The sequence below is a fragment of the Bifidobacterium sp. N4G05 genome (assembly GCF_002742445.1).
Lineage (GTDB): Bacteria > Actinomycetota > Actinomycetes > Actinomycetales > Bifidobacteriaceae > Bifidobacterium > Bifidobacterium hominis.
Genome location: NZ_NJNQ01000005.1, coordinates 115343 through 172426, shown reverse-complemented (window position 1 = coordinate 172426; position 57084 = coordinate 115343). Strand labels below are relative to the sequence as shown.

The 57084-nt window shown below is 55.4% G+C and carries 57 protein-coding genes and 5 tRNA genes (2 of these 62 only partly in view); 54 read left to right on the top strand and 8 right to left on the bottom strand.

Annotated elements, in window-relative coordinates:
- From rpsB to CE153_RS09040, 32 genes are all read left to right on the top strand, one after another.
- Positions 1-432: the 3' portion of a 30S ribosomal protein S2 gene (rpsB, locus tag CE153_RS06815; protein ID WP_099595639.1), read on the top strand. Its footprint begins 393 nt before the window's first position; 432 of the gene's 825 nt are visible here — the last part of the coding sequence; its start codon lies beyond the left edge, outside the window; the stop codon is at positions 430-432.
- A 75-nt stretch (positions 433-507) separates the two neighbouring features.
- The gene (gene tsf / locus CE153_RS06810; protein ID WP_003834716.1) at positions 508-1359 is read left to right on the top strand and encodes a translation elongation factor Ts; all 852 of its coding nucleotides are present in this window, start codon (positions 508-510) and stop codon (positions 1357-1359) included.
- Between the two features lie 179 nt (positions 1360-1538).
- Positions 1539-2288, top strand: coding sequence for a UMP kinase (pyrH, locus tag CE153_RS06805; RefSeq protein WP_099571887.1), 750 nt, complete (start codon positions 1539-1541; stop codon positions 2286-2288).
- A 53-nt stretch (positions 2289-2341) separates the two neighbouring features.
- The gene (gene frr, locus CE153_RS06800) at positions 2342-2896 is read left to right on the top strand and encodes a ribosome recycling factor (protein WP_099571886.1); all 555 of its coding nucleotides are present in this window, start codon (positions 2342-2344) and stop codon (positions 2894-2896) included.
- A gap of 50 nt (positions 2897-2946) precedes the next feature.
- Entirely contained in the window at positions 2947-3933 is a 987-nt protein-coding gene (locus tag CE153_RS06795; protein WP_099595665.1) for a phosphatidate cytidylyltransferase, read from the top strand.
- A gap of 40 nt (positions 3934-3973) precedes the next feature.
- Complete coding sequence (rlmN, locus tag CE153_RS06790; protein WP_099595664.1) at positions 3974-5134, top strand: 23S rRNA (adenine(2503)-C(2))-methyltransferase RlmN; 1161 nt, start codon at positions 3974-3976, stop codon at positions 5132-5134.
- A 117-nt stretch (positions 5135-5251) separates the two neighbouring features.
- Positions 5252-6022: an imidazole glycerol phosphate synthase subunit HisF gene (gene hisF / locus CE153_RS06785; protein WP_099595638.1), complete on the top strand. Its 771-nt coding sequence runs from the start codon at positions 5252-5254 to the stop codon at positions 6020-6022.
- Between the two features lie 66 nt (positions 6023-6088).
- Entirely contained in the window at positions 6089-6496 is a 408-nt protein-coding gene (gene hisI / locus CE153_RS06780; RefSeq protein ID WP_003834725.1) for a phosphoribosyl-AMP cyclohydrolase, read from the top strand.
- The gene (gene trpE / locus CE153_RS06775; RefSeq protein ID WP_065439234.1) at positions 6493-8049 is read left to right on the top strand and encodes an anthranilate synthase component I; all 1557 of its coding nucleotides are present in this window, start codon (positions 6493-6495) and stop codon (positions 8047-8049) included. The genes hisI and trpE overlap by 4 nt, the downstream gene beginning before the upstream one ends.
- A gap of 49 nt (positions 8050-8098) precedes the next feature.
- Positions 8099-10192 carry a bifunctional indole-3-glycerol phosphate synthase/tryptophan synthase subunit beta gene (locus CE153_RS06770; protein WP_099595637.1) on the top strand — a complete coding sequence of 698 codons (2094 nt, stop codon included), beginning with the start codon at positions 8099-8101 and terminating at the stop codon, positions 10190-10192.
- 18 nt (positions 10193-10210) lie between these two features.
- Complete coding sequence (gene trpA, locus CE153_RS06765) at positions 10211-11092, top strand: tryptophan synthase subunit alpha (RefSeq protein WP_099595636.1); 882 nt, start codon at positions 10211-10213, stop codon at positions 11090-11092.
- A 67-nt stretch (positions 11093-11159) separates the two neighbouring features.
- Positions 11160-12173 (top strand): prolipoprotein diacylglyceryl transferase, encoded by a 1014-nt coding sequence (gene lgt / locus CE153_RS06760; protein ID WP_099595635.1) that lies wholly within the window; start codon positions 11160-11162, stop codon positions 12171-12173.
- Positions 12174-12207: 34 nt separating this feature from the next.
- Positions 12208-12873 (top strand): ribulose-phosphate 3-epimerase, encoded by a 666-nt coding sequence (gene rpe, locus CE153_RS06755; RefSeq protein WP_033501068.1) that lies wholly within the window; start codon positions 12208-12210, stop codon positions 12871-12873.
- A gap of 34 nt (positions 12874-12907) precedes the next feature.
- Entirely contained in the window at positions 12908-13171 is a 264-nt protein-coding gene (locus CE153_RS06750) for a phosphoribosyl-ATP diphosphatase (protein ID WP_003834733.1), read from the top strand.
- A gap of 46 nt (positions 13172-13217) precedes the next feature.
- Positions 13218-14069, top strand: a complete 852-nt coding sequence (hisG, locus tag CE153_RS06745; RefSeq protein ID WP_065439230.1) for an ATP phosphoribosyltransferase — start codon at positions 13218-13220, stop codon at positions 14067-14069.
- A gap of 13 nt (positions 14070-14082) precedes the next feature.
- On the top strand, positions 14083-14685 hold the full coding sequence (locus tag CE153_RS06740) for a CDP-alcohol phosphatidyltransferase family protein (protein ID WP_099571878.1): 603 nt from the start codon (positions 14083-14085) through the stop codon (positions 14683-14685).
- A gap of 5 nt (positions 14686-14690) precedes the next feature.
- Complete coding sequence (locus tag CE153_RS06735; RefSeq protein ID WP_099595634.1) at positions 14691-15662, top strand: DUF881 domain-containing protein; 972 nt, start codon at positions 14691-14693, stop codon at positions 15660-15662.
- Entirely contained in the window at positions 15662-15994 is a 333-nt protein-coding gene (locus CE153_RS06730) for a small basic family protein (RefSeq protein ID WP_099595633.1), read from the top strand. Before CE153_RS06735 ends, CE153_RS06730 begins: the two co-directional genes overlap by 1 nt.
- A gap of 6 nt (positions 15995-16000) precedes the next feature.
- Positions 16001-16828, top strand: coding sequence for a DUF881 domain-containing protein (locus CE153_RS06725; protein WP_099571875.1), 828 nt, complete (start codon positions 16001-16003; stop codon positions 16826-16828).
- Positions 16829-16998: 170 nt separating this feature from the next.
- Positions 16999-19032, top strand: a complete 2034-nt coding sequence (gene thrS, locus CE153_RS06720; protein ID WP_099595632.1) for a threonine--tRNA ligase — start codon at positions 16999-17001, stop codon at positions 19030-19032.
- A gap of 109 nt (positions 19033-19141) precedes the next feature.
- Positions 19142-19804 carry a phosphatidylinositol phosphate synthase gene (gene pgsA, locus CE153_RS06715; protein WP_099595631.1) on the top strand — a complete coding sequence of 221 codons (663 nt, stop codon included), beginning with the start codon at positions 19142-19144 and terminating at the stop codon, positions 19802-19804.
- A 114-nt stretch (positions 19805-19918) separates the two neighbouring features.
- Positions 19919-20674: a YebC/PmpR family DNA-binding transcriptional regulator gene (locus tag CE153_RS06710; protein ID WP_033501075.1), complete on the top strand. Its 756-nt coding sequence runs from the start codon at positions 19919-19921 to the stop codon at positions 20672-20674.
- A 6-nt stretch (positions 20675-20680) separates the two neighbouring features.
- Complete coding sequence (gene ruvC, locus CE153_RS06705; protein ID WP_033501076.1) at positions 20681-21262, top strand: crossover junction endodeoxyribonuclease RuvC; 582 nt, start codon at positions 20681-20683, stop codon at positions 21260-21262.
- A gap of 44 nt (positions 21263-21306) precedes the next feature.
- Positions 21307-21924, top strand: coding sequence for a Holliday junction branch migration protein RuvA (gene ruvA, locus CE153_RS06700; RefSeq protein WP_099595663.1), 618 nt, complete (start codon positions 21307-21309; stop codon positions 21922-21924).
- 11 nt (positions 21925-21935) lie between these two features.
- A complete protein-coding gene (ruvB, locus tag CE153_RS06695; protein ID WP_099571916.1) occupies positions 21936-23009 on the top strand; it encodes a Holliday junction branch migration DNA helicase RuvB in 1074 nt (357 codons plus the stop codon).
- A 92-nt stretch (positions 23010-23101) separates the two neighbouring features.
- Entirely contained in the window at positions 23102-23467 is a 366-nt protein-coding gene (locus tag CE153_RS06690; RefSeq protein WP_236824369.1) for a preprotein translocase subunit YajC, read from the top strand.
- 116 nt (positions 23468-23583) lie between these two features.
- Positions 23584-24165, top strand: coding sequence for an adenine phosphoribosyltransferase (locus CE153_RS06685; RefSeq protein ID WP_099595630.1), 582 nt, complete (start codon positions 23584-23586; stop codon positions 24163-24165).
- Positions 24166-24215: 50 nt separating this feature from the next.
- Complete coding sequence (gene sucC, locus CE153_RS06680) at positions 24216-25409, top strand: ADP-forming succinate--CoA ligase subunit beta (RefSeq protein ID WP_099595629.1); 1194 nt, start codon at positions 24216-24218, stop codon at positions 25407-25409.
- A 2-nt stretch (positions 25410-25411) separates the two neighbouring features.
- Complete coding sequence (gene sucD / locus CE153_RS06675; protein ID WP_033501080.1) at positions 25412-26335, top strand: succinate--CoA ligase subunit alpha; 924 nt, start codon at positions 25412-25414, stop codon at positions 26333-26335.
- A complete protein-coding gene (locus CE153_RS06670) occupies positions 26335-27723 on the top strand; it encodes a cell division protein PerM (RefSeq protein WP_099595662.1) in 1389 nt (462 codons plus the stop codon). Before sucD ends, CE153_RS06670 begins: the two co-directional genes overlap by 1 nt.
- Complete coding sequence (purH, locus tag CE153_RS06665) at positions 27671-29299, top strand: bifunctional phosphoribosylaminoimidazolecarboxamide formyltransferase/IMP cyclohydrolase (RefSeq protein ID WP_099595628.1); 1629 nt, start codon at positions 27671-27673, stop codon at positions 29297-29299. The genes CE153_RS06670 and purH overlap by 53 nt, the downstream gene beginning before the upstream one ends.
- A 123-nt stretch (positions 29300-29422) precedes the next feature.
- Positions 29423-29704, top strand: a complete 282-nt coding sequence (locus tag CE153_RS09040; protein WP_099571914.1) for a DUF3017 domain-containing protein — start codon at positions 29423-29425, stop codon at positions 29702-29704.
- Here the strand turns inward: CE153_RS09040 and CE153_RS06655 are convergent.
- On the bottom strand, positions 29621-30556 hold the full coding sequence (locus CE153_RS06655) for an MIP/aquaporin family protein (RefSeq protein ID WP_099571867.1): 936 nt from the start codon (positions 30554-30556) through the stop codon (positions 29621-29623). The genes CE153_RS09040 and CE153_RS06655 overlap by 84 nt on opposite strands.
- Before the next feature lie 110 nt (positions 30557-30666).
- Here CE153_RS06655 and CE153_RS06650 point away from each other — a divergent pair, with 110 nt between their 5' ends.
- Positions 30667-31440: a pseudouridine synthase gene (locus CE153_RS06650; protein ID WP_099571866.1), complete on the top strand. Its 774-nt coding sequence runs from the start codon at positions 30667-30669 to the stop codon at positions 31438-31440.
- On the top strand, positions 31437-33566 hold the full coding sequence (gene der, locus CE153_RS06645; protein WP_099595627.1) for a bifunctional cytidylate kinase/GTPase Der: 2130 nt from the start codon (positions 31437-31439) through the stop codon (positions 33564-33566). Before CE153_RS06650 ends, der begins: the two co-directional genes overlap by 4 nt.
- 127 nt (positions 33567-33693) lie before the next feature.
- Here the strand turns inward: der and CE153_RS06640 are convergent, their stop codons facing one another.
- The gene (locus tag CE153_RS06640; RefSeq protein ID WP_099595626.1) at positions 33694-34116 is read right to left on the bottom strand and encodes a hypothetical protein; all 423 of its coding nucleotides are present in this window, start codon (positions 34114-34116) and stop codon (positions 33694-33696) included.
- A 70-nt stretch (positions 34117-34186) separates the two neighbouring features.
- Positions 34187-34263 (bottom strand) — tRNA-Pro (locus tag CE153_RS06635).
- Positions 34264-34519: 256 nt separating this feature from the next.
- Between CE153_RS06635 and CE153_RS06630 the strand changes: the two genes are divergently transcribed.
- From CE153_RS06630 to CE153_RS09035, 16 genes are all read left to right on the top strand, one after another.
- The gene (locus CE153_RS06630; RefSeq protein ID WP_236824493.1) at positions 34520-35914 is read left to right on the top strand and encodes a UTP--glucose-1-phosphate uridylyltransferase; all 1395 of its coding nucleotides are present in this window, start codon (positions 34520-34522) and stop codon (positions 35912-35914) included.
- Between the two features lie 147 nt (positions 35915-36061).
- Positions 36062-37975 (top strand): helix-turn-helix transcriptional regulator, encoded by a 1914-nt coding sequence (locus CE153_RS06625; RefSeq protein ID WP_099595624.1) that lies wholly within the window; start codon positions 36062-36064, stop codon positions 37973-37975.
- 49 nt (positions 37976-38024) lie between these two features.
- Complete coding sequence (locus tag CE153_RS06620; RefSeq protein WP_236824490.1) at positions 38025-38306, top strand: hypothetical protein; 282 nt, start codon at positions 38025-38027, stop codon at positions 38304-38306.
- 58 nt (positions 38307-38364) lie between these two features.
- Complete coding sequence (locus CE153_RS06615) at positions 38365-40929, top strand: DEAD/DEAH box helicase (protein WP_099595661.1); 2565 nt, start codon at positions 38365-38367, stop codon at positions 40927-40929.
- A 108-nt stretch (positions 40930-41037) separates the two neighbouring features.
- A complete protein-coding gene (locus CE153_RS06610; RefSeq protein ID WP_099595622.1) occupies positions 41038-41385 on the top strand; it encodes an RNA polymerase-binding protein RbpA in 348 nt (115 codons plus the stop codon).
- Positions 41386-41505: 120 nt separating this feature from the next.
- Positions 41506-42228 (top strand): HAD hydrolase-like protein, encoded by a 723-nt coding sequence (locus tag CE153_RS06605; protein ID WP_099595621.1) that lies wholly within the window; start codon positions 41506-41508, stop codon positions 42226-42228.
- A gap of 98 nt (positions 42229-42326) precedes the next feature.
- A tRNA-Gly gene (locus CE153_RS06600) sits at positions 42327-42399 on the top strand.
- 30 nt (positions 42400-42429) lie between these two features.
- A tRNA-Cys gene (locus CE153_RS06595) sits at positions 42430-42500 on the top strand.
- Positions 42501-42539: 39 nt separating this feature from the next.
- A tRNA-Val gene (locus tag CE153_RS06590) sits at positions 42540-42611 on the top strand.
- 31 nt (positions 42612-42642) lie between these two features.
- A tRNA-Val gene (locus tag CE153_RS06585) sits at positions 42643-42718 on the top strand.
- A 405-nt stretch (positions 42719-43123) separates the two neighbouring features.
- Positions 43124-43255 (top strand): hypothetical protein, encoded by a 132-nt coding sequence (locus tag CE153_RS09110; protein WP_003834774.1) that lies wholly within the window; start codon positions 43124-43126, stop codon positions 43253-43255.
- Positions 43256-43361: 106 nt separating this feature from the next.
- Positions 43362-43553 carry a hypothetical protein gene (locus CE153_RS06575; RefSeq protein WP_099571858.1) on the top strand — a complete coding sequence of 64 codons (192 nt, stop codon included), beginning with the start codon at positions 43362-43364 and terminating at the stop codon, positions 43551-43553.
- An 82-nt stretch (positions 43554-43635) separates the two neighbouring features.
- Positions 43636-44076 (top strand): FHA domain-containing protein, encoded by a 441-nt coding sequence (locus CE153_RS06570; RefSeq protein ID WP_099571857.1) that lies wholly within the window; start codon positions 43636-43638, stop codon positions 44074-44076.
- Between the two features lie 97 nt (positions 44077-44173).
- Complete coding sequence (locus tag CE153_RS06565) at positions 44174-44797, top strand: MerR family transcriptional regulator (protein WP_099595619.1); 624 nt, start codon at positions 44174-44176, stop codon at positions 44795-44797.
- A 127-nt stretch (positions 44798-44924) separates the two neighbouring features.
- The gene (locus CE153_RS06560) at positions 44925-45272 is read left to right on the top strand and encodes a hypothetical protein (RefSeq protein WP_236824489.1); all 348 of its coding nucleotides are present in this window, start codon (positions 44925-44927) and stop codon (positions 45270-45272) included.
- Between the two features lie 429 nt (positions 45273-45701).
- Complete coding sequence (locus CE153_RS09035; RefSeq protein ID WP_236824488.1) at positions 45702-45986, top strand: hypothetical protein; 285 nt, start codon at positions 45702-45704, stop codon at positions 45984-45986.
- 83 nt (positions 45987-46069) lie between these two features.
- Here CE153_RS09035 and CE153_RS06550 read toward each other — a convergent pair whose 3' ends face one another.
- Together CE153_RS06550 and CE153_RS06545 are read right to left on the bottom strand one after the other, a co-directional pair.
- The gene (locus tag CE153_RS06550; RefSeq protein WP_099595617.1) at positions 46070-46720 is read right to left on the bottom strand and encodes a GyrI-like domain-containing protein; all 651 of its coding nucleotides are present in this window, start codon (positions 46718-46720) and stop codon (positions 46070-46072) included.
- 3 nt (positions 46721-46723) lie between these two features.
- Entirely contained in the window at positions 46724-47209 is a 486-nt protein-coding gene (locus CE153_RS06545; RefSeq protein ID WP_099595616.1) for a zinc ribbon domain-containing protein, read from the bottom strand.
- A gap of 969 nt (positions 47210-48178) precedes the next feature.
- Between CE153_RS06545 and CE153_RS06530 the strand changes: the two genes are divergently transcribed.
- Complete coding sequence (locus tag CE153_RS06530) at positions 48179-49003, top strand: PAC2 family protein (RefSeq protein ID WP_099595614.1); 825 nt, start codon at positions 48179-48181, stop codon at positions 49001-49003.
- 100 nt (positions 49004-49103) lie between these two features.
- On the opposite strand, the gene CE153_RS06525 is transcribed toward CE153_RS06530, so the two are convergent.
- A complete protein-coding gene (locus CE153_RS06525) occupies positions 49104-49988 on the bottom strand; it encodes an undecaprenyl-diphosphate phosphatase (protein ID WP_099571853.1) in 885 nt (294 codons plus the stop codon).
- A 200-nt stretch (positions 49989-50188) separates the two neighbouring features.
- Between CE153_RS06525 and CE153_RS06520 the strand changes: the two genes are divergently transcribed.
- The gene (locus CE153_RS06520; RefSeq protein ID WP_099571852.1) at positions 50189-50980 is read left to right on the top strand and encodes a fructosamine kinase family protein; all 792 of its coding nucleotides are present in this window, start codon (positions 50189-50191) and stop codon (positions 50978-50980) included.
- Between the two features lie 169 nt (positions 50981-51149).
- On the opposite strand, the gene dnaJ is transcribed toward CE153_RS06520, so the two are convergent.
- Both dnaJ and hrcA read right to left on the bottom strand, forming a co-directional pair.
- Positions 51150-52301, bottom strand: coding sequence for a molecular chaperone DnaJ (dnaJ, locus tag CE153_RS06515; protein WP_099595613.1), 1152 nt, complete (start codon positions 52299-52301; stop codon positions 51150-51152).
- A 53-nt stretch (positions 52302-52354) separates the two neighbouring features.
- The gene (hrcA, locus tag CE153_RS06510; protein ID WP_099595612.1) at positions 52355-53488 is read right to left on the bottom strand and encodes a heat-inducible transcriptional repressor HrcA; all 1134 of its coding nucleotides are present in this window, start codon (positions 53486-53488) and stop codon (positions 52355-52357) included.
- A 391-nt stretch (positions 53489-53879) separates the two neighbouring features.
- Between hrcA and tkt the strand changes: the two genes are divergently transcribed.
- Together tkt and tal are read left to right on the top strand one after the other, a co-directional pair.
- On the top strand, positions 53880-55988 hold the full coding sequence (tkt, locus tag CE153_RS06505; RefSeq protein ID WP_099595611.1) for a transketolase: 2109 nt from the start codon (positions 53880-53882) through the stop codon (positions 55986-55988).
- Between the two features lie 92 nt (positions 55989-56080).
- On the top strand, positions 56081-57084 hold the 5' portion of the coding sequence (gene tal / locus CE153_RS06500; protein ID WP_003834796.1) for a transaldolase. Its footprint extends 100 nt past the window's final position; only the first 1004 of its 1104 coding nucleotides appear in the window; the start codon lies at positions 56081-56083; its stop codon lies beyond the right edge, outside the window.

Below are 57084 nucleotides of genomic sequence, written 5' to 3'. Positions count from 1 at the left end.
AAGAAGGAACTGCTCCTTCTCGAACGTGAGAAGGACAAGCTGGCCAAGCAGCTGGGCGGTATCCGCAACATGAACCGTACTCCGTCCGCCATGTTCGTGGTTGACGTCAACAAGGAAGCCCTGGCCGTCGAGGAAGCTCACAAGCTGGGCATTCCGGTTGTCGCTATTGTCGACACCAATGCTGATCCGGAGTCCGTTGAGTACCCGATCGCAGCCAACGATGACGCCATCCGTGGCATTGAACTGCTGACTGGCCTCATGGCTGACGCAGTGGCCGAGGGTCTGCTGGAGCGTTCCGGCAAGGCCTCCAAGGCTGAAGGCGAAGCCGAGCAGCCGATGGCCGCTTGGGAGAAGGAGCTTCTCACTGAGGGCGCTCCGGCCGCCGACGTACCGGCTGAGGCCGAAGCTGAGGGCGAAGCCAAGGCTGAGTGAAAATATCCACTATGATGGGAGGTGTTGTGCCTCCCATCATATGGGACATCACTATTTTCCAGAGGAGACAAATCAATGGCAGCAATCACTGCAGCTCTGATCAAGCAGGTGCGCGAGGAAACCGGCGCCGGCATGATGGACGTTAAGAAGGCTCTGACCGAGGCTGAGGGTGACGTGGCTCGCGCCAAGGAAATCATCCGCGCCAAGGGCATTCAGGCCGCTGGTAAGCGCGAAGGACGCAAGGCGCAGGAAGGCACCATCGCCTCCAAGGTCGTGGAGTCCGCCAATGGCCAGACCGGTTACGCCGTCGAGCTGAATTCCGAGACCGACTTCGTGGCCAAGACCCCGAAGTTCGTGGAATTCGCTGACAGCGTTCTCGAGGATGCCGTCAAGGCCGAAGCCGCTTCCGTGGACGAAGTGCTGGCAGCCGCTTCCGGCGAAGCCACCGTGAAAGAAGCCGTCGAAGAGGCGGCCGCTCTGTTCGGTGAGCACGTCAAGGTCGGCCAGTTCGCTAAGGTCGAAGGCCCGCACGTCGAGATTTACGCCCACAAGAAGTCCGCTGAAATGCCGCCGAGCATCGTGGCCATGATCGCCACTGATGAGGCTGGTGCCGCTGTGGCTCACGAAGCCGCTCTGCAGATTTCCGCAATGGGCGCCCAGTGGCTGACCCGTGAGGATGTTCCGGCCGATGTGGTCGAGTCCGAGCGTCGCGTGGCTACTGAGAAGTCCCTGGCTGAAGGCAAGCCGGAGAAGATCGTTCCGAAGATCGTTGAAGGACGTCTCAACGCCTTCTACAAGGAGAACGTCCTGCTCGAGCAGTCCTACGTCAAGGATCCGTCCAAGACCGTCGGCGACCTGTTCAAGGAAGTCGGTGGCGCGGCCGTGGCCTTCGCTCGTGTCGAGGTCGGCAAGGGCGAAGCCGAGTGAATTGGCTTTGTAAGTGAATCCATGCGTTAGACGCACGGCGATTCCATAAAGGTGGCCATCATCCATAGGGTGACGGCCACCTTTGTTTTTAGACTGTGTCGCTACGCTGATGTGTCTGTGTTTGCCGATACTCTTGAGAGCGGTAAATTTCGTGAGTTCTCGGGCAAGAAAGGCTTTTCATGACTGGCGAAAACACTGGTGATAATCCACGCAGGGTGCTGCTCAAACTATCCGGAGAGGCGTTTGGTGGCGGCAAGGTCGGCATCGACACGTCTGTTATCCGCCGTATTGCGGAAGAAATTGTTCCTGCGGTGCAGCAGGGCGTTCAGGTTGCCATCGTTGTCGGTGGAGGCAACTTCTTCCGTGGCGCGGAACTTCAGCAGGCTGGTATCGATCGCTCCCGCGGCGACTATATGGGCATGCTGGGAACTGTGATGAACTGTCTCGCATTGCAGGATTTCCTGGAACAGGAAGGGCAGGCCACGCGTGTGCAGACCGCCATCACTATGGGGCAGGTCGCCGAACCGTACATTCCACTCAAGGCCATTCGTCATCTGGAGAAGGGCCGCGTCGTGATTTTTGGTGCCGGCGCCGGCATGCCGTATTTCTCCACCGACACGGTGTCCATCCAACGTTCCTTGGAAATTCATTGCGATGAGGTACTGATGGGCAAGAATGGCGTGGATGGCGTTTATACCGCTGATCCTCGCAAAGACGAGAACGCCAAGCGTTTCGCCACGTTGAGCTATAACCGTGCGCTTGTCGACAATCTCGCCGTCATGGATGCTGCCGCGCTTTCTATGGCTCGCGATAACAAGCAGCGCATCCGCGTTTTTGGACTTGAAGGCGCCGGTAATGTGACTCGCGCTCTTCTCGGTAAGGAAATCGGAACCATGGTTTCCACTGCGGAATCCACGCTCGCTGAATAACGACATTCAACGTCGAATATCGATCGAACAAACCAACAACAAGGAGTAAACAAATGGCAACTATCGTCGAACAGGCCAAGGCGCAGATGGCCAAGTCCGTGGAATCCACCAAGGAGAACTTCTCCGGCATTCGCACCGGTCGTGCCAATCCGGCGTTGCTCAACGGCATCACCGTCGACTACTACGGCGCCCCGACCCCACTGAAGGCCGTCGCCACCATCGGCGTGCCGGAACCGCGAACCCTGTCCGTCACCCCGTTTGACGCGTCCCAGGCCAATGCCGTCGAGAAGGCACTGCGCGATTCCGATCTGGGCGCAAGCCCGCGTCGTGACGGCAACGTCATTCGCCTGACCATGCCGGAACTGACCGAAGAGCGCCGCAAGGAATACGTCAAGCTTGCCAAGGGCAAGGCAGAAGACGGCAAGGTCGCTGTGCGTAATATTCGTCGCAAGGCCAAGGAATCCCTCGACAAGGCCATCAAGGATGGCGAAATGGGCGAGGACGAGGGCGATCGTCTGCTCAAGGAGCTCGACAAGGTCACCAAGCAGACCACTGACGAGCTCGACACCCTGCTTGAAGCCAAGCAGAAGGAGATCATGGAGGTCTGAGACCTTCACTCCTAAAAAAGAATCGACGCACAGCTAGACAGGGGAGCATGATGGAACATCAGGAACAGCACGAAAAGGAAGCCGAAGAGGCCATCAACGCCATCAACAAGAAGACGGGTCGTAACATGCCTCAGGCCATCGCCACGGGAGCGGTTCTCGTCATCCTCATTTTGGCATGCCTGCTGATCAGCATCGACTTGTTCGTCTATCTGGTCGTGCTTTTCATGGTGCTTGCCCTGTGGGAGCTGCGCGTCGATTTCGCCACTGTGGGATTGCATATTCCTGTGGCGGTGCTGTGGGTGTGTTCGGCGGCGACGCTGCTGTCCACCTATTACAGCGAACGTCATATCGTCGCCATGACGGTATGCGTACTGGCGTCTCTAGTGATTGTCGCGATCGCAGCCAGCGCCAAGGTGACGTTCGGCAGCCGCATCTCACTGGCGGTTGCCGACAAACTTTCCCATACCGATGCCGGCGCAAGACTCGAATCGTCGTTCAACCATGAGCAGGGAGAGGTAACCCATAGCCGTTTGAGCCATGTTGCGGTTTCCATGTTCACCGTGTTGTATATTCCTCTTCTGGCGTCTTGCGTCATCATGCCACTGACATTCAATGGGCATCCCGTTGCTCACGCCATCATGATGGTGTTCATACCCGCATTGAGCGATACTGGCGGTCTGTTTGCTGGAGCATGGCTGGGCAAGCACAAGCTGAGCCCGCGTATTTCGCCGAAGAAATCGTGGGAAGGACTTGCCGGGTCCATCCTGTTCTCCATGGTTGGTTCCTTCGTAGTGATGTTCTGCACATACGAGCCAGACGTGTGGGCTTCTCGTTGGTGGGTTCCCGTCGTGGCAGGTTTCATGATCGGCATTGCCGGAACGTTTGGTGACTTGTGTGCATCCATGCTGAAGCGAGATATCGGTATCAAGGATATGGGCCATCTGCTCAAGGGGCATGGCGGCGTGATGGATCGAGTGGATTCCATTCTGTTGTGCGCACCATTCGTGTGCGTGCTGCTGTGGGCGACTGGAATGTAGGAAGGGTCAAAGAAAAGTAATGAGCGACTCTGCGAACTCCATGAAGGATCTGCCAGAGACCGGCATCACCCCAGGAGGCACCACTGGTGCTTTCCGAGACGTGTTATCCAAAGATCATGCGCGTCGAGGCAAGCCGCCGCTGCATTTTGCGGATATGACCGAGGAAGAGCGTATCGCTAAAGCCAAGGATCTTGGACTTCCGAAATTCAGGGTCAAGCAGCTTGCCAATCATTATTACGGGCATTTCGATGTCAATGCGGAGGAATTCTCCGACTTCCCAGCAACGAAACGAGTCGAGGCCGCGAAGGTGTTTTTCCCGACGCTCATTACCGAAGTGACTCGTCAAGTGGCTGATGAGGGTACCACTATCAAAACGTTGTGGCGCCTGTTCGACGGTTCGCTTATTGAGTCCGTGCTCATGCGCTATCCCACACGCACCACGTTGTGCATCTCCAGTCAGGTCGGTTGCGGCATGGGATGCCCCTTCTGCGCTACGGGCCAATTGGGTCTGACTCGAAACATGTCGGCAGGCGAGATTGTGGAACAGGTCCGTGTGGCCGCGAAAGCCATGCGTGACGGAGAAGTTGCGGGTGGCCCCGGACGTCTGAGCAACATTGTATTCATGGGCATGGGAGAGCCCATGGGCAACTATAAGTCGGTATTGAGCGCTGTTCGTCAGATCAGTTCCATGCCGCCCGAGGGTTTCGGTATTTCGGCACGTAACATTACCGTCTCCACGGTCGGCGTGGTACCTGGTATTAAAAAACTTACGGCTGAGGGTATTCCGGTGCGTCTGGCCGTGTCTTTGCACGCTCCGAGCGATGAACTGCGAGATGAGCTTGTTCCAATGAACAAACGTTTCAACACCACGCAGGTGCTTGACGCCGCACACGACTACTATCTGGCTTCGAAGCGCCGCGTGAGCATCGAATATGCTCTGATGCGTGGCATCAACGATCAGGCCGAACATGCCAAGTTGCTCGCTAAACGCCTGAACCATTACGGTGATAATTGGGTTCACGTCAACCCGATTCCGCTTAATCCTATCGAAGGGTCGAAATGGACCGCTTCGAAGCCTGAGGATGAACAACAGTTTCTTGACATTCTTCACAAGGCTGGCATCACCGCTACGTTGAGAGATACGCGCGGGCAGGACATCGATGGCGCATGCGGGCAGCTTGCGGCTAAAGAACGCGATTAGCTGTCAAGGAAAGAAGCTGGTTTTGTCCGCTACCCGGACTTCCGACAGACATGCGTAACGTAAAACGGTTACTCTTACATTCGTTGCACGATACCATGCGCGAAGGAGTAAAACAGCATGTCACTGGCAGTCCGAGTCATTCCATGTCTTGATGTTGATGCGGGAAGAGTAGTCAAAGGCGTGCATTTCGAAAATCTTCGCGATGCCGGCAACCCGGTCGAGCTTGCCGCGGAATACTACCGCCAAGGAGCCGACGAGCTGACCTTCCTCGATGTGACCGCGTCAAGTTCGCATCGACAGACCATGGTCGATGTGGTAAGTCGAACCGCCGAACAGATTTTCATTCCTCTGACTGTCGGCGGAGGCGTGCGTACTCCTGAAGATGTTGATTCACTGCTGCGTTGCGGAGCCGACAAGGTAGGCGTCAATACCGCTGCCATCAACGATCCGACACTGATCAGCCGTGTCGCGGAACGTTTCGGCAACCAGGTGCTCGTATTGTCCGTTGACGCGCGTCGTGAGCAGGGGGAGCGCCATACTCAGTCTGGTTTCGAAGTCACCACCATGGGAGGACGTAAGTCCACGGGCATTGACGCCATTTGGTGGGTCAAGCGTGCCCAGGAGCTGGGAGCGGGAGAGATTCTGCTGAATTCCATGGACGCAGACGGCACTCAGCAGGGTTTCGACCTTGAAATGATTAAAGCTGTGCGTAAGGAAGTGAAGATTCCGATCATTGCTTCTGGCGGTGCTGGAAAGGCTTCTGATTTTCCTCCGGCAATCGAAGCTGGTGCGGATGCCGTTCTTGCCGCGTCGATCTTCCATTACGGCAAAGTTACGATCGGTGAAGTCAAGAACGCGATCAAAGCCGCCGGCTACACCGTGCGTTGAAGGCCGAAAATAGCAAAAACAAGCGAACATTAATCAATAATCGAAGAAACGAACCATACCATCACCATGACCAACGAAGCATACGACAACAGCACTACTCTCGATCCACGAATTGCAGAACGTCTCAAGCGTGACGACAAAGGACTGGTGGCAGCTGTCATCCAGCAGTTCGACACCAAAGAAGTGCTGATGGTCGGATATATGAACGATGAAGCCGTACGCCGCACCTTGACAACCGGCCGCGTTACTTTCTGGTCGAGGTCCAGGCAGGAGTACTGGCGTAAGGGAGATACTTCCGGACATGCCCAATATGTGAAGTCTTTCGCGCTGGATTGCGATGGGGATGCCATTCTTATTGAAGTTGACCAAGTAGGAGCGGCTTGCCATACCGGCAAACGATCCTGCTTCGAGGAAGGCGGGCAGTTGCCCGTGGTCGTGGGATATCGCACCAAGGAACAGGAGGGCCAGCGATGAGCGAATGCAGCGTACAAGCACTCAAGTGGGGCGCCACCTGGCCGAGACGTGAACAGTTCCACGAGTTGGCGGACCAGGGATATCGCGTCATTCCGATTGTACGTCGCCTTCTTGCTGACTCCTTGACGCCAGTCGGCTTCTATGAGCGACTTGCTGCTGGACGTTCTGGCACGTTTATTCTCGAATCCGCGGAATTCGGCGGTACGTGGAGCAGATACAGTTTCATTGGCGTGAATTCCATGGCTCAGTTGCGTTCCAACAACGGTAAGGCCGATTGGTTGGGGCAGGTTCCTGCTGGCGTGCCTGCTGAAGGCGATGCAATGGAAGTCGCGCATGCCGCGCTGAAAACCTTGAAGGCGCCGCATGTTGAAGGACTTCCGAATCTGACCAGCGGTCTGGTTGGTACCGTTGGCTGGGATGCGATTCGCCACTGGGAGCCGACCCTGCGTGCCGAGGCTCCGAACGAGACCGGGCAGCCTGAAATGGTGTTGGCCCTAGCCACAGATATTGCCGTGGTCGACCATGTGTCCGGATCGGTGTGGTTGATCGCCAACGCGGTGAATGTGGACGACCGCCCGACCCGTGCCGACGCCGCATATGATGAGGCTGTGTCGCGATTGGACGATATGCAGCGAAAGGTTGCCACGCCTGTCGAAGGTGAAGCTCGCGTCAACGTGCTGGATGAGACCGTTAGCCAGCCGGAACTTCGCTTCCGCACGGAGAAAAGCGATTACGAGCGCTCTATCGAAATCGCCAAGCAGCATATTATCGACGGTGACGTGTTCCAGGTGGTTATTTCCCAGCGTCTCGACATTGATTCGCCTGCCGATCCGTTCGACGTCTACCGTGTGTTGCGTACGTTGAACCCCAGTCCTTACATGTATTTCATGTCGCTGACTGACGCGCAGGGACGTGATTTCAATGTCATCGGTTCCAGCCCGGAAACACTGATCAAAGTGGATAACGGTCATGCCATGACCTTCCCGATTGCGGGTTCCAGGCCACGTGGCGCCACCGTTGAGGAAGACGAGCAGCTCGCCAAGGATCTGCTGTCTGATCCGAAGGAACGCAGCGAACACATCATGCTCGTCGATCTGTCGCGTAACGATCTGAGTCGTGTATGCCTTCCGGAAAGCGTGGAGGTTGTTTCCTTGATGGACATCAAGCGATTCAGCCACATCATGCATATCTGCTCGACCGTCACCGGCAGGGTCAACCCCGACATGACATCATTCGACGTGTTCACTTCTGCATTTCCTGCGGGAACGCTTTCTGGAGCGCCGAAACCGCGTGCCATCGAGATCATCGACGAGCTTGAGCCCGCAGATCGTGGCATTTACGGCGGTACTGTCGGTTATTTCGATTTTTCGGGCAACCTCGATATGGCAATTGCCATTCGAACTGCATTCATCCGCGACCATGAAGCGAGCGTGCAGGCCGGAGCTGGAATTGTACTTGATTCCGTGCCGGCCAGTGAGTGGCAGGAGACTCGCAATAAGGCCGAAGCCAGCGTTGAGGCTGTTCAGATCGCCTCGCAGCTTCGCCAATTGTGAGTCAAACCAAACAAGCTAACTAATCGAGTCAATTGCTGAAAGGAACACTATGTCTGTACTCGATGAGCTGGTTACAGGAGCAGTTGAAGATCAACAAGCACGCGAACAGAAAATCCCTCTTGATGAAGTAAAGCGTCAGGCGTTTGCCGCGCCAGCGCCTATTGATGCGCGGCAATGGCTGAAAATGACCGACGGCATTCCGGTCATCGCGGAAATCAAAAGAGCCTCGCCATCGAAAGGTCACCTGAGCGATATTCCCGATCCAGCCGCTTTGGCCAGAGAATACGAGAAGGGCGGAGCCAGCGCGATTTCCGTGCTTACCGAGGGACGTCGCTTTTTGGGATCGCTAGATGATTTCGATAAAGTTCGTGCAGCTGTGAAAATCCCGGTATTGCGTAAGGATTTCATCGTCACGGAATATCAGATTTGGGAAGCGCGTGCGCACGGTGCCGATCTGGTGCTATTGATCGTCGCCGCGTTGGACGACGGCAAGCTCAAGTCCTTGCTTGAGCTTGCACATAGTCTCAATATGACGGTGCTGGTCGAAACGCATACCCGTGAGGAAATCCAGCGTGCCATTGATGCGGGAGCGCGAGTCATCGGCATCAACGCGCGGAATCTCAAGGACCTCAAGGTCGATGTGAACAAATACAACGAGCTGGCCGCTGATTTGCCGAACGATGTGATCCGTGTAGCGGAATCCGGAGTGTTCGGTTCGGTTGAGCTGGAGGATTATGCCCGCGCCGGAGCCGACGCGGTGCTGGTTGGCGAAGGTGTCGCAACCGCAGCCAACCATGAGCAGGCTGTGGAGCGACTGGTAAAGGCAGGAGCAAGAGTGAAAGCATCCGAACAAACCCCATTGGCAAGCCACGAAGGACCATATTTCGGCCAATTCGGCGGACGTTACGTGCCGGAAGCGCTGATCACGGCGCTTGACGAGCTTGAACGCGTCTATGAGGAAGCCAAGGCCGATCCGGAGTTCCATAAGGAGCTGGCACGACTGAACCAGCAGTATGTTGGACGTCCATCACCGTTGACTGACGCTCCGCGTTTCGCCGAGCGTCTCAAAGAAAAAACCGGTCTCGACGCGCGTGTGTTCCTCAAGCGTGAGGATCTCAACCATACCGGCGCGCACAAGATCAACAATGCGCTTGGGCAGGCTCTGCTGGTCAAGCGCATGGGGAAGACCCGTGTCATCGCTGAAACCGGCGCGGGACAGCATGGCGTGGCCACCGCTACGGTGTGCGCCATGCTCGGCTTGAAATGCCGCATCTACATGGGTCAGATCGATGCGCGTCGTCAGGCGCTTAACGTCGCTCGCATGCGCATGCTCGGTGCCGAGGTGGTGGAAGTCACTTTGGGAGATCGCATTCTCAAGGACGCCATCAATGAGGCTTTGCGAGACTGGGTCACCAACGTCAAAGACACGCACTACCTGCTTGGCACGGTCGCAGGTCCACATCCGTTCCCGGCAATGGTGCGCGACTTCCAGAAGATCATCGGTGAGGAAGCCAAGCAGCAGCTTCAGGATTGGTACGGCATCGACCATCCGGATGCGGTTTGCGCATGCGTCGGCGGCGGTTCCAACGCCATCGGCATCATGAACGCTTTCCTTGATGACGAACGCGTGAACCTGTACGGCTACGAGGCGGGCGGCAATGGCCCCGAATCCGGGCGTCATGCCATTCGTTTCGCTCCGGGAACCGGCGAACTGGGCATGTTCCAAGGTGCCAAGAGCTATCTTCTCGAGAATTCCGAAGGCCAGACCCTCGACACGTATTCCATCTCTGCCGGTTTGGATTACGCATCCGTCGGCCCGGAACACGCATGGCTCAAAGAAATCGGACGCGTCAACTATTCCTGGGCAACCGATGAGGAAGCGATGAGCGCTTTCAAGGATCTGTGCGAAACCGAAGGCATCATTCCGGCGATTGAAAGCTCTCATGCAGTTGCTGGCGCATACAAGGCAGCTGAGGATCTCAAGGCCAAGGGATACGAGCACCCAGTCATGATCATCAACATTTCCGGTCGTGGAGATAAGGACATGAACACCGCTGGCAAATGGTTCGGTTATTTGACCGATGAACAGGCCAAGGCGCTCGAAGCCAACGGCGCCCAAGGCAACAACGCGGACAGCGAGTGAAAGAAGGAGCATCCCATTATGACGCACGCAACAGCAACCACGCTGTCCGGACAGCCGCTCGGCATCAGCCACAAGTCGAGTCCGTCGGAAGCCATGTTCGATGAGTTCGAAGCCGCGAACAAGCCCGCATTCATCGGCTATCTGCCATATGGATTCCCGAACCCGGACTATTCGCTGAAGGCATTCCGCACCATGGTCGAGCATGGCGTCGATGCCGTTGAAATCGGCCTGCCGTATTCCGATCCGGTCATGGATGGTTCCGTCATCCAGGCCGCTTCACAAATCGCCATCGACAATGGAGAGAAAATCGCGGACGTGTTCAGGGCCGTTGAGACCGTGGCCAATGCCGGGGGAGTTCCGTTGGTGATGAGCTACTGGAATCTCATCTACCATTATGGCGTCGAACGTTTCGCGCGTGATTTCGAGAACTCCGGTGGCGCTGGCCTGATTACCCCCGACCTCATTCCGGATGAGGCTGGCGAATGGATCGAAGCTTCAGACCGTCACGGACTTGACCGAATCTTCCTCGTGTCGCCGGATTCCACAGACAGTCGTTTGAAGGTCGTTTCCGACAATGCTCGCGGTTTCGTCTATGCAGCCGCCCGTATGGGCGTCACCGGTGAACGTTCCACCATTGACGCTTCGCCTGAGGAGTTGGTGGCACGCACGCGCAATGCCGGTGCGAAGAACGTCTGCGTCGGCATTGGCGTCTCCACCGCCGAACAGGGTGCGCGAGTCGGCTCCTATGCCGACGGTGTCATCGTCGGATCCGCGTTGGTGCATACCATGCTCGACGAATCCGGAAAGAACGCCGTCGACGAGGCCACCGGGCTCAAGGCATTGGCGGTCAAGGCCGAAGAACTTGCGGACGGCATTCACAACGCACGCTCCGCGAAGTAAACCATTCCAACGATTTCGGTAGTCCACGCAACGCCATATCGGATGCGTGGACTACCATCAGGAAACCATGACACTTGCATACATTCCATCGCCAACGATTTCACAGTTTTCCATCGGCCCTGTAACGATTCACATCTATGCGTTATGCATTCTGTTGGGAATTGTGCTGGCGGTATGGATAACCGCCACACGATGGAAGAAGCTGGGCGGTAATTTCGATCAGGTTCTTGACATCACTTTGGTCAGTGTCCCCGCCGGTATCGTGGGTGCCCGAATCTATCACATCATCACCACGCCCGAACGTTTCTTCGGGCCGAATGGCGATTGGGCAGAGATGTTCCGCATCTGGAATGGCGGACTTGGCATCTGGGGCGGAGTGCTGCTTGGAGCGTTGGCCGCATGGGCTTGGTGCAGACACAAGCATTATCCAATGGCCTTGCTGGCCGACGCCATCGCCCCGGGATTGTTGGTAGCACAGGCTGTTGGGCGTTTGGGCAACTGGTTCAATCAGGAGCTGTATGGCGCGCCGACGACTTTCCCATGGGGCCTGAAGCTCAATATGGAAGGCACTGCTATCGGGCACAGCGAGCAATGCTACGACGGGTCTACATGCCCAAGCGGAACACTGTTCCATCCAACCTTCCTGTATGAGATGATTTGGAATCTCATCGGAGCCGCAATCATCGTGTACATCGGATCCAAGGCCATGAAAAAGCTTAAAGCCGGATCCCTATTTACCGTGTACATCATGTGGTACACGTTGGGACGTACTTGGATCGAATCCCTGCGCATCGATTATGCGCATGAGTTCTTGGGCGTGCGCATCAACGTGTGGGTTTCCATGGCGGTGTTCGTGCTTGGCGTGGTGGCGTTCATCGTCGTGCAGCAGATGGGCAAGGACACTGACCTGTTGGCGGAGAAGCTTCGTACCGTCACTGAAATCGAGCAACGTCTCGAAAACAGTGGGGCGGAAGAATCCGCCGATCATGCAGCGACTCTTTCAGAGCAAACTGCGGATGAAATCGAAACCAACGATACCGAAACCGTCTCGAATACCGACAAACAGTCCGACATCAAGTAACAGCAAGTCGATTACCTTTCATAGAATGAGAGCCATGACTATTCAAATCGCACCAAGCATCCTGTCCGCCGATTTCTGCAACCTTGAGCGTGACCTCAAGGCCATTTCCAATGCGGATCTCGTTCACGTCGACGTGATGGATCATCATTTCGTCCCGAATCTGACTTTGGGCGAGCCGATCGTGGCTCGTATCTGCGAAGTCACCGATCTTCCGGTTGACGTGCATCTGATGATTGAGGATCCGGATCGTTGGGCACCTGAGTACGCCAAGCTGGGCGCCGCATCCGTGAGCTTCCATATGGGTGCCACCCATGCTCCGGTGCGTCTGGCACGCCAGTTGCGCGAAATGGGTTGCAAAGCCTGCTTCGCGGTACGTCCGGCTGAACCTGTCGAGCCGATTTTCGATATTCTCGACGAATTCGACATGATTTTGATCATGACCGTCGAACCCGGCTTCGGTGGCCAGAAGTTCCTCGACAACCAGATGTCCAAGGTGCGTCGCTTGCGTGACGAAATTACCCGCCGTGGTCTTGCCACCAAGATTCAGGTCGATGGCGGTGTCAGTCCGAAGACTGCCCATATCGTAGCTGAAGCGGGTGCTGATGTGTTGGTCGCGGGTTCCGCTGTGTACGGCGCTGAGAATCCTGCGGAAGCCATTGATTCCATTCGCGAGAAGGCCGAAGCCGCATTCAAGGCCTGACCTTCCATCATTTTTTTGAGGATAGACAAGAACAATGAAGACTTTTGAATCCCTTTTTGCCGAATTAAGCGAGAAGGCCGCTTCCAAGCAGGCCGGCTCGCTAACCGTTGACGAACTGGGCAAGGGCACGCATTTCATCGGCAAGAAGATCGTCGAAGAAGCGGGCGAGACCTGGATCGCAGCTGAATACGAAGGCGCCGATCGTACCGCGGAGGAGATGAGCCAGCTCATCTACCACCTGCAGGTCATGATGATCGACCGTGGCATCACACTCGAAGACATCTACAAGAATCTGTGAGCTTTTGGCCATGCTGCAGAAGGCATGGCCTTTTTTGGGAGGAAAAATGCTGAGAATCGCCGTGCCTAACAAGGGCATGTTGTCTGAACCTGCATGGAACATGCTGGCCGAAGCTGGCTATCGTCTGAGGAGCAATCCGCGTCAGCTGGTCGTAGAGGATCCCGACAATGACGTGGAGTTGTTCTATCTGCGTCCACTCGATATCGCCGTCTACGTTGGACGCGGTACCATCGACGTCGGCGTCACCGGCCATGATCTGTTGCTCAACTCCGGAACGGACGCCAAAGAGCACATGGAACTTGGCTTCGGCGCATCGACATTCCGTTTCGCGGCCCCGAATGATTCCCCTATCAGCACGCTTGAAGACATCGAAGGCAAGCGTGTCGCCACCAGTTTCGACAAGCTTGTGCATGATTATCTGGTCGAGCATGGCATCAACGCCGAAACCGTGCATCTTGACGGTGCCGTCGAATCGTCGGTGCAGCTTGGAGTGGCGGATTTAATCGCCGACGTTGTGTCCACGGGCACCACGCTCCGCAATGCCGGCTTGCGTATTTTCGCGGAGCCGTTGCTGCATTCCGAAGCCGTGCTCATTCGTTCTCCGCGTCTCGCTGAGAACGATGACCGCCTGACGATTCTCAGCCGCCGACTGCAGGGTGTGATTACCGCCCAACGCTACGTGCTCATGGATTACGACATTCCAGTCGAGAAGGTTTCCGCCGCTGTGGCCATCACGCCGGGCTTTGAGAGCCCGACCGTTTCCCCGCTGCATGACAAGCAGTGGGCGGCCGTGCGCGTTGTCGTGCCAAAGGCCAAGGTCAACCAACTGATGGACCAGTTGTATGAAGTTGGTGCCCGTGGCATAATTGTCACCGCCTTGCAGGCCTCGAGAATGTAATGTTGCTCGAAGTATGAGCAAACTGATTATCAAAAAGCAATACAGTCCGGAACCGCGGGATATTTATTTCACGGTTCCGAACCTTATTAGCCTGTTGCGAATCATTTCGATTCCTTTCATCTCGGTATTGGTTTCTCGCCATGAGATGGTGCTTGCGTTGGTCGTGCTTGCGCTTTCGGCGGTATCTGACGGTTTGGATGGTCTTATTGCAAGGTCGTTCAATCAAGTGAGCAAGATCGGGCAGATTCTCGACCCCATTGCCGATCGTCTGCTGATTTTCTGTAGCATCCTCGCGTTGGGCGTCGCCGACATCATTCCATGGTGGATGCTGATCATCGTTGGATTGCGCGATTTGATTATGGCGATTCTCGTGTTGGTATTAGCTCAGCATGATTATGGTCCGTTGCCCGTGCATTTTGTGGGCAAAGCAGGCACTGCCATGCTGATGATTGCTATTGTCGCTTTGATTTTTGCGGATATCTGGTCTAATTCCGCTACGGATACATTGCATTTATGCGGTCTTGCCACCGGCATATGGGGCGTAGGATTGTACTGGCTTGCCGGCTATATTTACATACGTCAGGGAATCCAGCTGCTGGAAAACGATAAGGATTAGCGCACATGATGCATGATGCTCCGGAACGTGCGTCGTTTCCGGTGTCTCCGGAGAATACGCCCACGAAGCGGCGCGCCGTTTTTTCGGCGTCTTTCGCTGGGCTGACCTCACATCATGTGCAGCCCGACACTGTTGCATCCACTTCACGAAGAGGGCGGAATCTGGACGATGATTCGCTGCGGCTCATCGACGACCTGACCAACCGTCCGATGGATGTGATGTATACGGATTCGAGACTGGCCACCAAAACACCGTCGATGTTTTCGGTCTGGTTTACCCGTGTGTTGGTGTTTCTCATCTGCATTGCCGTGGGCACGGCAGGCAGCGTATTCGTTCGTCAGTTGAGCACCGACCCCCGTAAGGAGGTGCGTAAGCAACTGTCAAGCCAGTTGGCTGAGCAAACAAAAAACGTCGAAACCCTCACCAAAGACGTCAATGCGCTGCGTGCCCAAGTTGAAGAAGAATCGAAATCCGTGTCGAACTGGTCATTGAACCAGACCATACAGGATGACGAAATGGTCAATGGCATACTTCTCGTGCAAGGCGAAGGCATCACGCTCACCATCGCCAATCCGCTGTCCGTGAGCGGTGACAACGCGGATTCGTCGCTGCCAAGAGAAAACGGCAGTCAGGTTCGCGTCGTCACAGATTCGGATCTGCAGGTGCTCGTCTCGCTACTCTGGCAGTCCGGAGCGGAAGCAATCGCCATCAACGGATACCGTCTCGGCGTGCAGACTTCCATACGAACGGCTGGAACGACGATTCTCATCGGAGTCAATTCCGTGCAAAGTCCGTATCGCATCGAGGCAATCGGCAATTCCAACGTTCTTGCCAATACGGTGAGCAAGAAAACACAACAACGTTTGTACGATGATTTCAAAGAAGCGGGCATCTATCCGCAAGTGAGCAAAAACAAATCGATTACACTGGAAGCGGCGGTGACTGGCGAAGTGACATATGCAAGGAAGGTCAAGTAATGGCAGCGGTCTTGGGACTTATCATTGGCGTGGTCGTTGGCGTGTTCGTCCGACCGGACATTCCCATTGCCCTTCAGCCGTATCTGCCGATTATGGTTCTGGCCGCGCTCGATGCGCTGCTTGGTGCCGCACGAGCCTATTTCCAGCGCAGCTTTTCCGATAAGGTCTTTGTGATCTCCTTCTTTTCGAACGTCATCACCGCAACATTGCTGGTTTTCTTGGGAAACCAGCTTGGCGTTGGTTCCCAGTTGCAGACCGCCGTCATTGTTGTGCTCGGCATTCGAATCTTCACCAATGTGTCGACCATCCGACGTTTCATCTTCAAAGGATGACGTGATATGAGCAGACGTGACGATGACAACAAGGACGTGCTCTCCAAAATTCACGAGCAGATCGTTAAGGACCAGAACAACGACAGCACCCAGACCGGATCATTCCCAGTGGTCAGGCGCAAGCCGAAGCGGATTTCGCTGAACGCGAAGGCCACTCGTGCCCGTCTGTACTCCAGCGTGCTTGTAACCATACTTTGCGCGTTGCTCGGCTTTAGCTATGCCATTCAGTTGAACAACACAACGTCCACATATGAGACGATGAGCGAGGACGAACTAACCAAACTCATCAGTGAAACCAGCGCGCAGGTCCAAAAGCTTGAGCAACGCAAAAGTGAGCTGTCCAGTCAGCTTGACTCGCTGAAGGACACAGCCGACAAGAACGAAAAGGCGGCGGAAATCGCCAAACAGAATGCCGAATCGAATGGAATTCTTTCCGGACGTCTGCCGGTATCTGGAGAAGGCGTGGTCATCCGTATTTCCAAAGGATCAAAGCAGGATATTGATGCGTCGATTCTGTTCACGTTACTTGAAGAATTGCGAAATAGCGGTGCGGAGGTCATTGAAATCAACGATATTCGTGTGATTACCAGTACGTATATCAGCGATTCCGCAGACGGTCTCAACTGCGATGATACGAATATTGAGGCGCCATTCATCATCAAGGCGATAGGGGATAGCAACAATCTGCAGAACGCCGTCAATCTTGCGGGCGGTGTCGGTTCACGTTTGAAGGTGAAGTATGGCTCCACCGTGTCGATTGTGCCTTCCGACAAGGTGGAGATCACGTCGACGCGAAGCGCGCCGCAGTACACGTATGCGCATGTCGTCGAATAACGCCTTAAGTAGCGTTTTCTTTTGGCCGATCCTAAAAATAGTTGCGTTGTAGCGTGCCGTTCACCTTTTCAGCGTGCCGATGTCTGCCCTCAACCCTATCTTGTTCATCGTTGACATACAGTCCAGGCCTGCACATTAGTAACGCGGACCCCGATAGCAAAGGACAACCCATGGCTGAACAGACCATCTCCATCACACTCAACGGCGAAGCGAAGGAGGTGGCAGCAGACCAGACTGGCGTCCAGCTCTTTGCAGAAGACAAGAACATCATCGCGGTACGCATTAACGGCGAACCTCGCGATCTGTATACCGAACTGCATGACGGCGATGTTGTGGAACCAATTGCGCTTGATAGCGAAGACGGTTTGGCCATTATGCGCCACTCCGCGACCCACGTCATGGCACAGGCCGTGCAGGAGATCCGCCCGGACGCCAAGCTTGGTGTCGGCCCGGTCATCAAAGATGGTTTCTACTACGATTTCGATGTTGAGACTCCGTTCACTCCTGACGATCTCAAAGAGATCGAAAAGCGCATGCAGCGCATCATCAAGTCGTCCCAGTCCTTCCGTCGCCGCGTGGTGACCGAAGAGGAGGCTTTGGCGGAAGAAGCTGATCAGCCGTACAAGCTGGAGCTGATCAAAGATAAGGAAGCCCACCTCGATCCGGAGGCCGCCACTGAAATCAGCGGCAAGGAACTGAGCTTCTACGATAATGTCGACCGTGACGGCAATGTGGTTTGGAAGGACCTGTGCCGCGGCCCGCACCTACCGAACACCCGCTATATCAAGGCGTTCAAGATCGAGCGTTCCGCAGCCGCATATTGGCGTGGCAGCGAAGCCAATCCGATGCTGCAGCGCATTTATGGTGCGGCTTTCGCCACCAAAGAAGATCTCAAGACCTATCAGACTCGTCTTGAGGAGGCCGCCAAGCGCGACCACCGCAAGCTTGGTGCGGAAATGGATCTGTTCTCCTTCCCGGATGAGATCGGTCCGGGCCTGGCTGTGTTCCATCCGAAGGGCGCTGCCGTGATCAACGCGATGGAGGATTACTCCCGCGAAATGCATCGCAAGCACCACTACAGCTTCGTGCAGACTCCGCACATCACCAAGGGCGGTCTGTACGAGACTTCCGGCCACCTGCATTGGTATAAGGATAGCATGTATCCCGCAATGCGTCTGGATGAGGAAAAAGACGAGAACGGCAACGTCGTCAAGCAGGGCTTCGACTACTACCTGAAGCCAATGAACTGCCCGATGCACAACCTGATTTTCAAGTCCCGCCAGCGTTCCTACCGCGAGCTGCCATTGCGCCTGTTCGAATTCGGCACGGTGTATCGCTATGAGAAGTCCGGCGAGGTTCATGGTCTGACCCGCGTGCGTGGCTTGACTCAGGATGATTCCCACATCTACTGCACCCGCGAGCAGATGAAGGACGAGTTGAAGAGCCTGCTGACCTTCGTGCTTGGCCTATTGAAGGACTTCGGTCTGGATGACTTCTATCTGGAGCTGTCCACCAAGGATCCGCACAAGTACGTCGGTTCTGACGAGATCTGGGAGGAAGCCACCAATACGCTGGCCGAAGTCGCCAAGGAATCCGGCCTTGAGCTGGTTGACGATCCGTGCGGCGCAGCCTTCTACGGTCCGAAGATTTCCGTGCAGGCCCGTGATGCCATCGGCCGTACCTGGCAGGTGTCCACCATCCAGCTTGATTTCAACCTTCCGGAACGTTTCGGCTTGGAATATATCGCTGCGGACGGCACCCACCAGCGTCCGGTGATGATCCACCGTGCGCTGTTCGGCTCCATCGAACGCTTCTTCGCCGTGCTTCTTGAGCATTACGCCGGCGCTTTCCCGGCATGGCTCGCTCCGGTTCAGGTGCTTGGCGTGCCGGTTGCCGATGAATTCGCTCCGCACCTGCAGAAGTTCATCGCCAGCCTCGAAGAAGAAACGGTTCGTTGCGAAATCGACATGTCCGACGATCGTTTCGGCAAGAAGATCCGCAACGCGTCCAAGTCCAAGGTTCCGTTCATCCTCATCGTTGGCGAGGAAGACATGAACAACAATGCGGTGAGCTTCCGCTTCCGTGATGGCAGCCAGCTGAACGGCGTGCCGGTCGATGAAGCCAAGACGCAGATCATGACCGTGCTCAAGAAGCGCGTGCAGGTCAACAACGTCGACGACTTCAAGGCCGCCATCGCAGACTGAGCCGATTCGCTTGCATTCAGTCTTATAAGGTCATGGATCATATAAGGGCGCACGAGCATCATATTGACGCTTGCGCGCCCTTTTTGTTTTTCGAGAAACAGGAATCCGCATGTTAGAACATCTTCGTGCACCATTCAAAAAACTCATAGAACCGCTTGCCAAAGCGTTGATATCCATTGGTTTGACCGCAAATGCGGTGACGGTCATAGGCACCATCGGAACCATTGTGGTTGCCTTCGTCGCCGGCATCACAGGATGGCTTTTCGCGGGAGCCGTAGTACTTACATTGCTGGTGCTGGCCGATTCCCTGGACGGTTCGATCGCGAAGCTGACCACGGGAGGCACCCAGTTCGGCGCTTTTTTGGATTCCACGTTGGATCGTATCGCCGATTGGGCGTTGCTTGCCGGAGTGATAGTCTTCTTCATCTTGCACGCCGATTGGTGGTATGACATCAGCCAGTCAAGCCCGGATTACATCAGTTGGGTTGGTGTTGGCGCGGCCATGGTGTCGATGATGACGTCGTTTGTGACGTCGTATGCGCGTGCCCGTGCGGAATCTGTTGGTTTCGAGGTGAAGAACGGCATCGCAACACGCGCCGACAGACTGGTCATCATTTTGGTGGGCATGGCGATCACTGGGCTGACGCATCACGGCTTATGGTTGGCCATTGGTATGGTACTGCTTGCGGTTTTGGGTGTGGCCACAGTGTTCCAGCGTATTCTCGAAGCGCGTCGACAGATGACTGCCGGCCATAGGACATATCAGCCATAACTGCCTGCAAACGGCGAATGTTGACGCGCCTGACAACCGTATGTCAGGCGCTTTGTCTTAGAACCGCTTTAGAATCGTTTCGTTTGAAACATCCGCAACCTGCCTAGGAGCATTATGTCAGGTCATTCCAAGTGGGCGACCACCAAGCACAAGAAGGCCGCCATCGACGCGAAGCGTGGCAAGCTGTTCGCCAAGCTGATCAAGAACATCGAGATTGCAGCACGTATGGGTGGTGGCGATCCTGACGGCAACCCGTCCCTGTACGACGCCATCTACAAGGCCAAGAAGGCTTCCATGCCTGCCGATAACATCAAGCGCGCTGTCAAGCGTGGTTCTGGTGAAGAGGCCGGCGGTGCCAACTACGAAGATATCGTCTATGAGGGCTATGCTCCCGCAGGCGTTGGTCTGATCATCGAGTGCCTTACCGACAACCGCAATCGTGCGGCCGCTGAAGTGCGTTCCACCCTGACCAAGGGCAATGGTTCCTTGGCTACCTCCGGTTCTGTGAGCTTCAACTTCGAGCGCAAGGGCCAGATCATCGTTCCTGCCGAAGGCGTTGATTTCGACGATCTGTTCGAAAAGGCCGCTGAAGCTGGTGCCGAGGATGTGACTGAAGATGGCGATGTGTTCACCGTTGTCACCGATCCTTCCGAAATGATCGATGTTCGTAAGGCTCTGCAGGATGCTGGTTTCGATTACGATTCCGCTGATCTGGTCATGATGCCGAAGAACGAGGTTGAATTGACTCTTGAGGATGCTCAGAAGGTGTCCAAGCTCATCGACAACCTCGACGATTTGGACGATGTGCAGAACATCTACTCCAACTGGACCGCTTCCGATGAGGTCATGGCTCAGCTTGACGAGGAGTAATCGAGCGTGATTATTCTTGGCGTCGACCCCGGGCTGACTCGCTGCGGGGTCGGCGTGATCGAAGCCGGCGCATACCGCCGGCTTTCTTTTATTCATGTGGATGTGGTGCGGTCCGATCCGAAAATGTCACAGGATTTGCGTCTGTTGGCCATATACAATGGTTTGGTTGAAAAAATAGAACGGTTTGCGCCAGATACCGTGTCCATTGAACGTGTGTTCGCACAAGAGAACCGCAATACCGTGTTGGGGACCGCGCAGGCGGCCGGGCTGGCCATGTTGGCTGCAGCCCAGCGTGGCATTCCCGTTGCCCTGCATACGCCGACTGAATCGAAAATGGCGATCACTGGCAACGGCAAGGCCGAAAAGATTCAGATGGAACGTATGGTCGCCCGTATTCTAGGGCTGAACACCCTGCCCAAACCTGCTGACGCGGCCGACGCGTTGGCCATTGCGATTTGTCATGCCCTTCGTCCTGCGGGTGCGCTGCAAGGGGGCGAACGTGAGCAGCATCTCACTGATGCGCAACGTCAATGGGCGCTTGCCTCGCAGAATGCGGCACGGCAGCGTGGCGTCCGCAGAGGAATGTAGACTATCGAACAAATGTTCTGCAGTTGTTTATGGGAGGTGACGGCATGATAGGCATGCTGCATGGCCAAGTCGATTCCATTGACGTGGCTTCGGCGATCATTGAGGTCGGGGGAGTTGGCTATGAGACCAGGATGCCTTCGGCGGATCTGGCTTCCATGCACGCCGGTCAAACGGTGAAGGTGTACACGTCGTTGAACGTTTCGCAGGATGCGATCACGCTGTATGGTTTTTCCTCGCTCGCATCGAAACGTATGTTCCTGCAATTACAGAAGGTCAGTGGCATTGGCCCGAAGGTTGCCCTTTCCTTGCTTTCGACGTTGCCTCCGGAACATTTGGCGAGAGCCGTGGCGGACGGCGATGCCACTGCGCTGGCGAAAGCGCCGGGATTAGGTAAAAAAGGTGCGCAAAAAATCATCCTTGAGCTTAAAGGGTCCATTGACCTTAGCCAAATTGAAGGCGCTTCTCCTGAAACACGTTCCACGGAAGATACTGGTTCGGAACAGGTGGTGGAAGGCCTGATGTCTCTTGGATGGCGTCAACAGGATGCCGTTCATGCCGTGCAAGACGTCTGCGAGAGCAACCATATCGATATTCCACTGGGAGACGATGACGTGCCTCGTGTGCTCAAACTCGCGTTGGCGTCCCTTGATCGAGGTAGGTGAATCGCACCATCATGACGAACGACTCTGCATTCGACCAGCCGAATACTGGTGCCAACGAGGAATCACTCCGCATGGTTTCCTCATCGCCCGTCGGCAACGAGACGGTGAGCGATGAGGAACTGCGACCCCATGTTCTTGACGGTTTCATCGGACAGCCAAGGCTTAAGGCGCAGCTGCAGCTATTTTTGGATGCTGCCCGCAAGCGCGACGTTCCTCCAGATCATATTCTTTTGGCGGGGCCTCCGGGCTTGGGCAAGACCACGTTGGCTATGATTGTTGCCAACGAGCTTGGAGTGCCGATCAGAGTCACTTCCGGTCCGGCCATTCAACATGCCGGCGATCTGGCTTCCATTCTGAGTTCTTTGGATGCCGGGGAAGTGCTCTTCATCGACGAGATCCATCGCCTTCCACGTGCGGCCGAGGAATTGTTGTATATAGCCATGGAGGATTTTCGTGTTGACGTAATGGTCGGCAAAGGACCGGGCGCTTCCTCCATTCCTCTTACTCTGCCGCGGTTTACGGTGATCGGTGCCACCACTCGTGAAGGCATGCTGCCATCGCCGTTGAGGGCTCGTTTCGGTTTCACCGCGCATCTCGACTTTTATCCGCATGAGGAGCTTGAAAAGCTTATCGAACGATCTTCGGCTATGCTCGGCATCCATCTCGAGGACGGCGCCGCGCATCAGCTTGCCATGCGTTCGAGGGGTACACCGCGTATCGCCAACCGACTGCTTCGCCGCGTAAGGGATTGGGCAATCGTGCATGATCTGGAAACCGTGCATCCAGATGATGTCAAGGAGGCTTTGGCGTTGTACCAGATCGACACTGAAGGTCTGGACCGCTTGGATATCGCGGTGCTAAAAGCCATTGTCACCAATTTCAACGGAGGGCCGGTCGGACTGAACAATCTGTCGGCCATGGTCGGCGAGGAATCGGAAACCGTGGAAACGGTTTGCGAGCCGTATTTGGTTCGTGAGGGGTTCCTTGTGCGCACGCCGAAGGGACGTGTGGCGACACGTAAGGCATGGGAACATCTCGGTTTGGTGCCTGACGAATCTCAGGTTGATGTCAGCAATCTAGCCTAGACTCGTTGTCTTGGACATAGGGTCCCGTTTGAGCGTCCACCTCAAGGAGTTGTGCTTTGGATTACATTTTTCTCATCGTCATCGTTGTCGCCATGTTTGGCATGATGTTCTGGCAGTCCAAGAAGGCTAAGCAGCAGCAGGCCGAGCGACAGGATTTTCGTGCCAATCTTCAGCCCGGCACCGAGGTCATCACCATCGGCGGCGTGATCGGCAAGGTTGTTTCCGTTGATACCGAATACGAGGAGATCGTCATCGATTCCGAAGGTTCCCAGATTCGTTTCGGCTTCAACGCCATCAGCCGTGAATACGTGCGTCCCGCATATGTGCATGATGACGAGGTCGATGAGAACGGCAACCCGCTTCCCGTCGATTCTGCAGATGAAGATCAGGTTGCTCAGGAGCCGATTGAGGGTGAGATCGAAGCGGTACAGACTGAGACCGAACAGAAGAACAGCTGACAACATATAAAAAGATATCGGCGAGAATCTCGTTTTTGGGATTTTCGCCGTTCTTTTTCGCGTCGAAATCCTATAATGCAAAGTGCCGCATATTGAAGGAGAAGGAAACTACCGCCATGGCATCAACGGATATCACCGTTTCCGGTTTAAGCAGGGTCGGAGCTGAAAACGCCGAGTACCTCATTTCTAAAATTCGCACGATTCCCGGTTTCCCAAAAGAAGGCATTCTTTTCCGTGATTTCATGCCGGTATTGGCTGATGCTCGTGCCTTTGGCGTTCTTCTGGACGCTCTTGAGGCCGCGCTGCCAGTGGATCCCAATGACTTCGACGCCGTTGCGGGTCTTGAAGCGCGAGGTTTCTTATTTGGTCCTGCATTGGCCGCGCGTCTTGGCAAAGGATTTATCGCCGTGCGCAAGGCGGGTAAGCTTCCGCCTGAGACTGTGTCGCAGCATTATGATCTTGAATATGGCCAGGCTGCTGTGGAAATCGAAACCAGCGCCGTGCATGAGGGTGAACGTGTGCTCATCGTTGATGATTTGATCGCCACCGGTGGAACTGCTAATGCAGCCAGTGCGCTGATCGAAAAGTGCGGTGGCAAGGTGGCTGGTTTCAGTTTCGTTATGGAACTTACCGGCATTGACGGCATGAAGTCCTTGCAGGAGTATCCAGCCAGTTCGTTGATCACCATGCCTGCGTGATTTAAGTATATTCTTTGTAAACAACCAATAGCATCAAGGGAAAAGAATCCATGGATCTCTATGAGTACCAGGCTAGGGAACTGCTTGAAGAGCAAGGTATTCCAACGCCTAAGGCAGTGTTCGCGCAGAACTCTCATGAAGTGGCTGAGGCTGCCGAGCAGATTGGTTACCCCAATGTGATCAAGGCTCAGGTGAAGATTGGTCATCGCGGCCAGGCTGGCGGTGTCAAGCTGGCGAAGAATCGCGATGAGGCTATTCTTGCATCCGAAGGCATCCTGCCGATGACCATTCACAAGCACAAGGTTAGCGGTGTGTTGGTGGCCGAGGCAAAGAACATTCTTCACGAGTACTATGTCTCCATTTCTGTGGATCGTTCCTCCCGTGATTTCGATGTGCTTGCTACAGCGAATGGCGGCACCGAGGTTGAGGAGATCGCCAAGGAACATCCGGAATCCGTCAAGCGTCTGCATATTGACGCGCTTGAGGATTTCGACCTCGAAGCGGCTACCAAGATGGCTGAAAGCATTGGCTTCTATCATGCCGATGTTAATCAGGCCGCACAGATCCTGCTGAAGATGTGGCAGTGCTTTAAAGACAATGACGCTACGCTTGTTGAGATTAACCCGCTTGCCAAGATCGGTGATCCGGATGATGAATCGTCCAAGACACTGTGTGCGTTGGACGCCAAGATCTCTTTAGACGACAATGCGGCGTTCCGCCACGATGGTTGGAGTCGGTTCGCAGACCCGGTGCATGTCGATCCGTTCGAGCAGAAGGCACGTGAGCATGGCTTGCATTATGTGCATCTCCAAGGTTCCGTTGGCGTAATCGGCAACGGTGCCGGTTTGGTGATGAGCTCGCTCGACGCCGTTTCCGGTGCCGGTGAGGATCAGGGAACCGATGTCAAGCCCGCAAACTTCCTTGATATCGGTGGCGGCGCGTCTGCCGAAGTGATGTGCAGCAGTCTGGAGATCGTGCTTTCTGATCCGCAGGTAGAATCGGTGCTGGTCAACGTGTATGGTGGCATCACATCCTGCGAACAGGTGGCGAAAGGCATTCTGGAAGCTCTTGACAAGCTTGGCAGCTCCAAGCCTCTGGTGGTCCGTTTCGACGGCAATGCCGCTGCTGAGGGTCTGCGCATTCTTGCCCAAGCTAATCGAGTCAATCTGCATGTCGCACAGACTATGGAAGAGGCCGCACAGCAGGCTGCACGCCTTGCGGCCAACGGCAAGGAGGTTCGCTGAAAATGACGCTTTTCGTTGAGGATGGCACACCTGTCATTGTGCAGGGCATGACTGGGCACCAGGGTATGACCCATACCGCGCGCATGCTGAAGGCCGGCACCAATATCGTCGGCGGCGTCAATGCTCGCAAGGCCGGTCAGGAAGTCAATTTCCCTGAAGCAAAAAACGGCGAAGATGTTACCCTGCATGTTTTTGGCAGCTGTTCCGAAGCCGTTGAAATTACCGGTGCGCAGGCGAGTGTTGTGTTCGTACCGCCACGTTTTGCTAAAGACGCCGTGGTTGAGGCCATTGAAGCCGGTATCAAGTTGATTGTGGTTATCACCGAAGGTATTCCGGTTGCCGACAGTGCGTATTTCGTTGAGCTCGCATTGCGCAAGGGCGTACGCATCGTCGGGCCGAACTGCCCTGGTCTGCTTACGCTTCCTTCGACGGAAAATGCGCAGGGCTGCAATCTCGGCATCATTCCGGACGGCATCGTCTCCCGTGGACCTTTGGGCTTGGTGTCCAAGTCCGGCACCCTTACCTATCAGCTGATGGGGGAGCTGTCCGACATCGGCTTCACTGCATGCTTAGGCGCTGGCGGCGATCCCATCGTTGGCACCACGTTGCAGGAGGCCCTTGAAGTATTCGAAAACGATGATGCCACCAAGGCCGTCGTGATGATTGGTGAAATTGGCGGTAGCGCCGAACAGGATGCTGCCAAGTGGGCATCCGAGCATATGACCAAGCCTGTCGTCGCCTATATCGCTGGCTTCACGGCGCCGGAAGGCAAGCAGATGGGCCATGCTGGAGCCATCGTTTCAGGCGGCAAGGGAACCGCGCAAGACAAGAAGGAAGCACTCGAAGCCGTGGGCATCCGTGTTGGACGAACTCCGGGGCAGACTGCTGAAATCATGCGCGAGGTGCTCGCTTCCAAGTCGATATGATGGCAAAGAACCTGAAGTATTGGTTGAAAGGGCTTGCCGTAGCGGCAGCGTCCATGATTATCTATGCTGTCGCCCTCGGCTGCTATATAGCTCTGATGCTTCTGATCATCTCCATGGAGGAAGGCGGCGACAATCTGTCCGCCTTCTCCGTTCCCCTGACTGAAGCGGTTGTGCTTCTCAGCCAAGGATCCGGTTTCAAGACCGGATCCATCACACTGACGATTATGCCGTTGCTGCTGACGGTTATGCTGATCGCACTTATTTCATCGCTTGCCAAGCGTATTGGGACCAGTTTCTCCGGATGTGTGACGGGGACTATTGGCTGGGTGCTGATTAACATATTCTTCGCCAACAGCGTCGATACCGAGCTTGTTGACACGACTGGCATGATTATCGTGAAAACGGCGTTCGTCTTCATACTGGGATATGCCATTGCCTTGATTCCCGGGGCTCCGCTGACCGAGCGAGGTTTGGAATGGATTGGCAAGCATGTCTCGTTGCCGGTCCGTAAGACAATCACTATAGGCTTAGCTCTTGGTCTGTTGTTGATTGCGGTCTATTTGGTCATTGGCCTGATCGTGGTCGTGTATTGGGCGTTTTGCAATCAGTCGGCCATGGTGAAGCTGTATGAATTGTCGGGAATGCAGAGTGGCTCTCGTATACTTACGACGATCGCTATGCTCGCGTGGATTCCGAACATTGCGATTTGGGCGGTTTCCTGGGTGTTCGGAGCAGGTTTTTCGATTGGCGACCTTGCTGAATTCACTATGTGGAGCGGTCAGGGAACGGCATTGCCGTCGCTGCCGATATTCGGTCTGCTTCCTTCGGCAATTGAAACGGACTGGGTCCGAATCGCATTGATGTGCATTCCTTTGGTGTTGCCCTGTATCGCAGGCATGATCGTCATGTTGTTCAACAAGGGATTCCACATCAGAGTTGATGATGCTGATCACCAGATTGACGTCAAGCGGGTGGTGTCTGGATTCGCCTATCCTGCGGGAACATTCTGCATGTCCTGCGTGATCGTATCGGTAGGCTCGAGTTTGCTGTTCTCCATCTCTAACGGGGCACTGGGATCAAAGCATCTTGCGCATGTCGGTGTCGATGTAATTGCGTCGACTCGTAAGGTCGGGCAGCCCACTGCAGTCGGGCTGTTCTCATCGTGGCTGCTGACTTTGGTGGCCGTATTCATGTTTTTCGGAATACGCTGGGTCATAAAGCGTGTCCGCGAGGGCAGGAGTGGTACATCTGCTGCGGTCCTCGAACCAAATAATCGTGGGATCACCGATGCGGCCCGCACAGTGACCTCAACCATCAACAATAAGGAGGAGCAAGGTGACAACAACGAATCGACCGATACGTCGAGCTCTGGTATCGGTCTTCCATAAGGAAGGCATCGAAGTTCTTGCCGAGGCGTTCATCAAAGCCGGCACTGAAGTGGTTTCCACGGGTTCCACTGCAAAGCGTCTTGCGGAACTCGGCGTCAAGGTGACGGAAGTCTCGGAAGTCACTGGTTTTCCCGAGTGTCTCGATGGCCGTGTCAAAACTCTCGACCCACATATCCACGCAGGTATCCTCGCTGATATGACCAATGAGAACCACGCGGCTCAACTGGAAAAGTTTGGCATCAAGCCGTTCGATTTGGTGGTCGTCAACCTGTATCCGTTCGCTGATACGGTTCGTTCCGGTGCGGACGAAGCTGCCGCTATTGAAAAGATCGATATCGGAGGCCCGTCCATGGTTCGCGGAGCGGCGAAGAACAACGCCACTGTGGCCATCGTCACGGATCCGAACGATTATGCGTTGGTCGCGGCCCGTATCGAGAACGGTGAAGGTTTCTCCCTTGAGGAACGTCGCTGGCTGGCCGGTAAAGCATTCGCTCACACGGCGTCTTATGATGCCACTATCAACGAGTGGACCGCAAAGCATTGGCCGAAGCCAGCTACCGTCGATCAGCCGACTGCCGAAGGTGAGACGGAAGTGAATGAGGCCAAGTTCCCGGCCGCATTCACCCGTACTTGGGATCGCGCCCATGTTCTGCGCTATGGTGAGAATCCTCACCAGCAGGCCGCGTTGTATCTCGATCCGCTGAACCAGAACGGCTTCGCACATGCCGAACAGCTCGGTGGAAAGCCGATGAGCTACAACAACTATGTTGATGCCGATGCCGCTTGGCGTGCCGTGTGGGATTTCGCTCCGCAGATTGCGGTCGCCGTGGTCAAGCACAACAATCCGTGCGGCCTTGCCATTGGAGCCACCGTCGCTGAGGCGCACAAGAAGGCACATGCTTGCGACCCGATGAGTGCCTATGGTGGTGTGATCGCTGCGAACAGCAAGGTCACCATGGAAATGGCAGAAAGCGTCCGTCCTATCTTCACCGAAGTGATCGTCGCTCCCGACTATGATGCCGATGCCCTTGAGCTGTTGCAGACCAAGAAGAAGAATCTTCGTATTCTGAAGGTTGCCGAACCGCCGAAGTCCAAGACGCAGTTCCGTCAGATTGACGGTGGTCTGTTGGTGCAGTCCACTGATCTCATCGACGCTCCGGGCGATGATCCGGATGCGTGGAAGCTGGTTTCCGGCGAGCCGGCGGACGAGCAGACCGTCAAGGATCTGGTTTTCGCTTGGCGAGCCATCCGTTGCGTCAAGTCCAACGCCATTCTGATCGCCCATGATCAGGCCACGGTCGGCATCGGCATGGGTCAGGTGAATCGTGTCGATTCTGCCAACCTGTCCGTTGAACGTGCGAATACGCTGGCTGATGGTGCAAATCGAACTCAGGGCGCTGTTGCGGCATCCGACGCGTTCTTCCCGTTCGCTGATGGTGCGGAGATTCTTATCAACGCAGGTGTCAAGGCCATCGTCCAGCCGGGTGGTTCCATCCGCGACGAGGAAGTGTTCGAAGCGGCCCGCAAGGCCGGCGTCACCATGTATGTGACCGGTACCCGCCACTTCTTCCACTGATCGTTCCAGCCCCCATACGAGGGTATTGTGATTAGCGTGGCGTCCGATTCTGTATTGGTTTCGGACGCCACGTTTATTATGATTACGATTGTTGCAGGCAAGCGAGATATGAAAGGCCTCGGAATGAGCCATCCTTACGTTTCCGAAGATCATGAGGGCAAACCGTGGTTCGAATGGATCGTCGCAGTCGTAGTGATTATTGCGACGGTGCTTGCGGTTGCAGGATATACAAAGGCCGCCACCGCTGCGATCGCGGTGACGGCCATAGTTACTGGGCTGGTCAGGCTGGTATTGCGTGAACGCAGTCCATGGAAGGTCCGGTCAGTTGCTTTCGACGCCTTCATGGGTATAGGTTTGGGCGCTGGACTGCTCATTCTCCTCACCATCGTTCCCGTCGGAAACTGACGCTTCGTCGAGAGCAGTGTCGTTTTCGATTTCATCGGCGACTTCGGCATCCGGCGTGTTCTTCTTCGTGCTGACCATACCGGAGACAATGACGATAAGTGCAACGACGGCAGCGGCGAGAACAGGGCAGATCCAGAAGACCCACAGCTGCTGCAGTGGTTCCTCATTCAGGCCCTGGTTTTGCGCGAAAATAGCGATGCCAGTAGCGCGTGCCGGGTTCAATGCAGCTCCGGTCACCGGGTAGGCGATGGCGGTGCCGATACCGTAGGCAAGCCCCATGGCGACGGCATGGTTCGTACTGGACTCGCCATGTTCGCCCGTGGTGCGAAGCGCGGCGGCAACAATGACGATGCCTGCGATGACTTCGACAGCGATGGCCAAGGTGATGCTGAACGTCACGCCATAGTTGCCAAGCGTGGAGTAGGAGACGGAGTTCTTATCGAAGCCGTTGATCGTCGGCGTCATCCAGATCTTGAATGTCACCTGCTCGGAACTTGGCAGAAGGAATCGGATGGCAGCACCGGCGCCAATGCCGCCGAGCACTTGGGCAATGATGTACAGAATGCCATCAAGCACATGGGTCTTGCCGGTGAGCATGGCGGCGACGGATACGGCCGGATTGAATTGCGCTCCGGAGATGGATCCAAAGATTACGGTGGCCGCGGCATACACGATGCCCGTCAGCAGGGCGATGAACGCCATATTGATGCCGTACACTGCGGAGCCAAGCGAGCAGATCGCGTAAATCGCGAAGCAGATGATGAAGCTTCCCACAAGTTCCGCTCCGACACGAAGTGCCAGCGGCTTGCTTTGCTCTTCCTTAGTTATGGACGTTGCTTCAACAGCAGTCATAGTCTTTCCTCTGTCATATAGTGGACAAGTTGCGATTTTTGGAAATCGCCAAACGACTGCCATAGTACCAGCAGTCCCTATAAGTATTATCCGGCCACGTTGGGAGAACGATGCCAAACGCATATTCCCGCGCCGCGAAGGCGCATACGCATGACAATGAAGGTATCCGTCTGCAGAAGCTTCTTGCTCAGGCAGGTTTTGGGTCCCGTCGCAAATGTGAAGAGATCATTACTGAAGGACGCGTCGAAATCGACGGTGAACTTGTCACCGAGTTGGGAACGCGCGTCGACCCGAAACATCAGGAAGTTCGCGTGGACGGCTCCCGTGTTCGTGTGAACCCCAATCATGTCACGCTTGCCTTGAACAAGCCGAAGCGCGTACTCAGCGCCATGGAGGATCCGAAGGGACGTTACACCCTGAGCGACATCGTCGGCGACAAGTATGACCGTATTTTCCACATGGGTCGTCTGGATTACGATTCCGAAGGCCTGATTCTCATGACGAACGACGGCGAGTTGAGCCAGCATGTCATGCACCCCAAATATGAGGTCGAGAAGACCTATATCGCCACATTGGAAGGTCGTATCAGCGGTCAGGTGTGCCGCCGACTGGTCACCACCGGCGTGCAGCTCGACGACGGTTGGATCAAGCTTGACCGTTGCGCGATTCTTGATGCCAGCCGCGATGGCACTCTGGTCAAGGTGGTGCTGCACTCCGGCAAGAACCGTATCGTCCGTCGTATCTTCGGCGCGATCGGTTTCCCGGTCAGGCGTTTGGTGCGCACTCAGATCGGTCCGATCAAACTTGGCGATCTGAAGTCCGGATCGTACCGTGTGCTTTCGCAGACTGAGGTGCGTTCCCTGTCCAAGGCGGTGGGCCTGTGATCCGCGTAGCTATTGATGGACCTGCGGGCGTCGGCAAGTCTTCCACGTCCAAGGCGCTGGCCAAGTATTACGGTTTCGCCTATCTCGATACCGGAGCCATGTATCGTGCCTGCGCATGGTGGTGCATGAACAAGGGTATCGACCTCGATACGGAGACTGTCGACGAACAGCTAGTCACCGAAACCGTGGGCGAGTTCTTCACCGAGGGTCATTTTGACATCAGCGTCGATCCGGACGATCCGAAGGTATGTGCCGATGGCGAAGACATCAGTGAGGCGATCCGTTCCTCTGAAGTGTCATCCCATGTGTCCAAGGTGTCGAACATCATTCCGGTCCGGCATGTGCTTATTGCCGCACAACGCGCGTATATTGCCCGTGAAGCGGCTTCCGATTCCTTCTCCGAAGGTGCTGGCGTGGTCGCTGAAGGCCGTGACATCACTACGGTCGTCGCGCCGGATGCTGAAGTGCGTGTATTGCTTACCGCTCGTGAGGAAGTCCGCCAAGCCCGCCGAGCAGGGCAGTCGGCTTCCGGAGTTGGCGCGGAAAATGTTGCGGCACGAGACAAGGCTGATTCCAAGGTCACGCATTTCACGTCCGCAGCGGAAGGTGTATTGACTGTCGACAATTCCGATTTGGATTTCGGCGAAACCCTTGATGTGCTTGTACGCATTGTCGATGACGCCATTGAAGAGCAGCAATACCGCCAATATGCGTCCAATCTTGATGATTATGAGTTGGATGAGGGCGATGAAGGACTGATTGATGGATCGTCTTTCGTTGGGAGCGAACGCCAGTCCGGCCCGAAGCCGGTCGGCGTGCTTGCCGTTGTTGGACGTCCGAACGTTGGCAAGTCCACGCTGGTGAATCGTATTCTCGGACGTCGTGCGGCCGTTGTGGAAGATACTCCAGGCGTGACTCGAGACCGTGTGAGCTACGATGCTGAATGGGCCGGCACTGATTTCAAGCTGGTCGATACCGGTGGTTGGGAAGCCGATGTCGAAGGCATTGAATCCGCCATCGCGTCGCAGTCGCAGATTGCCGTTCAGCTTGCTGACGCCGTGGTGCTTGTGGTGGATGGTCAGGTTGGACTTACCAATACTGACGAGCGTATCGTAAGGATGCTGCGAGCCTCTGGTAAGCCGGTCACGCTTGCGGTGAACAAGGTCGACGATCGTGAGAGCGAGTATCTGACCGCCGAATTCTGGAAGATGGGTTTGGGGGAGCCATACGGCATTTCCGCCATGCACGGCCGTGGCATCGGCGAACTGCTTGACGCGGCTTTGGATTCGTTGAAGAAGGCTGAGAAGACTTCCGGGTTCCTCACTCCGTCGCATCTTCGTCGTGTGGCACTGGTCGGACGCCCGAACGTCGGCAAGTCGTCCTTGCTGAACCAGCTGGCGCATGAAGAGCGCACCGTGGTCAACGATCTGGCTGGAACCACCCGCGACCCTGTCGATGAGGTGGTGACGGTTGATGGTGAGGATTGGCTGTTCATCGATACCGCCGGCATCAAGCGTCGCCTGCACAAGTTGTCCGGCGCCGAGTATTTCTCGTCGCTGCGCACGCAGGCCGCGATTGAGCGTTCGGAGCTTGCACTGGTGCTGTTCGACGCTTCTCAGCCGATCTCTGATCAGGATCTGAAGGTGATGAGTCAGGCCGTGGATGCCGGCCGATGCGTTGTTCTGGTATTCAACAAGTGGGATTTGATGGATGATTTCGATCGCCAGCGCATGGAACGCTTGTGGAAGACCGAGTTCGAACGCGTGACGTGGGCCCAGCGCGTGAATCTGTCGGCCAAGACCGGATGGCATACGAATCGTCTGGCTAGAGCTATGCGTGGCGCCTTGGAGTCGTGGGACAAGCGCATTCCAACCGGTAAGCTCAACGCTTTCCTGGGCAAGATTCAGGCTGCGCATCCGCATCCGCTTCGTGGTGGCAAGCAGCCACGCATTCTTTTCGCGACCCAAGCTTCGACGCGCCCACCGCGCTTCGTGATTTTCGCTACTGGCTTCCTTGAGCACGGTTATCGTCGTTACATCGAACGTTGCCTGCGTGAAGAGTTTGGTTTCGAGGGTTCCCCGATTCAGATTTCGGTGAATATCCGAGAAAAGAAAAAGCGCAAGTAGTCCGCTTTTTTGGGGTGCACGCCACGAATGATGGTGTGCACCCCCAAAAAAACGGTTGTAAGAAATACTATATCTGCCAATCTGTGTAGCTTGTAGCTAATGTGCGGCACGCTATTGACTGGTCGTCTTAGAAGAGTGGCTGTTCCTCGGCGTCTCTTTGGCGTAGATATCCGCTGATCGCACGTCGGGCGAGAGAGCTCAAGGATATGCCCTCTTCCGTTGCGCGTTCCCGTGCCGTCTTGCCGATGGCATAGGGGAGTTTGATTTTCCATTCGTCGCCAAGCTGTTCGCGTCCGTCGGTGTCCTTTGGCCTTCGTCCTGGACGAATGGTGTCGGCTGTGTTGCTCAGGTTATCGCTTTTAAGTGCTCTTCGGGTCAACTCGGTGAGAGTGATCCCATCATGTTTCGCGCGTTCTCTGGCTTCCACGCCAAGTTCTCGGGGTAGACGGATCTTCCATTCATCTTCAGGCACGAAAGAGTCGAACACGTGGGCAAGGTCATCAACATCGTCAAACTGTGGCTGGGCGTCCCTCGACTTCAAGACAATCACCCCTTACCTGCATGTGTAAGACTGACAACCTTAAAAAGAAAACCCGAAATCATGCGAATCCGGGTTTTTCTGGTCGGACCAGCGGGATTTGAACCCGCGACCCCTTGACCCCCAGTCAAGTGCGCTACCAAACTGCGCTATGGTCCGAACGATGCAAAAGCACCGAGAAAGAAACATAGCATAGTCTGTGGTTTTTTTCAAATACATCGTGTCGCGCAGTCAATGAAACGTGATGAAGGGCGCGTAAAGATGTCTTTTGTGTTAAAAAATATCTTTTTTAACTTCCAAAAGCCCCCGTTACGGGAAATATGTCGTAGTATTACCTACGTACGACGAGAACATAACGCCCGCACGAAAGGGAAAGACATTGACCGAGGACGTATTCGAACACTCCGCCGCAAAGATGCGGGAAAATGGGATGACCGATATGGCCATTGCGCAGTTCAAGCGTCTATATGAGGTTTGGCGTAACGAGGAGGCAAGCAGCTGGATTCGTGAGGATGAGGTGGAACCGTTAGTGGGGGTGCCAAGTTTCCATGATGTTTACGAGACCATCAACCACGACAAAGCCGTTGATGCGTTCGCAAAAACCGCATTCCTTAAACTCAATGGTGGGCTTGGCACCTCCATGGGACTGGATTGCGCCAAGTCTCTCTTGCCCATGCGTCGCCACAAGGCCCGTCAGATGCGTTTCATCGACATCATCATCGGACAGGTGTTGACCGCACGCACTCGTCTGGGTGTGGAGCTGCCGTTGACACTGATGAATTCATTCCGCACTTCGAACGACACCATGAAGGTGCTGAGAGCCAACAAGAAATTCCATCAGGAGGATATTCCTCTGGAGATTGTGCAGCATCAGGAACCAAAGATTAGCGCGGAAACGGGCCTTCCTGTCAGCTTCCCGGCGAATCCCGAACTTGAATGGTGCCCGCCAGGTCATGGTGACCTGTTCTCAACCATCTGGGAATCCGGGTTGCTCGACGTGCTCGAGGAACATGGATTCAAGTATTTGTTCATCTCGAATTCCGACAATCTTGGTGCGCGACCTTCGCGTACGCTGGCTCAGCATTTCGAAAATACCGGCGCTCCGTTCATGATTGAAGTCGCCAAGCGCACTCCCGCCGACCGCAAGGGCGGCCATATCGTGCGTGACAAGGCGACGGGTCGTTTGATGCTGCGCGAAATGAGTCAGGTGCATCCAAATGACAAAGACGATGCTCAGAACATTGAAAAACACCCATACTTCAACACGAACAGTATCTGGGTGCGAATTGACGCTTTGAAGGCCAAGCTGTCAGCATATGACGGCGTGCTGCCGTTGCCGGTCATCCGTAATAAAAAGACCGTTGATCCCACCGATCCGACGAGCGAGCCGGTCATTCAGCTGGAAACGGCCATGGGAGCCGCGGTGACGTTGTTTGATGGTGCCACTTGCGTGTGCGTGGACCGTATGCGTTTCCTGCCGGTGAAAACCACCGACGATTTGTTCATCATGCGGTCTGATCGATTCCATCTGACGGATCAGTATGAGATGGAGGACGGTAACTACATTTTCCCGGACGTCCATTTGGACGCACGGTACTACAAGAACATTCATGATTTCGATACGAGATTCCCGTATGGAGTCCCATCGCTCGCCGCGGCGAATTCCGTCAATATCGAGGGCGACTGGACCTTTGGCAGGGATGTAATACTGTTTGGTGACGCGCGGTTGCCTGACACCGGCGAGCCGAGTTATGTTCCGAATGGCGAATACGTTGGCCCGCAAGGCGTGGAACCTGACGATTGGGTCTGATTCGAGGGGTGTTCTCAACACGAAAAACTGTATTTTTTCGTAAAATAGGCACAATCTGTGCGAAAACCCTCTATCATAGAGAGGTGTGTGCGGAAGCCTATACTGGTTACGCACTTAGAATGAAACGTTAACGAGACGTGAGGACTAATGGCAGAGGGCAGTAACGGAAGGCGTCGTTTCTCCGACAAATGGGGCAAGCACGAACTTGATGTGTTGGCTGTGCTTTCCTCAGCTTTTCCGCAATGGCTCACTTCCCGTCAGATTGCTCAGCGCGTGAAGGCGTATGCCGATTCCTATGGGGAACTGGCCGATCAGGCGGCGAAGGCGGCTTTTGCCAAGCAATTCCAGCGTGACCGCGCCAAGCTTGCGGCCATGGGCATTGCCATCGAATCAAGGCAGCCGGAGTATTCATCCAAGTCGGAGGGGCAGGACTTCGCGTCCTACCGTCTGCAGCTTGGTGACGAGCCTCGTGTTCGTCTGCTGTTCGGGGATGAGGATCTGCCGATTTTGGCTGCCGCCAACTACTTGGCCCGTTCTATATCGATTTCCTCGGCTCCTGCGCATGAGACGCAACATACGTCTCGTACCGCGCCGCGTGTTCCTCAGACACCTATTCCGGGACTTGGTCTTGACTCCATTGCTCCTGGACTGGGAACCCAGTCCATTCCCGACGAATTGGTCAAAGTCGTCGATCAGCGGCGTTTCGCGGCCACGGTGGATGTTGATGGCGAGCATTTGAATGTCGCCTATACTGATTCCGATGATCTGGCCATGTTCGTACTATCCCATTCAGGCGCGTCCATCGTCAGCCCGCAGGAAGCTGTTGACGCGTTTAACCGTCGTTTGAATGCAGCAACGCAGTTCGTACCTGCCGACGAGTCCACGGGAGACGACAGTTCCACCGTCACTGCCATGGAGATCAGTCGCAATAGCGCAGACGATGACGATGTCGAGGAAAGCAAAGGACGCCCGAAGAAGAATTCCGCATTCCAGACCGGTAGTGAAGTCGACCGTCGCCTGCGTTTGATGCTGTTCCTTTCGGCTCACCTTGGCGAGGAATATTCGCTTGAGGAGCTTGCGGAACGTTTCATTGGCAAACCGAAGTCCGATGATGAGCTGAAGAAGTTCGTCAATGTCATTCATAAAGACATCAACACGCTGACCACGGTTTCCGATGATGGGGAGATGGCGGGAAGCCAATTCTTCGATATCGATTGGTCGCTGCTTGATGCGGAAGGCATCGTTTCCGCCACGAATTCGCTTGGTTTGGAACGCTTGGCAGGCATTTCACAGCAGTATCTGAGTATGCTTACCGCATCCGTAAGCTATCTCGCGCATTCGTCATTGCTGCCGGACAAGCTTCGCGAGCAGGCCGAATCGTTGTACAGCCGTCTTCGCCGTCATGTTGAGCCGGGGGATATGCCGTGGCTGAGCCTGACTGGCTATGAAATGGAGCCGCGCAACTTCTCCATCGTGAAGAGCGCGATTTCCAAGAGTTCGCTGCTTGACATGGAATACACGGATGGCGCAGGACGAGCCCAGCGCAAGCTTGTCGCTCCAGACAAGATCTTCGTTGACGAGGGTGTTTTCTACGTTGCCGTATGGACTGATGTCGCTGCTGCTGCACCTGCGGATAAAGCCAAGTATGTGAAGAAAGACACCACGATCAACAAGGCTACGGGCAAGCCTCGCATCTGGCAGGTGCTACGTATCTCCCGCATTGAGAAGGCTGAATTAGTCGAGCCGATTGCAAAGATCGACATTCCTGATGTACCCGCATCCGAATTGCGCAAGTGGAGCTTTGACAATGGAACTTCGGCTGTGTTCGTCACCAATCAGGACAATCTGTCGTTTATTGACGGATTGTCGGGGGCAACGGTCGAAAAGTGCGGAGAAGGCGAGAAAGTGCATCTGATCGTCTCGTCCGATTCCTGGTATGTCGCGTTCTGCATTTCACATGCGCGACATATCACCGCTGTGGCTCCTGAGACGCTGCGTACCATGATCGTTGCCCGTGCTCAGCATGAATTGAGCATCGGTGATCGTGAGAACGAGAACTGACGGGAGTGGTTCTATGCCTTGGTGGGTTTGGCTGGCACTCGCTCTATTCATGCTGGTGATGGTCGTTTCCGGGATCGTCTATGTGTGCCTTCATGGTTACCATGCGTTCAAGGATGTGGCGAAACTGGGCGAACGCGCGGCGAAGCGGATCGACGCGATGGGTAAGCCATTGACCCAGCAAGACGAGAACGATGCACCCTTCTTCACCAGACCTCTGCAGGATGTTACCGAGCGCTACACGAATGCCCATACTGAAGTCATCGAAAGGCGTGAGGCGAAGCGCAATCGCCATGCCCAACAGTGGGCGCAATGGCGTCATTTTAATGATTGACCTGACTAAATTGTAAGGAATTATGACCCATCATCGTCACCGTAATAGCGGCACTGGCATGTCGGATACCAATGAGACCGTCAAACTGTCCCCCGCACAGCGGTACGCCGCATTCAAACAGACGCAGGCCAAACAGCGTACTGTTGCCGCCGAGTTTGCCAGATCCCTGCCATTTGAACTTGACGAATTCCAGTTACAGGCCAACGAGGCATTGGAGGCCGGGGATAATGTGCTCGTAGCGGCGCCGACCGGCGCGGGCAAGACGGTTGCAGCGGATTTCGCCATCTATCTGGCACAGACACGGAACGTCAAAGCTTTCTATACCACGCCGATCAAGGCGTTGAGCAATCAGAAGTATCATGATCTGGTTGCCCAGTACGGCGCGGATAAGGTTGGATTGCTGACCGGAGACACATCTATCAATTCCGAAGCGAACATTGTGGTCATGACCACCGAAGTACTGCGCAATATGCTGTATGAGCATTCCGTAACGCTTGAAGCGCTTCGTTATGTGATTCTCGATGAAGTGCATTATCTCGCCGACCGTTTTCGAGGTCCGGTATGGGAAGAAGTCATCATCCACTTGCCGGAGAATGTGAAGATAATCGGTCTTTCCGCAACGGTCTCCAATGTCGAGGATTTTTCCAAGTGGATTGAATCCGTCCGTGGCAAAACCACGCTGGTCGTATCGGAACAGCGTCCGGTACCACTGGAACAGCATGTGCTCGTGCAGGCAGACGACCATACCGAACCGGAGCTTATCGATCTGTACCGCCGTGACGCCAACGGTGAACAGACGGTCAAACTCAATGCGCAACTGGTGAACAGACTCGATCAGCTGGACCGTCAGGCGGCACGTCGCAGAGGAGAGGAGCGCCCCGACAGGCGTAGGTCCAAAGGCAAGGGCGGACGCTGGGATGAACGTCCCCACAAAGCTGAACGTCATACGCCTCGACGTTGGGCCGTTGTGGATGAACTGAATTTTCTTGACATGCTGCCGGGAATCTATTTCATTTTCTCAAGGAATGGTTGCGATCAGGCGGTCGACCAATGCATCAATGCTGGTTTGGAACTCACCACCAGCGATGAAGTACGTAGGATCAGACGGATCGTTGATGAAATGGTCGAAGGCCAGCTAAGCCAAGAGGATTTGAAAGCGCTACATTTCTCGCAATTCCGTTTTGCTTTGGAAGAAGGGTTTGCCCCACACCATGCGGGAATGGTCGCATTGTTCCGACAGATTGTCGAACGTTTGTTCGAAGATGGCTTGGTCAAGATGGTTTTCGCAACGGAAACGCTGGCACTGGGCATCAATATGCCGGCGCGTTGCGTGGTGGTCGAAAAACTCGAGAAATTCGATGGCACTGGGCATGTTGGCTTGACCCCCGGCGAGTTCACCCAGCTGACCGGTCGCGCAGGACGTCGCGGCATCGACACCATTGGACATGCCGTTGTAGTGGATCACCGTGGTTTTATGCCAGCCACTGCGGCCTCGTTGTCCAGCAAGCGAGTATATCCATTGCACTCAAGCTTCAGACCGACTTTCAACATGGCTGTGAACCTGTTGAATACCAGCGATTACGAGACCGCCCGCGTTACGCTCGACCATTCCTTCGCGCAGTGGGAGGCCAACGAGTCGGCTTGGCAACTTGAAGCGCAGATGGAAACCCTGCGCAAGGCTTTGGAGGGGTACGAACAGGCCTTCCAATGTGAGTTTGGTGATTTCAAGGAATTCATGCGTCTGAGGATGCGCTTGAGTGATTTGGAGAAGAATGAACGTCGCAGGCTTAAACATGAGGTGTTCAGCACGCAGAAAGACCGTAGCCAGGCGTTCATGGAGCTTGACCGACGCATCAAAAAACTTCGTGAAGAAGACCGTGACCACCCGTGTCGCAAGTGTCCAGACGTGCAGAAGCACTTGAAATGGGGGCATCGCTGGGCGCGTGAGACGCGTGAATTAGAACGTGTTCAGCATCGATACGATTCGCGTACCGGTTCCGTGGCACGTCAGTTTGATCATATCTGCACTGTGCTTGCCGACCTCGGCTATCTTCAGTCGGTGCGGGGATCCGCGGGCCATGGCGATTATCATCTTACGGAACGGGGCCAGTTGCTGCGGCATCTGTACAGTGAGCTTGATTTGGTATTGGCCCAAGCGATCGAGGCTGGTGCATTCGACGGCTTGAATGCCTGTGAGTTGGCCAGCGTTGTCGCATCGCTGGTATTCGAAGCCCGCAGGGGAAGCGGGGGAGAGCCGCGCCGTTATCCTGGAGGCATTCAGGGCAATGTGGCCGTGTGCGCCGCGCAGCTCAAAGGTATACATGCGTCGATCGCCATGCTGTGTGAGGATCATATGCTCGAAGAGCCGCGCCAGCTTGATTTCGGCATCACCGACGTCGTCTACGAGTGGGCGCAGGGTGAAAGCCTCTCGCAGGTGTTATATGGCACTGAGCTGACTGGCGGAGATTTCGTGCGCAACTGTAAACGACTTGCCGACGTGCTGCAACAGATAGCTGTGGCCGGACCGTATCTTGCCGAACGCGCCGAAACGTTGTCGCCAATCGCAAGACAGGCATACGAGCGTATTAATCGCGGCATCGTCGCATATTCTGGCGTCGACTAAAATTGACAGTAAAAATCGGCAATCAGCAAACGAACAAGGAATAAAAGACACGTCCGAACTGTTCTGTAGCTTAGAAAGAGCGGACAATCCCAAGGAGGCAAAGGCAATATGGCAGAACGCAGCCTGCGAGGCATGAGCATCGGCGCAAAGTCGTTGGAATCCGATGACAATGTGGATTTCGCGGCACGAAACGACGTCGCATATGTGTGCCCGAAAGGGCACCGTACGATTCTGCCGTTCGCTGAGGGCGCGGAGATTCCGGAGGAATGGGAATGCCGTTGCGGCATGGCTGCGCGTCGTGAGGGCGATGAGGATCGTGAGGACGACGAAATCTCCAAGCCGACTCGTACACACTGGGACATGCTGCTGGAACGTCGTACCGAAGACGAGTTGAAGACGCTGCTTGAGAAGCGACTGCAGATGCATCGTGACGGTTGGTTCCCAGACTACGAGTGACCTGCAGTTGAACGACACTTGAACATTATGCCCAGTCAGTATGGCTGGGCATAATTGTTAGCGTCAACAGGTATCACATCGATGAAAACGAATCGATAGGAATAAAGGGAGAACCAATTCATGTCCGAACAGACCAAGCAATCCAAGAAAGTCGTTCTGCTTGACCTCGACGGTACGCTGACCAAATCCGATCCGGGAATCATCGGCTGTGTGGTCAAGGTGTTCGAGGAATTGGGGTATCCGGTCCCGGATGGTGAGGAGTTACAGCGATTCATCGGTCCTGCGATTATTGAATCCCTGCAGCGCAACGATATTCCTGAAGATCGTCTTGATGAGGGCATTGCTATTTATCGCAGGTATTATGCAGATGAGGCTGTGTTCGACGATCCCAACAATCCCGGGCAGAAAGTGCCGGGGCGTTTGAACAATACCATCTACGAGGGTATTCCGGAGCAGCTGACCAAATTGCGTGCTGATGGATATTATCTGGCGATTGCCAGTTGCAAGCCGCAGTATCAGTGCATTCCGATTTGTGAGCATTTCCACTTGGATACGATGGTCGACGGTATTTATGGTGCAAGCACCGATAATTCCCGCCTTGACAAGGATCAGGTGATCCGTTGGGCGTTTGAGCATATCGGTTTTGATGAGGCTGCCGGTGATCGTGCGTTGATGGTTGGCGATCGCTGGACCGATGCCGATGGGGCCAAGGCGTGCGGTCTGGATTGCTTGGGATGCGGATGGGGCTATGCTGAGCCAGGCGAGCTTAAGGAGCATGGCGCATACCAAGTCATCGATACCGTAAGCGAACTTGCGCAGTCCGTCGAAGAGTATTTCGGTTGACATCGCGTCCCGAAAAGGCGCGACACGCTGATTTGCAAATTACGGGAATGTGATTATAGTAAATACTCGTGCTCAGGCAGTGATACTGCAGAGCACATGCGGACATAGCTTAGTTGGTAAAGCGCAACCTTGCCAAGGTTGAGACCGCGGGTTCGAGTCCCGTTGTCCGCTCTAAGGTTCCGATTGATTATCGACCTTTAAGGTGGGTTAGCCAAGCGGTTAGGCAGCGGCCTGCAAAGCCGTATAGACGAGTTCGACTCTCGTACCCACCTCTCATTGTGCTCGACGTAAGTTGGCGTGATGGATAACCTGGGCGGTTGGCGCAGAGGTAGCGCACTTCCCTGACACGGAAGGGGTCACAAGTTCGAATCTTGTATCGCCCACTGGGACATGAGTTCCTGTACAACCATTATTGGGTGATTGGCGCAGCGGCTAGCGCACTTCCTTCACACGGAAGGGGTCATAGGTTCGATTCCTATATCACCCACCATCGGGCGGCATGATGTGCCGCTTTTTTTGTTGGTTTCGTTGGGATTCCGCCGTTTCGTTCGGCGTGTCGGAAATGGGTGGCGGCCGTCGGGTTTGGACGGTGGCTCTCATGGTCATGGGCGTTTCGGTCTGCAGTAGGGTCTGCAGTGGTTTCGACTGGCTCGTTTTCGTCGGTTTGGGCGTCGTTTCAGGCGTGTCGTATGTAGCGGCCGGCAGGGCGAACTCGCTGGCCGAAACCATACTCTCCAGTCAATGCTCTTAATTCAAGAGTAACCGATGATTTTGCTATAAAACGAATGGTCGGGCAATGATTTCAGTCTGACAAATCTCTATATTGGTACTTGTCAACAACAGAAGATGGTAAGACGCAAGGTGCGTCAAAGAAAACGAGCACTAAGGAAATAACATGAACAAGAATCAGATTTTCTCCGCAATCAAGCGTGGTTTCGAAATCAGCGGCATCAACGCCCTGTCCATGGCGGCCGGTTCTCCGTCCGTCAACAAGGCACTGCAGGAAATGATCGACGAGCAGCGCTGAAATTATTCTTTGTAATATTGATCTTTAAATGTGATTTAAGCCCGGGCACACGCTGTATCCGGGCTTTTTCGTACTCTTTCAGGGTGTGTGGCTACAATGGCTGTCTGTGAGTGACGAAGCATTGAATCTCAATCAGCCGGTCAAAGATATGGGACCGAACGAGCTGAAAGCTTATGCCAAACTTGGGCAACAACAGCATGACGAGGCAAATCGTGAGCTGGAACGCCGTTGGCGTAGCTATGACGACATGCTGCCGCACGACCAGTTCGTGTCGATTATTGACAAAACTGAGGGGTGAAACCCGCTTTGCGGTGTATGATTCGTGACCATGCCGGCCTCAATGCCGGCTATTTGTAAGGGTAATGACTAGAATGGCGACTATGACTGATCCGATTCCAAGCGCAGGTGAAACGACCATCATTGGCCTTCCTGCAATAACTGTACCGGTTACTTCCACCGGAGACCGTCCTCTGACGAAGGAGGACCTTGAAACCATTATGCGTCTTGCCGACGGCACGGCGCTGCTGATCTCGACTAGGGGAGCGGTATCGGGGTCGCGGTATCTTCTCGATGAGGATGAGATTACCGTCGGCCGTGATCCGAGTGCCGATATCCTTTTGGATGATTCTACGGTTTCTCGCGCCCACGCGGTGTTCCGCAGGTCGAATGGCAGGTATTGCGTCATCGATGCGGGAAGCTTGAATGGCACGTATGTGAACCGTCAGCGTGTTGATCAGCAGGAACTTAAGAATGGCGATGAAATCATTCTTGGCAAGTTCCGTTTGGTTTATTTCGACAATAAGGCCGTCATTGCCGGTTGATCCGCGTGATGCGGGATAAACTGTGTACAACAGCTTCGCGCCCATGGGCTTCATACAGAGGCTCATGGGCGTTGTTTATGTGTCGTAGGAGAATGCGATGAATGAGGCAGGGCCAACAATGCGGTTGCATCTGCATGTGCCGACTGCGGTACAGGGGGAGTTGTTTCCCGCAAGCGATGCACAGCTGGTGACGCGTGGCTATAAGGGTTCAGTGGCATCGAGGGTGTCCGGCATCACTTATCGTCAGCTTGATTATTGGGCGCGCAGGCAGATTGTGGAGCCTTCCATCACTCCATCGCATGGGTCTGGGTCACGTAGATTGTATTCGTTCAAGGATGTGGTGATTCTTGCCGTGTCGAAAAAACTGCTTGATGCGGGCATCAATCTGCAGAATGTGACGGCTGCCATTGGCTTTCTAACGCAACGCACTACTGAGCAGCTGGAAAACATCACTATTATGTGTGATGGACAGCATGTGCACGAATGCACGGACAGCGAGCAAATGATGGCACTGTTGCAAAGCGGTAGGGCAGTGTTCGGAGTATCCATGGGATCCCTGTGGAAGCAAATCAGGGATGCTCTTGAACACGAGGAGTATGTCGATTTATCTACAATGCCTTCCACCGCGGACTCGACCCGTCCTGTTGACGACATCGCTGCGATGCGCATGAAAAAGAAGCTTGATGCGAAGCGGCAGGCACACACCGCTGTTTCACTGTAATATACAGGTTTGGCGATACCGCATAGGTTGAACAGGCCAAGTCGGGTTACATGGTCATCGATATACGGTAGATATGTAGAGACGGATTACAACAGGGGAGTGTCGCATGCCTGATATTCTGCCGGCATTGCTGTGGATTGTCGCGGCAGTCATTGCAGTGAACATTTGTTCGGTTACCGCGATTCGCGGAAATATCTTCTCAAAAACCAAGCGCGACGTATATCCAGTACGTTGGCCGATTGTCGGTTTACACTTCGCCTCATTGGTTATTGGCGCCTTGCCATACCCGGTATATACGATGTTCAAATCTGGTTTTTCCGTAAAATTCCGGCATTTCTACGAGCAAGTAGGATGGCCGTCAGCCGCGCTGATGATTTTGCTGATTGCCGCGGAGCTGGTGTTTATGTATCTGCAGGCCAGGAATGGCATGAAAAGCGAAATGGAAAGAAAACTCAATCGAGCCATCAAAGGCTGACCATGAAAGGCGTCCAGCGCAGCGAAGACGCCACCCGTCATACCGTTGGATTATGTCCGAGCAAAGTCCTGAAAGGGACGTGCTGGCGTAATCCACGATGTTATGTACAGAAGAGAGTGTCAGTCGAAGGCGGGCATACTTTTCTGACATAACATACATTATCGGCTAACTATTCGGGAATCTTAGAAACGGCTTAATTCCAACGGTCTTCATTTCGCACAGGTAACTGTGGATGCCTCTGGGTGGCCCATTGTGGCTACGCATTTCACACGACGGGAGACCAACGATGGCAATGGGTGGCGGCGGTTCGACATACAGAAGCGCCGATGGAATCTGGCACGCCGCGATAGACATAGAGCCCGACAGGGCCACCGGGCGCAGGAGGCGGCCCAAGGCAAGACCAAGGCGGTGGCGAACGCGAGGCTCAGGATGAAGCTGGACGCATACGTGCGCAAGGGCTTCACGCCGAACTCGCCGTCGCCGCGCCTCATGGACTGGCTGGAGACTTGGTACCACGAGCGGGCCGAGGCCAACCTGCGTCCGAACAGCAGGCGAAGCTACGAGAACGCCATCGTGCGGCTGAACAGGATAGCCGGCGCGAGGCGCATCAACTCGCTGGGCCATAAGGGACATGGCCGACATTCAGGACGGCCTGAAGTGCTACAGCCCGAAGACGGCCACGATCACTTGGTCCGTCCTGAAGAACGCGCTTGAGGCCGCGCGTGACGAAAACCTCATACGGAGGAACCCGGCCAAGATGGTCCGCCCGGTGAGCGCTTCGAGCAGTTCGCTGAAAGTCAACCCACCTTCACTACCGGATGACGGATGACGGTTTTGAGGTTTTCCGGTTTTGCTCGGCGCGGATCGGATATGTAGATTTCGTGATGTCGGCGGGCGTCGGAGAGGTCGAGCTCGTAGCCTTGCGAGCGCGCGTAGTCATCCAGAATCGCCACGGTTGCGGGCTCGTCGTCGTACGGGCCCTTGTGCATGACCTGCGCGACCACGCCTTCATCGAAATCGAAGAGATATGCGCGATTGACTTCGGATTCCGGGTGTTTGGCGGCAAACGATGCCTTGGCCCACGCAAAGACCTTATCGGTCACGAATTCCGGCAGACGAATCATCGAAGTCCAATGGAAGTTGGCTTTGTGCGCGTAATTGACGCCGGGCACACCCTCCCCCATGCTCCATAAGCCCTCCAGCGGAGGCACGGTGTAGTCGAAGTACCCGTCGATATGCTCGGCCGGGTTCTTTGACTTCTTGCTCATTTTGACGGTGAACGAAATGCCGTAAAGCAGTTGCATCGCCTTGGCGTAATCGCCGCCTTCTTCGTTCGGGTCGCCCACACCGTCCACCGCGACGAACCGCATCGCCGGTACCATGACGATGGCCGGCATGGTCTTCGGCTGATACAGGTCCTTATACTCCTTCTTATAATCGAACGCCATCGCTCATTCCCCTTCCGTCACCGCATCGATCTCGTCCTGATGCCGCCACCGCTTGAGGTTTGGCAGCAGCGCCGACATGCAATCCTCGGCCTGTTCGACGCTGATATGGCAGGATTCCGCCATCATCGGCGCACACGCGGCGACCAATTCATCGCTATTGGCATAGTCCTGAAGAAAAACGCCGTCGTCATAGCAGTAGTTGCAATAATCTCCGCTTCGCGTTCCATCCGGTTCGGTGCCATGGTCTTCCGGGCGATAGAACGGCATGGCGCAACTTTGGCAAAAACCGTTGTCCGGCATCTCCATAAGCCTCGCCATCGGCACCTCAAAACGGGTGCTGATAAGCCGAATCATGTCGATGCTCGGATCTGCCGTTCCCTTCTCCCAGCGGGAAAGCGCCTGTTGGGTGACGAACAGCTCATGCGCGAACTGCGACTGCGTAAGACCTCGCTCCTCGCGCACGACTTTGATAACCTGACCGATCGACATGACTACCTCCCGACATCGGAAAACGATTCGAGCGCCTCGCTGTGCGCTTGCTGATTCCATTCTAAGGGCATGGTCCGTTCGCCAAGCGCAGGTACAACAAACCGTTGTTCGCGCTTGCATCCCGGAGGAAGAAACGGCTCGGTCGAACCTATTTCCTCTCCGCACCCTTCAATTCTCCCGGTTCCTCTGACTTCAGCGTCTCCGCGCAGGACATCGCCGGGTAGATCGAGGGCCCCGGCCACTGCACCATCGCCAAGGCGACGAAGCGCTCCGTTCTGTATGCGTCCGCTTCGATTGCGGCCCGCCAGACGCCACGCGCGTGCCGGCGTATCCAAGCCCTGTGCCTCGCCCTCGTCGTGGAGGACACCTTGGTCAGTGAGGACATGAAATGCTCCGTCGGGATATGGAACTCCACCGCGTAACCAGTCATGCCCTTGGCTGTCCGTCCGCTTTCCGCGCCATGCCTTGGATGGATAGGAAAACAACGTCGAAAGGTTGGCAAGCATATGTCGAAGGAGCCGCGAGACGCCGGAATGGCAGGGCTTCTGGAGGTCGGAGCACGGCATGGTGGCCTACCGCGACGCATCGGAGTTCGTCCGCAGATGGATGCCGGGTATGATGAAACCGACCCACGGCAAAGGGCAATGCACACCGAGGCCGTGGGCCGCTTCATCCCCATAGCCAATTGTCATATACGGGTTTGGCTACCTTTGGCAGGCTTCGGTCCAGACCGCTGATTAGCATGGCTTCAAACCGTTGAAATAAAGCCATTCTTGAAGCCCGGTCGAATCACTGTCGCACAGTGTACATTATCGGACAAAATGAGAAACGGTTGAAGGCACTATGGAAAATAGATTGTTAACTGTTTCGTTGACTGTTTGCAGTGATTCAGTGGTATCGCGAATGCTTGTCATTCACCGACGGCAAAAGCGTGTCGCAGCCTCTACGGTTTCGTTATACATTTGAAATATGTGTGAGGAGACGACAAGACGAACGACGATATTGATCGCCGCATTTGAGGGTTGGAATGATGCCTGCCAGTCCGCGACGAATGTCATACGGCATCTTGTATCGCGATATGATTCACAGGAGGTGCGTCATATCGACAACGAGGGTTTTTATGATTATCAGGTGGCTCGCCCGATGATCTGCTCGGTACAGGGACGTAAACGAATCATTTGGCCGCAGACCACGTTTTATGACATTGACGTCTCCCCTATGCTGCATTTGCTTGCGCAGATTGCCCCCGAGCCGAATTATCGTTGGGAGGAATACTGCAGGCATACATTGCGTATCGCAGAGGATTACGATGTGAGCGATATCGTCACGTTAGGATCCATGTTCGACAACTGCCCCCATACGAGGCCTTTGCCGCTTGACATTTCCAAGAATGGCTGCGAAAGCGAGCCTGACAAGGAATATAACGGCCCTGTGGGCATTCCTAATATTCTTGACGCTTTTGCGTCGGATGCAGGATTCCGGACCACGTCCATGTGGGTTTCCGTGCCTCATTATTGCGCCAATACGGAATGTTTGCAGGGCACGCTTGAGTTGGTTCGCGCATTGTCGCTTCTGTTGGAGCATCCGCTTATCGAGGGTGATTTGAACAGGAAGGCCGCAGAATGGCGCAAAAATGCCGATGAGATTGTCGAGCAGACACACGCTGGCGATTATCTTGCCCGTTTGGAGCGGGATTATGATTTGAACGCCCAGGCACAACGTATCGCGTCGAATGGCATGCCGGCATGTGAGGAATTGATTCGCGAGGCCGAATCGTTCTTGCGTGGCAATTGATGTTGCGACTGACGACAGGCTGTCAATATACAAGTTGGGCCGACCATCCTGCGATGGCCGGCCCAACTTTCTTGTTTGTTGTTCGCTTATCGAACTAGGTTCACGCTGTAGCCACGGCTTCCAGTGGAGAGAGCACGCCTGTGATCAGCAGCAGTGCCACAACGACTGCCAAGCCGATGCGGTAGATGGCGAATGCCTTGTACGAGAATGTGGATACGAACTTCAGGAAGCCGATAATCACCACATAGCCGACTACGAACGCTACGATGGCTGCGGCGATGGTCGGGCCCCAGCCTGGGAACATGCCGGCATCCCCCGTCGCAACGTCCTTAACGGCCGATACGGCTTCCAGAATGCCTGCGCCGAATACGGCGGGAATGGCCATAAGGAAGCTCACGCGAACGGCTGCCTCACGGGTGTACCCCATAGCACGGCCGAAGGTGATGGTGCCGCCGGAACGGGAAACGCCTGGGATCAGGGCGAGCATCTGGCCGATGCCGAAGATCAACGCGTCCTTCCACGTCATTTCCTTCATGGTCTTGACCTGCCTGGAACGAGCATCGACCACCCACAGCAACACGCCAAATAGCACAAGCACGGTGACGGTGATCCACAGATTGCGCAGCGATCCTTCGATGGCATGCTTGAACAGTAGGCCCGCAATCAGAATCGGCATGGTGCCGAGAATAATGAACCAGCCCATCTGGGTATCCGGATTGTGTGCGCCCATACGGCTTTTGAAGTCCTTGCCCTCCTTGCCGAACAGGGAGCCAAACCAAGCACCGAGAATACGGATGATGTCGTGACGGAAATACAAAATGACGGCAAGCTCGGTGCCAATCTGAATAATGGCGGTAAACGCGGCACCCGGGTCAGAGCCCAGCATCAAATCGCCGATGATGCGGATATGGGCACTGGAAGAAACCGGCAGGTACTCGGTCAATGCCTGCACCAGCCCAAGGAAAATCGCTTGGAAAAAATTCATGAACCCTCTTTTATATGTATCAATGGTTTCGTCTGCTTTTCCGCATCCAAGACTAGCGAGAGGGGTCTAATTTTTCACTATGGATCCTTGAGTTGTCTCAAACTATGCACACAATGGTGCCAAAACCTATCGGAATCTCGCCAGCGACTCTATATAGTCTCGCAAACGTGGCGCATGATGCAAAAGAAAGGCCTGGCATTATGAGCAAATACCGCAAAAGCAGAGCATTCAGCCCGGAAGGTTTCTTCGAATGCGAAGGCCGTGGCCTGCAATGGCTTGGTGAAGCGAGCTCCAAGGGAGGTCCGCGTGTTGTGGACGTATACGATTGGGGCAAGGATTATCTCGATATCGAACGTGTGAACGCCTGCGGGCCGACACTGCAGGCCGCGCATGATTTCGGCGCGTCCCTCGCCCGCATGCACGATGCCGGTGCTGATTATTTCGGATCCGCCCCGGCCGGCTATGCGGGAACCTGCTATTTTGGCCCCCTGCAGGATCCGGTTCCTATGGATACAGGCGAATGGGATGACGTGGTCACATATTTGGCCGAAGGCAGGCTCCGACCAATGGTACGGCTTGGTATGAAACGTCGTGAACTGACCGACTACGACATGGAGTTGACTGAAGCTGTCATTGAAGCGCTGCCTGAAATACTGGGCAAAGCAGCTAACGATAAGCCTGCGCGTGTGCATGGCGATCTGTGGAGCGGCAATGTCATGTGGTCAGCCGATTCCGGATCTGTGGAAGCGGTGCTGATCGATCCGGCCGCGCATGGCGGACATCGTGAAGAGGATCTCGCCATGCTTGACCTGTTCGGCATGTCGTATTTGCGGGACATTCTCGACGGATACCAGTCCGTGCACCCGTTGAAGGCAGGATGGCAGGAACGAACCACTTTGTGGCAGCTCTACCCCATCGCCGGCCATTGCGTGTTCTTCGGCGGCGGTTATGTGAACCAATATCGCGCCATGTGCCGGTCATTGCTCAAATAAACATGTAGATATGTCTAATGATTGGCTGTTGTAGACATGAGACAATCCGCTTGCTACAGCAGAAACATTGACAAAATAGCCGGTTGCCTTGATTTTTGAAGCAACCGGCTATTTGAATGCGATCTAACGCTGTTTTCTTATCGGATGTAAGGCATTAGAACAAGGAAAATCAGCGCAACGCATCTTTCAACTTGGAGAAGAATCCCTTCTTCGTTCCGGTAGTTGGACGTGCACTTACCGCGACATGCTGGGCGTCGGCGTCATGCTTTTCGGCGAACTGTTCCATCAGCTTACGCTCGTCATCGGTAAGCTTTGTCGGAATCTTCACTGTGATATGCGCCACCAGATCGCCGCGTTCGTTCTTGTTGTTAAGATGGGTGACACCCAGGTTCTTCAAGGTCACAGTGTCATCAGGCTGACTTCCTGCAGGCACGCTCACCGACTGCTTGCCGTCGAACGTGTCGATTTCCAGATCATGCCCCAGCACGGCCCAGCTCATCGGCACTTGAATCCAGCAGTGCAAATTATCACCGTCACGAGTGAAGGTGTCGTCTTGAGCGATGCGGATATCGATATACAGGTCGCCGGCAACACCGCCGTTTTCACCCACTTCGCCCTGATTGGCGAGACGCAGACGGGTATTGTTCGCCACTCCGGCAGGCACGGACACACCGACATTACGAGTGGTGCGCACGCGACCATGACCAAGGCAGGACGGACACGGATTTTCGATAACGGTACCGTGTCCTTCGCAGCGTTCACATGGCGCAGTGGTCATCATTTGGCCGAGCATGGTGCGTACCACGCGCTGGGCGTAGCCTTGTCCATGGCAGTCGGGGCATTGCGCAGGCTGGGTGCCTTTCTGGCACCCTGTTCCGGCGCATTCCTGACATAGGCCGAACGTCTTGATCTCAACATGCGCGGTGTCGCCGAACACCGCCGTCTTCAAGTCGATGGTTACCGTGGCAAGTGAGTCACGTCCTGGCTGCGTACGTGGGGTCGGTCCACCGTTACCACCTCCGAAGGCACCTCCAGTGAACATGCTGAAGATGTCTCCCATATCGCCGAATCCGCCACCGAATCCGCTGCCGCCCATACCTCCGGCATTTGGATCGTTCGGGTCCACGCCGGCGTCGAACATCTGACGCTTCTGCGGGTCGGACAGTACCTCGTAAGCGTTGTTGACTTCCTTGAATTTATCTTCGAATTCCGGACCTGCGATATCGGGATGATATTTGCGGCTCATCTTTCGATAGGCTTTTTTGATCTCCTCGTCGCTTGCGGAGCGGTCTACGCCCAGCACTTCGTAATAGTCCGTCACTGTTGTTCTTTCTCCCTATTGTTTTCTGCGTGTCATTGTGCCATAAGGCGGGGTCAGCTGTTGGTTTGGTTTTCGTCGTGTGCCACGAATGCGGTCAGATATCTGGCGACGGCACGCACTGCGGCCATGGTCGCCGCGTAGTCCATATGCGTCGGCCCGATGGATCCGACGAAAGCAATGGGCTCGCTGGAATCTTGCGCTGTAGTGGTGCGATCGCTGGCTTCTCTCCCTTGTTCTTCTGCAGTTTCGCCTTCTGCGGCGTCGTCAACGGTTGCCGAGGTTCGACCGTATCCGCTGGTCACCACGGATGCGTGCAGCAGGCCGGGCGTGTGCGTTTCGGATCCGATGGCCACCCCGACTCCATTGGATTGCGTGGCTTCACTCAACGAGCTCATGAGTTTCATGAGCACGACTTGCTCTTCCAACGCATCGAACAATGGTGTAAGATCGGCCACGGTACGCTGGTGCGCGAGCCGTGAGGTTCCTGCCATATAGAGTTCGCTCGCGCGCTCGTCGTCGGCCATGCCATCGAAAGCCTGGGCAAGCGTTTCCACCAATTTGCTGATGGAGTGGTATTCCTTGCGGGACGACATCTGCCTGACATAGTCTGCGGTTCGAGTCAAGGAAACGCTGGCGCACTGCGCATTGATTTCGTTGACCAGATGCGACAGCACCGTGGCATCCGGCAACTCGGAAACGTTGAGTATATGCTGCGCCACTCGGCCGGTGTCGGTGATGACGACGGCCAATAAGGTGTTGATTGATACGGGAACGATTTCGATATGCCGTAACGTTGATTTCGCCAACGACGGCGCCGCTACGACTGCGACCTGACCGGTGATCTGCGCCAGAAGACGGGCTGCGCGCCGCAAGGTGTCCTGCAGGTTGACGGATCCCGACAAGAAGCTGTTGATGCCACGGCGTTGCGCTTCGGACATCGGCACCACTGTGGCCAAACGGTCCACGAAGTATCGGTACCCTTTTTCCGTTGGTATGCGCCCTGCTGACGTATGGGGTTGAATAAGGTATCCCTCATCTTCCAAGGCGGCCATATCATTACGGACGGTGGCCGAGCTGACGCCCAGATCATGATCTTTGGTCAAGGTGGTCGAACCGACTGGCTCCTGCGAGCGAATATAGTCCTCGACGATGGCACGCAGTACCAACATACGTCTTGACTGCGTCATGCGTGCCTCCTCTTTCACATATGCGATACAACTCAGCGGAATCCGGTTTTCGGTATATCTGCGATATTAGGCGAAACCATCTTCCGTAAATGCTTCTCCCATTGTATTAGCACTCGTGCCGCGCGAGTGCTAATACGTTCGCTTCCAGAGTACGCGTTTCTCGTTTTTTTCGATATCGATCTCCCGAAATGCTCGTCATACCACCAATCGAACAGAACAATCGCACGAGAATGTTAATTGTTAGCGCTAACAGAACACAAACTACCAAAACACGCCAAAAATCCATCACAACGTCACCTCACGTCGCTACTATGGGAAACGCAATGTGAGGGCGTCGAGCGCTCGGCACAAGCCGGATACGCGGCCCGACCAATTGGAAGGAAAGTAATCCATGACCGAATTCAAGGAGACCGAGCTGGACGAGCGCGCCATCAAGATGGCCAAGGTCCTGTCGGCCGACGCGGTTGAGCGTGCGGGACACGGCCACCCGGGTTCCCCCGTCTCCCTGGCGCCTATCGCCTACACTCTGTATCAGCATTTCATCAAGCATGATCCGAACGATCCCAACTGGGAAGGTCGCGACCGCTTCATCCTTTCCGGCGGCCACGCCTCCCTCACCCAGTACGTCCAGCTGTACTTCTCCGGCTACGGCCTGACCCTGGACGATCTGAAGAACTTCCGTGGCGGCGCTGACACCCGTACTCCGGGCCATCCGGAATATGGCCTGACCCCGGGCATCGAAATGACCACTGGTCCGCTGGGCCAGGGCTTCGCTTCCGCCATCGGTTTCGCCTATGGCCAGCGCTTCCAGCGTGGCCTGCTTGATCCGGAAGCTCCGGCAGGCGAGTCCCCGTTTGACCACAACATCTGGGTCATCTGCGGCGAAGGCGATATCGAAGAAGGTATCTCCGGCGAAGCTGCATCCCTTGCTGCCAACCAGCAGCTGGGCAACCTGACCGTAATCTTCGATGCCAACCGCATCCAGATCGAAGGCGACACCAACCTGGTTCTGGCTGAAGACGTGCTCAAGCGCTTCCAGGCCTACGGCTGGTACACCGACGAGTTCAGCTTCATTCAGCCTGACGGCTCCTACAAGGAGGATGTCGAGGGTCTGGCCGACACCATTGCCAAGGCTCGTGAAGCTGCCCCGAACCAGCCGAAGCTCATCAAGGTCGACACCCTGATCGCTTGGCCGACCCCGGGCAAGACCAACGATCCGTCTTCTCATGGCTCCAAGCTGGGCACCGAAGCCGTCGCAGGCCTCAAGGAACTGCTCGGCTACGATCCGGAAGAGTCCTTCCATGTCGACGAAGAGGCTCTGGCTCACGCACGCAAGGTTGCTGAGCGCGGTCTCGAAGCCCACAAGGAATGGGACGAGAAGTACAACGCATGGCGCAAGGCCAACCCGGACAACGCCGCTCTGTACGACCGCCTCAAGGCTGGCGAGCTGCCGGAAGGCTTCGACAAGGCCATTGATGACCTTGAAGCCACTTTCGAAGTCGGCAAGGGCGTTGCAACCCGTGGCGCTTCCGGCTCCGTGCTGAATGCCATCGCCGCTGTCATGCCGGAACTCTGGGGCGGCTCCGCCGACCTCGGTGGCTCCAACAAGACCGATCTGAAGGGCGCTGCCACCTTCGCTCCCGCCGAGTGCGCCACCAAGCAGTGGCCGGTCTGCAGCCCGTACGGCCGTCAGCTGCACTTCGGCGTGCGCGAATTCACCATGGGTACCATCACCAACGGCATCCTTCTGGGCTCCCACACCCGTCCGTTCGGCGGCACCTTCTTCATGTTCTCCGACTACGAGCGTTCCGCCGTGCGTCTGGCCGCCCTCATGCAGATTCCGAACCTGTATGTGTGGTCCCACGACTCCGTCGCCGTCGGCGAAGATGGCCCGACCCACCAGCCGGTGGAGCATCTGGCCTCCTTCCGCGCCATCCCGCAGCTTGAGGTCGTTCGTCCGGCCGATGCTTACGAGACTGCCGAAGCCTACCGCTACTTCTTCGAGAAGAAGAACACTCTGCCGGCAGCTATGGTGCTGACCCGTCAGGGCGTTCCGGTTCTCGCTGAGACCGCCGAGAAGGCCAAGGACGGCGTCAAGAAGGGCGCCTACGTGCTCGTTGACACTGAAGGCACCCCAGACGTCATCATCATGGCCACCGGTTCCGAAGTGCAGTGGGCCGTGTCCGCAGCCAAGACCCTGGCTGACGAAGGCATCAAGGCTCGCGTTGTGTCCGCTCCGTCCCTCGAATGGTTCGAGGAGCAGGACGCCGAGTACAAGGAAGCCGTGCTTCCGGCCTCCGTCAAGGCTCGTGTCTCCGTTGAGGCTGGCGTTGCCATGCCGTGGTACAAGTACCTCGGCTCCTACGGCAAGCCGGTTTCCATCGAGCAGTTCGGCCTGCAGGGCGACGGCGCTCAGAACATGATCGACCTGGGCATCACCGCCGAGCATGTTGTCGAAGCCGCCAAGGCCTCCATCGCGGAAGTCGAAGCCGCCAAGTGATTCGACGGGGAGGGGCACAATGCATGTGCCTCTCCCCTTTTACCGCACAATAGATAAAGATTTGATCCAAAAAGGTATCAAGGAGAAAAACAATGACTGAAGCAACTCAGCGCACCTCTGACTCCGGTGTCTCGATCTGGCTGGACGACCTGTCCCGCACCCGTATTGAGTCCGGCAACCTGCAGGAGCTCATCAAGGACAAGAACGTCGTTGGCGTCACCACCAACCCGTCCATCTTCCAGAAGGCTCTGAGCCAGGTCGGCCCGTACGATGCACAGCTCAAGGAGCTCGGCAAGGTTGACGTTGAGACCGCTATCCGCGAGCTCACCACCACCGACGTGCGTAACGCCACCGACATCTTCCGTGAGATCGCCGAAGCCACCGATTTCGTCGATGGCCGCGTCTCCATCGAAGTTGATCCGCGTCTGGCCCACGAGACTGAAGCCACTGAGAAGCAGGCTGTCGAGCTCTGGGAGAAGGTCAACCGTCCGAACGCCATGATCAAGATCCCGGCAACCCTCGAAGGCCTGCCGGCAATCACCGCAACCCTGGCCAAGGGCATCTCCGTCAACGTCACCCTGATCTTCTCGCTCGAGCGTTACGAGCAGGTCATCGACGCCTTCATCGAAGGCATCGCTCAGGCTGACGCCAACGGCCATGACCTGAAGCACATCGGTTCCGTCGCTTCCTTCTTCGTGTCCCGCGTGGACACCGCCGTCGACAACAAGCTTGAGGAGATCGGCTCCGATGAGGCCAAGGCTCTCGAGGGCAAGGCCGCTATCGCCAACGCTCGCCTCGCTTACGAGCTGTTCGAGAACAAGTTCGCCAACGATCCGCGTTGGGCTGCTCTCGAAGCCAAGGGTGCCAAGAAGCAGCGTCCACTGTGGGCCTCCACCGGCACCAAGAACCCGGCCTACTCCGATTGCGTCTACGTTGACGAGCTCGTCGCTCCGCTCATCGTGAACACCATGCCGGAGAAGACCCTGAACGCTCTCGCCGATCACGGCAACGGCGCCCCGACCATCAAGGGCACCTACGAAGAGTCCCACGCCATCATGGCCAAGCTCGCTGAGCTGGGCATCGACTTCAAGGCTGT

Excerpts from the sequence above, each read along its gene's own strand:
- CE153_RS06690 (WP_236824369.1), top strand. The coding sequence starts at position 23,102 with ATGTTTGGCATGATGTTCTGGCAGTCCAAGAAGGCTAAGCAGCAGCAG.
- ruvB (WP_099571916.1), top strand. The coding sequence starts at position 21,936 with ATGACGAACGACTCTGCATTCGACCAGCCGAATACTGGTGCCAACGAG.
- thrS (WP_099595632.1), top strand. The coding sequence starts at position 16,999 with ATGGCTGAACAGACCATCTCCATCACACTCAACGGCGAAGCGAAGGAG.
- CE153_RS06620 (WP_236824490.1), top strand. The coding sequence starts at position 38,025 with ATGCTGGTGATGGTCGTTTCCGGGATCGTCTATGTGTGCCTTCATGGT.
- rpe (WP_033501068.1), top strand. The coding sequence starts at position 12,208 with ATGACTATTCAAATCGCACCAAGCATCCTGTCCGCCGATTTCTGCAAC.
- CE153_RS06730 (WP_099595633.1), top strand. The coding sequence starts at position 15,662 with ATGGCAGCGGTCTTGGGACTTATCATTGGCGTGGTCGTTGGCGTGTTC.
- frr (WP_099571886.1), top strand. The coding sequence starts at position 2,342 with ATGGCAACTATCGTCGAACAGGCCAAGGCGCAGATGGCCAAGTCCGTG.
- tkt (WP_099595611.1), top strand. The coding sequence starts at position 53,880 with ATGACCGAATTCAAGGAGACCGAGCTGGACGAGCGCGCCATCAAGATG.
- CE153_RS06655 (WP_099571867.1), bottom strand. The coding sequence starts at position 30,556 with ATGACTGCTGTTGAAGCAACGTCCATAACTAAGGAAGAGCAAAGCAAG.
- CE153_RS06615 (WP_099595661.1), top strand. The coding sequence starts at position 38,365 with ATGTCGGATACCAATGAGACCGTCAAACTGTCCCCCGCACAGCGGTAC.
- CE153_RS06725 (WP_099571875.1), top strand. The coding sequence starts at position 16,001 with ATGAGCAGACGTGACGATGACAACAAGGACGTGCTCTCCAAAATTCAC.
- trpE (WP_065439234.1), top strand. The coding sequence starts at position 6,493 with ATGAGCGAATGCAGCGTACAAGCACTCAAGTGGGGCGCCACCTGGCCG.
- CE153_RS06565 (WP_099595619.1), top strand. The coding sequence starts at position 44,174 with ATGAATGAGGCAGGGCCAACAATGCGGTTGCATCTGCATGTGCCGACT.
- CE153_RS06650 (WP_099571866.1), top strand. The coding sequence starts at position 30,667 with ATGCCAAACGCATATTCCCGCGCCGCGAAGGCGCATACGCATGACAAT.
- CE153_RS06605 (WP_099595621.1), top strand. The coding sequence starts at position 41,506 with ATGTCCGAACAGACCAAGCAATCCAAGAAAGTCGTTCTGCTTGACCTC.
- CE153_RS06735 (WP_099595634.1), top strand. The coding sequence starts at position 14,691 with ATGATGCATGATGCTCCGGAACGTGCGTCGTTTCCGGTGTCTCCGGAG.
- CE153_RS06685 (WP_099595630.1), top strand. The coding sequence starts at position 23,584 with ATGGCATCAACGGATATCACCGTTTCCGGTTTAAGCAGGGTCGGAGCT.
- CE153_RS09035 (WP_236824488.1), top strand. The coding sequence starts at position 45,702 with ATGAAGCTGGACGCATACGTGCGCAAGGGCTTCACGCCGAACTCGCCG.
- trpA (WP_099595636.1), top strand. The coding sequence starts at position 10,211 with ATGACGCACGCAACAGCAACCACGCTGTCCGGACAGCCGCTCGGCATC.
- CE153_RS06550 (WP_099595617.1), bottom strand. The coding sequence starts at position 46,720 with ATGGCGTTCGATTATAAGAAGGAGTATAAGGACCTGTATCAGCCGAAG.
- CE153_RS09110 (WP_003834774.1), top strand. The coding sequence starts at position 43,124 with ATGAACAAGAATCAGATTTTCTCCGCAATCAAGCGTGGTTTCGAAATC.
- hrcA (WP_099595612.1), bottom strand. The coding sequence starts at position 53,488 with ATGACGCAGTCAAGACGTATGTTGGTACTGCGTGCCATCGTCGAGGAC.
- CE153_RS06670 (WP_099595662.1), top strand. The coding sequence starts at position 26,335 with ATGGCAAAGAACCTGAAGTATTGGTTGAAAGGGCTTGCCGTAGCGGCA.
- hisI (WP_003834725.1), top strand. The coding sequence starts at position 6,089 with ATGACCAACGAAGCATACGACAACAGCACTACTCTCGATCCACGAATT.
- CE153_RS06530 (WP_099595614.1), top strand. The coding sequence starts at position 48,179 with ATGTGTGAGGAGACGACAAGACGAACGACGATATTGATCGCCGCATTT.
- hisG (WP_065439230.1), top strand. The coding sequence starts at position 13,218 with ATGCTGAGAATCGCCGTGCCTAACAAGGGCATGTTGTCTGAACCTGCA.
- CE153_RS06545 (WP_099595616.1), bottom strand. The coding sequence starts at position 47,209 with ATGTCGATCGGTCAGGTTATCAAAGTCGTGCGCGAGGAGCGAGGTCTT.
- CE153_RS06740 (WP_099571878.1), top strand. The coding sequence starts at position 14,083 with ATGAGCAAACTGATTATCAAAAAGCAATACAGTCCGGAACCGCGGGAT.
- pyrH (WP_099571887.1), top strand. The coding sequence starts at position 1,539 with ATGACTGGCGAAAACACTGGTGATAATCCACGCAGGGTGCTGCTCAAA.
- sucD (WP_033501080.1), top strand. The coding sequence starts at position 25,412 with ATGACGCTTTTCGTTGAGGATGGCACACCTGTCATTGTGCAGGGCATG.
- hisF (WP_099595638.1), top strand. The coding sequence starts at position 5,252 with ATGTCACTGGCAGTCCGAGTCATTCCATGTCTTGATGTTGATGCGGGA.
- CE153_RS06625 (WP_099595624.1), top strand. The coding sequence starts at position 36,062 with ATGGCAGAGGGCAGTAACGGAAGGCGTCGTTTCTCCGACAAATGGGGC.
- pgsA (WP_099595631.1), top strand. The coding sequence starts at position 19,142 with ATGTTAGAACATCTTCGTGCACCATTCAAAAAACTCATAGAACCGCTT.
- tsf (WP_003834716.1), top strand. The coding sequence starts at position 508 with ATGGCAGCAATCACTGCAGCTCTGATCAAGCAGGTGCGCGAGGAAACC.
- ruvA (WP_099595663.1), top strand. The coding sequence starts at position 21,307 with ATGATAGGCATGCTGCATGGCCAAGTCGATTCCATTGACGTGGCTTCG.
- CE153_RS06750 (WP_003834733.1), top strand. The coding sequence starts at position 12,908 with ATGAAGACTTTTGAATCCCTTTTTGCCGAATTAAGCGAGAAGGCCGCT.
- CE153_RS06770 (WP_099595637.1), top strand. The coding sequence starts at position 8,099 with ATGTCTGTACTCGATGAGCTGGTTACAGGAGCAGTTGAAGATCAACAA.
- CE153_RS06710 (WP_033501075.1), top strand. The coding sequence starts at position 19,919 with ATGTCAGGTCATTCCAAGTGGGCGACCACCAAGCACAAGAAGGCCGCC.
- CE153_RS06795 (WP_099595665.1), top strand. The coding sequence starts at position 2,947 with ATGGAACATCAGGAACAGCACGAAAAGGAAGCCGAAGAGGCCATCAAC.
- CE153_RS06610 (WP_099595622.1), top strand. The coding sequence starts at position 41,038 with ATGGCAGAACGCAGCCTGCGAGGCATGAGCATCGGCGCAAAGTCGTTG.
- CE153_RS06520 (WP_099571852.1), top strand. The coding sequence starts at position 50,189 with ATGAGCAAATACCGCAAAAGCAGAGCATTCAGCCCGGAAGGTTTCTTC.
- sucC (WP_099595629.1), top strand. The coding sequence starts at position 24,216 with ATGGATCTCTATGAGTACCAGGCTAGGGAACTGCTTGAAGAGCAAGGT.
- CE153_RS06630 (WP_236824493.1), top strand. The coding sequence starts at position 34,520 with ATGCGGGAAAATGGGATGACCGATATGGCCATTGCGCAGTTCAAGCGT.
- CE153_RS06525 (WP_099571853.1), bottom strand. The coding sequence starts at position 49,988 with ATGAATTTTTTCCAAGCGATTTTCCTTGGGCTGGTGCAGGCATTGACC.
- rlmN (WP_099595664.1), top strand. The coding sequence starts at position 3,974 with ATGAAGGATCTGCCAGAGACCGGCATCACCCCAGGAGGCACCACTGGT.
- CE153_RS06570 (WP_099571857.1), top strand. The coding sequence starts at position 43,636 with ATGACTGATCCGATTCCAAGCGCAGGTGAAACGACCATCATTGGCCTT.
- lgt (WP_099595635.1), top strand. The coding sequence starts at position 11,160 with ATGACACTTGCATACATTCCATCGCCAACGATTTCACAGTTTTCCATC.
- CE153_RS09040 (WP_099571914.1), top strand. The coding sequence starts at position 29,423 with ATGAGCCATCCTTACGTTTCCGAAGATCATGAGGGCAAACCGTGGTTC.